This window comes from Sphingomonas immobilis, from assembly GCF_030580995.1.
GTDB lineage: Bacteria > Pseudomonadota > Alphaproteobacteria > Sphingomonadales > Sphingomonadaceae > Sphingomonas > Sphingomonas immobilis.
On the sequence record NZ_JAUQSZ010000006.1, the window covers coordinates 169,535 to 225,256 of the forward strand.

57 protein-coding genes (2 of these 57 only partly in view) are annotated in these 55,722 nt (G+C 66.5%); 22 read left to right on the forward strand and 35 right to left on the reverse strand.

From position 1 onward, the window contains the following. The 10 genes from addA to Q5H94_RS10600 all read right to left on the reverse strand — a co-directional run. Positions 1-1,836 carry the 5' portion of a double-strand break repair helicase AddA gene (gene addA, locus Q5H94_RS10555; protein ID WP_304561225.1) on the reverse strand. It extends 1,608 nt beyond the left edge of the window, so 1,836 of the gene's 3,444 nt are visible here — the first part of the coding sequence; the start codon lies at positions 1,834-1,836; its stop codon lies beyond the left edge, outside the window. Beyond that, positions 1,823-4,777: a double-strand break repair protein AddB gene (addB, locus tag Q5H94_RS10560; RefSeq protein ID WP_304561226.1), complete on the reverse strand. Its 2,955-nt coding sequence runs from the start codon at positions 4,775-4,777 to the stop codon at positions 1,823-1,825. Before addB ends, addA begins: the two co-directional genes overlap by 14 nt. Further along, positions 4,770-5,531 carry a nucleotidyltransferase family protein gene (locus Q5H94_RS10565; RefSeq protein ID WP_304561227.1) on the reverse strand — a complete coding sequence of 254 codons (762 nt, stop codon included), beginning with the start codon at positions 5,529-5,531 and terminating at the stop codon, positions 4,770-4,772. The genes addB and Q5H94_RS10565 overlap by 8 nt, the downstream gene beginning before the upstream one ends. Beyond that, on the reverse strand, positions 5,528-6,514 hold the full coding sequence (locus Q5H94_RS10570) for an aminoglycoside phosphotransferase family protein (protein ID WP_304561323.1): 987 nt from the start codon (positions 6,512-6,514) through the stop codon (positions 5,528-5,530). Before Q5H94_RS10570 ends, Q5H94_RS10565 begins: the two co-directional genes overlap by 4 nt. After that, positions 6,514-6,951, reverse strand: a complete 438-nt coding sequence (gene tsaE, locus Q5H94_RS10575) for a tRNA (adenosine(37)-N6)-threonylcarbamoyltransferase complex ATPase subunit type 1 TsaE (RefSeq protein WP_304561228.1) — start codon at positions 6,949-6,951, stop codon at positions 6,514-6,516. Before tsaE ends, Q5H94_RS10570 begins: the two co-directional genes overlap by 1 nt. Then, complete coding sequence (locus tag Q5H94_RS10580; protein WP_304561229.1) at positions 6,948-9,308, reverse strand: sensor histidine kinase; 2,361 nt, start codon at positions 9,306-9,308, stop codon at positions 6,948-6,950. The genes tsaE and Q5H94_RS10580 overlap by 4 nt, the downstream gene beginning before the upstream one ends. Positions 9,309-9,407: 99 nt before the next feature. Further along, positions 9,408-11,225 carry a tetratricopeptide repeat-containing sulfotransferase family protein gene (locus Q5H94_RS10585; protein WP_304561230.1) on the reverse strand — a complete coding sequence of 606 codons (1,818 nt, stop codon included), beginning with the start codon at positions 11,223-11,225 and terminating at the stop codon, positions 9,408-9,410. Between the two features lie 123 nt (positions 11,226-11,348). Continuing rightward, positions 11,349-14,402 (reverse strand): TonB-dependent receptor domain-containing protein, encoded by a 3,054-nt coding sequence (locus Q5H94_RS10590; RefSeq protein ID WP_304561231.1) that lies wholly within the window; start codon positions 14,400-14,402, stop codon positions 11,349-11,351. Between the two features lie 300 nt (positions 14,403-14,702). Then, positions 14,703-16,121: an adenosylhomocysteinase gene (ahcY, locus tag Q5H94_RS10595; RefSeq protein ID WP_304561232.1), complete on the reverse strand. Its 1,419-nt coding sequence runs from the start codon at positions 16,119-16,121 to the stop codon at positions 14,703-14,705. An 80-nt stretch (positions 16,122-16,201) separates the two neighbouring features. Continuing rightward, positions 16,202-16,864: a rhomboid family intramembrane serine protease gene (locus Q5H94_RS10600; RefSeq protein WP_304561233.1), complete on the reverse strand. Its 663-nt coding sequence runs from the start codon at positions 16,862-16,864 to the stop codon at positions 16,202-16,204. A 97-nt stretch (positions 16,865-16,961) separates the two neighbouring features. Here Q5H94_RS10600 and Q5H94_RS10605 point away from each other — a divergent pair, with 97 nt between their 5' ends. Further along, positions 16,962-17,420, forward strand: a complete 459-nt coding sequence (locus tag Q5H94_RS10605) for a carboxymuconolactone decarboxylase family protein (RefSeq protein WP_304561234.1) — start codon at positions 16,962-16,964, stop codon at positions 17,418-17,420. Further along, positions 17,417-18,286, forward strand: coding sequence for a sigma-70 family RNA polymerase sigma factor (locus Q5H94_RS10610; RefSeq protein ID WP_304561235.1), 870 nt, complete (start codon positions 17,417-17,419; stop codon positions 18,284-18,286). The genes Q5H94_RS10605 and Q5H94_RS10610 overlap by 4 nt, the downstream gene beginning before the upstream one ends. A 2-nt stretch (positions 18,287-18,288) precedes the next feature. Here Q5H94_RS10610 and Q5H94_RS10615 read toward each other — a convergent pair whose 3' ends face one another. The 3 genes from Q5H94_RS10615 to Q5H94_RS10625 form a co-directional block, all read right to left on the reverse strand. After that, positions 18,289-18,780: a hypothetical protein gene (locus Q5H94_RS10615; RefSeq protein WP_304561236.1), complete on the reverse strand. Its 492-nt coding sequence runs from the start codon at positions 18,778-18,780 to the stop codon at positions 18,289-18,291. Then, positions 18,777-19,241, reverse strand: a complete 465-nt coding sequence (locus Q5H94_RS10620; protein WP_304561237.1) for a lysozyme family protein — start codon at positions 19,239-19,241, stop codon at positions 18,777-18,779. Before Q5H94_RS10620 ends, Q5H94_RS10615 begins: the two co-directional genes overlap by 4 nt. 245 nt (positions 19,242-19,486) lie before the next feature. Then, positions 19,487-20,047 carry a YqgE/AlgH family protein gene (locus Q5H94_RS10625; RefSeq protein ID WP_304561324.1) on the reverse strand — a complete coding sequence of 187 codons (561 nt, stop codon included), beginning with the start codon at positions 20,045-20,047 and terminating at the stop codon, positions 19,487-19,489. 100 nt (positions 20,048-20,147) lie between these two features. Between Q5H94_RS10625 and Q5H94_RS10630 the strand changes: the two genes are divergently transcribed. The 4 genes from Q5H94_RS10630 to Q5H94_RS10645 all read left to right on the forward strand — a co-directional run bounded on the left by Q5H94_RS10630 (position 20,148) and on the right by Q5H94_RS10645 (position 23,065). After that, entirely contained in the window at positions 20,148-20,630 is a 483-nt protein-coding gene (locus tag Q5H94_RS10630; RefSeq protein ID WP_304561238.1) for a peroxiredoxin, read from the forward strand. 104 nt (positions 20,631-20,734) lie between these two features. Further along, on the forward strand, positions 20,735-21,064 hold the full coding sequence (locus Q5H94_RS10635; protein ID WP_304561239.1) for a hypothetical protein: 330 nt from the start codon (positions 20,735-20,737) through the stop codon (positions 21,062-21,064). A 70-nt stretch (positions 21,065-21,134) separates the two neighbouring features. Next, complete coding sequence (locus tag Q5H94_RS10640; protein WP_304561240.1) at positions 21,135-22,577, forward strand: AMP nucleosidase; 1,443 nt, start codon at positions 21,135-21,137, stop codon at positions 22,575-22,577. Between the two features lie 71 nt (positions 22,578-22,648). Beyond that, positions 22,649-23,065, forward strand: coding sequence for a hypothetical protein (locus Q5H94_RS10645; protein ID WP_304561241.1), 417 nt, complete (start codon positions 22,649-22,651; stop codon positions 23,063-23,065). Between the two features lie 122 nt (positions 23,066-23,187). Here the strand turns inward: Q5H94_RS10645 and Q5H94_RS10650 are convergent, their stop codons facing one another. The 15 genes from Q5H94_RS10650 to ffh form a co-directional block, all read right to left on the reverse strand. Then, a complete protein-coding gene (locus tag Q5H94_RS10650; RefSeq protein ID WP_304561242.1) occupies positions 23,188-25,026 on the reverse strand; it encodes a M2 family metallopeptidase in 1,839 nt (612 codons plus the stop codon). Positions 25,027-25,085: 59 nt separating this feature from the next. Continuing rightward, a complete protein-coding gene (locus Q5H94_RS10655) occupies positions 25,086-25,847 on the reverse strand; it encodes an alpha/beta fold hydrolase (protein ID WP_304561243.1) in 762 nt (253 codons plus the stop codon). Next, positions 25,828-26,280 carry a GFA family protein gene (locus Q5H94_RS10660; protein WP_304561244.1) on the reverse strand — a complete coding sequence of 151 codons (453 nt, stop codon included), beginning with the start codon at positions 26,278-26,280 and terminating at the stop codon, positions 25,828-25,830. The genes Q5H94_RS10655 and Q5H94_RS10660 overlap by 20 nt, the downstream gene beginning before the upstream one ends. Continuing rightward, positions 26,277-26,708: a GFA family protein gene (locus tag Q5H94_RS10665; RefSeq protein ID WP_459112955.1), complete on the reverse strand. Its 432-nt coding sequence runs from the start codon at positions 26,706-26,708 to the stop codon at positions 26,277-26,279. Before Q5H94_RS10665 ends, Q5H94_RS10660 begins: the two co-directional genes overlap by 4 nt. Further along, positions 26,708-27,736: an aspartate-semialdehyde dehydrogenase gene (locus Q5H94_RS10670; RefSeq protein WP_304561246.1), complete on the reverse strand. Its 1,029-nt coding sequence runs from the start codon at positions 27,734-27,736 to the stop codon at positions 26,708-26,710. Before Q5H94_RS10670 ends, Q5H94_RS10665 begins: the two co-directional genes overlap by 1 nt. Before the next feature lie 118 nt (positions 27,737-27,854). Beyond that, positions 27,855-28,382, reverse strand: coding sequence for an aspartyl/asparaginyl beta-hydroxylase domain-containing protein (locus Q5H94_RS10675; RefSeq protein ID WP_304561247.1), 528 nt, complete (start codon positions 28,380-28,382; stop codon positions 27,855-27,857). 25 nt (positions 28,383-28,407) lie between these two features. After that, positions 28,408-30,636: a S9 family peptidase gene (locus Q5H94_RS10680; RefSeq protein ID WP_304561248.1), complete on the reverse strand. Its 2,229-nt coding sequence runs from the start codon at positions 30,634-30,636 to the stop codon at positions 28,408-28,410. A 15-nt stretch (positions 30,637-30,651) separates the two neighbouring features. Next, complete coding sequence (locus Q5H94_RS10685; RefSeq protein ID WP_304561249.1) at positions 30,652-32,001, reverse strand: DUF418 domain-containing protein; 1,350 nt, start codon at positions 31,999-32,001, stop codon at positions 30,652-30,654. 23 nt (positions 32,002-32,024) lie between these two features. Next, entirely contained in the window at positions 32,025-32,588 is a 564-nt protein-coding gene (locus Q5H94_RS10690; RefSeq protein WP_304561250.1) for a manganese efflux pump MntP, read from the reverse strand. 223 nt (positions 32,589-32,811) lie between these two features. Continuing rightward, the gene (locus Q5H94_RS10695) at positions 32,812-32,961 is read right to left on the reverse strand and encodes a hypothetical protein (protein WP_304561251.1); all 150 of its coding nucleotides are present in this window, start codon (positions 32,959-32,961) and stop codon (positions 32,812-32,814) included. A 126-nt stretch (positions 32,962-33,087) separates the two neighbouring features. Next, on the reverse strand, positions 33,088-33,480 hold the full coding sequence (gene rplS, locus Q5H94_RS10700; protein WP_304561252.1) for a 50S ribosomal protein L19: 393 nt from the start codon (positions 33,478-33,480) through the stop codon (positions 33,088-33,090). A 1-nt stretch (position 33,481) separates the two neighbouring features. Then, positions 33,482-34,213, reverse strand: a complete 732-nt coding sequence (gene trmD, locus Q5H94_RS10705; protein ID WP_304561253.1) for a tRNA (guanosine(37)-N1)-methyltransferase TrmD — start codon at positions 34,211-34,213, stop codon at positions 33,482-33,484. Next, the gene (rimM, locus tag Q5H94_RS10710; RefSeq protein ID WP_304561254.1) at positions 34,210-34,686 is read right to left on the reverse strand and encodes a ribosome maturation factor RimM; all 477 of its coding nucleotides are present in this window, start codon (positions 34,684-34,686) and stop codon (positions 34,210-34,212) included. Before rimM ends, trmD begins: the two co-directional genes overlap by 4 nt. Beyond that, a complete protein-coding gene (gene rpsP / locus Q5H94_RS10715; RefSeq protein ID WP_304561255.1) occupies positions 34,686-35,189 on the reverse strand; it encodes a 30S ribosomal protein S16 in 504 nt (167 codons plus the stop codon). Before rpsP ends, rimM begins: the two co-directional genes overlap by 1 nt. A gap of 114 nt (positions 35,190-35,303) precedes the next feature. Then, positions 35,304-36,833, reverse strand: coding sequence for a signal recognition particle protein (gene ffh, locus Q5H94_RS10720; protein WP_304561256.1), 1,530 nt, complete (start codon positions 36,831-36,833; stop codon positions 35,304-35,306). A gap of 234 nt (positions 36,834-37,067) precedes the next feature. Between ffh and Q5H94_RS10725 the strand changes: the two genes are divergently transcribed. Genes Q5H94_RS10725 through Q5H94_RS10740 form a run of 4 tightly spaced genes read left to right on the forward strand, consistent with a single transcriptional unit; the run spans position 37,068 to position 41,526 of the window. Then, positions 37,068-38,615 carry a putative bifunctional diguanylate cyclase/phosphodiesterase gene (locus Q5H94_RS10725; RefSeq protein ID WP_304561257.1) on the forward strand — a complete coding sequence of 516 codons (1,548 nt, stop codon included), beginning with the start codon at positions 37,068-37,070 and terminating at the stop codon, positions 38,613-38,615. Positions 38,616-38,652: 37 nt separating this feature from the next. Then, positions 38,653-39,957: a tRNA (N(6)-L-threonylcarbamoyladenosine(37)-C(2))-methylthiotransferase MtaB gene (mtaB, locus tag Q5H94_RS10730; RefSeq protein ID WP_304561258.1), complete on the forward strand. Its 1,305-nt coding sequence runs from the start codon at positions 38,653-38,655 to the stop codon at positions 39,955-39,957. Then, complete coding sequence (ftsY, locus tag Q5H94_RS10735; protein ID WP_304561259.1) at positions 39,954-40,892, forward strand: signal recognition particle-docking protein FtsY; 939 nt, start codon at positions 39,954-39,956, stop codon at positions 40,890-40,892. The genes mtaB and ftsY overlap by 4 nt, the downstream gene beginning before the upstream one ends. Further along, positions 40,885-41,526, forward strand: coding sequence for an inner membrane-spanning protein YciB (locus tag Q5H94_RS10740; protein ID WP_304561260.1), 642 nt, complete (start codon positions 40,885-40,887; stop codon positions 41,524-41,526). The genes ftsY and Q5H94_RS10740 overlap by 8 nt, the downstream gene beginning before the upstream one ends. A 160-nt stretch (positions 41,527-41,686) precedes the next feature. On the opposite strand, the gene Q5H94_RS10745 is transcribed toward Q5H94_RS10740, so the two are convergent. Together Q5H94_RS10745 and pspF are read right to left on the reverse strand one after the other, a co-directional pair. Then, positions 41,687-42,307, reverse strand: a complete 621-nt coding sequence (locus Q5H94_RS10745; protein WP_304561261.1) for a superoxide dismutase — start codon at positions 42,305-42,307, stop codon at positions 41,687-41,689. A gap of 233 nt (positions 42,308-42,540) precedes the next feature. Then, positions 42,541-43,557 (reverse strand): phage shock protein operon transcriptional activator, encoded by a 1,017-nt coding sequence (pspF, locus tag Q5H94_RS10750; RefSeq protein ID WP_304561325.1) that lies wholly within the window; start codon positions 43,555-43,557, stop codon positions 42,541-42,543. A gap of 177 nt (positions 43,558-43,734) precedes the next feature. Here pspF and pspA point away from each other — a divergent pair, with 177 nt between their 5' ends. The 8 genes from pspA (at position 43,735) to Q5H94_RS10790 (ending at position 46,918) form a co-directional block, all read left to right on the forward strand. Further along, entirely contained in the window at positions 43,735-44,403 is a 669-nt protein-coding gene (gene pspA / locus Q5H94_RS10755; protein ID WP_304561262.1) for a phage shock protein PspA, read from the forward strand. Position 44,404: 1 nt separating this feature from the next. Next, positions 44,405-44,677, forward strand: a complete 273-nt coding sequence (gene pspB, locus Q5H94_RS10760; RefSeq protein WP_304561263.1) for an envelope stress response membrane protein PspB — start codon at positions 44,405-44,407, stop codon at positions 44,675-44,677. Positions 44,678-44,680: 3 nt separating this feature from the next. Beyond that, complete coding sequence (gene pspC / locus Q5H94_RS10765; protein WP_304561264.1) at positions 44,681-45,061, forward strand: envelope stress response membrane protein PspC; 381 nt, start codon at positions 44,681-44,683, stop codon at positions 45,059-45,061. A gap of 21 nt (positions 45,062-45,082) precedes the next feature. Next, complete coding sequence (locus Q5H94_RS10770) at positions 45,083-45,373, forward strand: hypothetical protein (RefSeq protein ID WP_304561265.1); 291 nt, start codon at positions 45,083-45,085, stop codon at positions 45,371-45,373. Between the two features lie 24 nt (positions 45,374-45,397). Further along, positions 45,398-45,688, forward strand: coding sequence for a hypothetical protein (locus Q5H94_RS10775; protein ID WP_304561266.1), 291 nt, complete (start codon positions 45,398-45,400; stop codon positions 45,686-45,688). Positions 45,689-45,706: 18 nt separating this feature from the next. Then, positions 45,707-45,979 (forward strand): hypothetical protein, encoded by a 273-nt coding sequence (locus Q5H94_RS10780; protein WP_304561267.1) that lies wholly within the window; start codon positions 45,707-45,709, stop codon positions 45,977-45,979. Between the two features lie 250 nt (positions 45,980-46,229). Next, entirely contained in the window at positions 46,230-46,472 is a 243-nt protein-coding gene (locus Q5H94_RS10785; protein ID WP_304561268.1) for a hypothetical protein, read from the forward strand. 26 nt (positions 46,473-46,498) lie between these two features. Next, positions 46,499-46,918: a SufE family protein gene (locus Q5H94_RS10790; RefSeq protein WP_304561269.1), complete on the forward strand. Its 420-nt coding sequence runs from the start codon at positions 46,499-46,501 to the stop codon at positions 46,916-46,918. Positions 46,919-46,931: 13 nt separating this feature from the next. On the opposite strand, the gene Q5H94_RS10795 is transcribed toward Q5H94_RS10790, so the two are convergent. After that, positions 46,932-47,900 (reverse strand): magnesium and cobalt transport protein CorA, encoded by a 969-nt coding sequence (locus Q5H94_RS10795; RefSeq protein WP_304561270.1) that lies wholly within the window; start codon positions 47,898-47,900, stop codon positions 46,932-46,934. 91 nt (positions 47,901-47,991) lie between these two features. Here Q5H94_RS10795 and Q5H94_RS10800 point away from each other — a divergent pair, with 91 nt between their 5' ends. The 3 genes from Q5H94_RS10800 to Q5H94_RS10810 all read left to right on the forward strand — a co-directional run bounded on the left by Q5H94_RS10800 (position 47,992) and on the right by Q5H94_RS10810 (position 49,942). Next, positions 47,992-48,792, forward strand: coding sequence for a TrmH family RNA methyltransferase (locus Q5H94_RS10800; protein ID WP_304561326.1), 801 nt, complete (start codon positions 47,992-47,994; stop codon positions 48,790-48,792). Between the two features lie 274 nt (positions 48,793-49,066). Further along, on the forward strand, positions 49,067-49,561 hold the full coding sequence (locus Q5H94_RS10805) for a hypothetical protein (protein ID WP_304561271.1): 495 nt from the start codon (positions 49,067-49,069) through the stop codon (positions 49,559-49,561). A gap of 105 nt (positions 49,562-49,666) precedes the next feature. Then, positions 49,667-49,942 (forward strand): hypothetical protein, encoded by a 276-nt coding sequence (locus tag Q5H94_RS10810; protein WP_304561272.1) that lies wholly within the window; start codon positions 49,667-49,669, stop codon positions 49,940-49,942. Positions 49,943-49,980: 38 nt separating this feature from the next. On the opposite strand, the gene Q5H94_RS10815 is transcribed toward Q5H94_RS10810, so the two are convergent. The 4 genes from Q5H94_RS10815 to Q5H94_RS10830 form a co-directional block, all read right to left on the reverse strand. After that, the gene (locus Q5H94_RS10815; protein ID WP_304561273.1) at positions 49,981-51,384 is read right to left on the reverse strand and encodes an NAD(P)H-dependent flavin oxidoreductase; all 1,404 of its coding nucleotides are present in this window, start codon (positions 51,382-51,384) and stop codon (positions 49,981-49,983) included. A gap of 72 nt (positions 51,385-51,456) precedes the next feature. Then, positions 51,457-52,593, reverse strand: coding sequence for a glycosyltransferase family 4 protein (locus tag Q5H94_RS10820; RefSeq protein WP_304561274.1), 1,137 nt, complete (start codon positions 52,591-52,593; stop codon positions 51,457-51,459). 51 nt (positions 52,594-52,644) lie between these two features. Further along, the gene (locus Q5H94_RS10825) at positions 52,645-53,760 is read right to left on the reverse strand and encodes a glycoside hydrolase family 130 protein (RefSeq protein WP_304561327.1); all 1,116 of its coding nucleotides are present in this window, start codon (positions 53,758-53,760) and stop codon (positions 52,645-52,647) included. Positions 53,761-53,774: 14 nt separating this feature from the next. Next, on the reverse strand, positions 53,775-54,650 hold the full coding sequence (locus Q5H94_RS10830; RefSeq protein WP_304561275.1) for an alpha/beta fold hydrolase: 876 nt from the start codon (positions 54,648-54,650) through the stop codon (positions 53,775-53,777). 37 nt (positions 54,651-54,687) lie between these two features. Here Q5H94_RS10830 and Q5H94_RS10835 point away from each other — a divergent pair, with 37 nt between their 5' ends. Continuing rightward, a protein-coding gene (locus tag Q5H94_RS10835; RefSeq protein WP_304561276.1) for a protein adenylyltransferase SelO family protein crosses the window boundary here: on the forward strand, positions 54,688-55,722 show its 5' portion. Its footprint extends 324 nt past the window's final position; 1,035 of the gene's 1,359 nt are visible here — the first part of the coding sequence; the start codon lies at positions 54,688-54,690; its stop codon lies beyond the right edge, outside the window.

Consider the following 55,722-nt stretch of genomic DNA (forward strand, 5'->3'; position numbering starts at 1 on the left):
GATCAGCGAGGCGAGCTCGCCGCGCCGCTTGACGAGGATCATCACGTCCTGCGGCTGGAGCGTGCGGCCCTTGCTCTCGAGCATCAGCGTGCCGATCCAGCCCTTGATCGTTCGCGCGATCCGCCGCGCCAGCTCGCGCACGGAATCGTCGATCCAGCCTTCCTCGTCCTCCTCGGTGCCGCCCGCGATGACGAGCGGCCAGAGCGTCACCGTGCCGGGGCCGGGCACTTCGCTGGCGTGCGTCTCGCGCGCGGCGACGTTGCCGAGGCCGGGTTCGGGCAAGGCGGCCATCGCCGCATCGACGAACTCGAGCACCGGCCGCGTCGAGCGAAAGCTCTGCGTGAGCGAGAGGCGGTTCCACGGCGCGGCGAAGGTCGGTTCGCCCCGCTTGCGCGCGTCGGACTCGGCATCCCAGGCACCGCTCGCGAGGGTGCCGAAATGCTTTTCCGCAGCCGCGAAGAAGATCGGGTGCGTGCCCTGGAAGCCGAAGATCGCCTGCTTGAAGTCGCCGACCGTGAACAACGTCCGCGTCTCGCCGCCATGCGACCCCTCGCCCGCGAAGAACTCGTCGGCGAGCGCGCGGACGATGCGCCACTGGTCGGGATTAGTATCCTGCGCCTCGTCGATCAGGATGTGCGAGGTCTCGCGGTCGAGCTTGTAGCGCACCCACGCGCCGATGCCGGGCTGGCCGAGCAGGTCGATCGTCGCCGCGATGAGATCGTCGAAATCGACCGCGCCGATCCGCCGCTTCGCCCGCGCATAGGCGGCGGCATACTCACGCCCGACGTCGAGCGCCGCCGCGAGCAGATCGGCGTAGGCCGCGCGCGTGCGCATCCCCAGCAGCTCGGCGCAGCGCGTGCCGACAGCCAGCGCCATCTCGGCATAGTCGGGCTCGGCGTCGAGCAGCTTGGGCGAATATTTGCGCGGCTCCCACTTGGCGGTGAAGGGCACGCCGACGAGATCGCCGAGCATCCGCGCGCGCATCTCCGGCGCGGCCTCGACCCAGCATTCCGCGATATCGGCATGGTTGCCGCCGGTCGCGGTGCCCCACGCGCGGTTCGCCGCCGCCAGCGCCGCGACGGCGTCGGTATCGAATTCGTCGTCGCCGCAGGCCGCGACGATCGCCGCCTCGACGTCGCCCGTGGGCAGATCGAGCGCGCGGCGGATCATCGCGTGCAGCCCATCGCCGCCCGGCAGCAGCGCCATCGCCTTGGGTTTCCGCGCGCAGGCGAGCAGGAACCCCTCCGCCGCGCCCTCGCCCAGCCGCACGCTCAGCGCGCCGACCGCCTCGATCACGCGGCCACGCCCCTCGCGATCGGCATCGACCAGCATCTCGGCCAGCGCCTCGCGCGCCAGCACCGCCTCCTCGCGCGCCTCCAACGGGCGGAAGCCCGGCGACAGCCCGGCCTCGACCGGAAACGCCGCCAGCAGGCCCTGGCAGAAGCCGTGGATCGTCAGGATGCGGATGCCGCCCCCCGGCGCGTCGAGCACGCGCGCGAACAGCGTCCGCGCGCGCTTGCGCAGGTCCGGCGACGGGTCCTCGCCCAGCGCCATCAGATCGGCGACCAGCTCCGGCTCGGGCATCCGCACCCACGCCGCCAGCCTGCGCCCGATCCGGTCCGCCATCTCGGCCGCGCCCGCCTTGGTGAAGGTCAGGCACAGGATCGCGCTCGGATCGACCCCGCGCAGCAGCAGGCGATAGACGCGCGCGGTCAGCACCTGCGTCTTGCCCGTCCCCGCCGAGGCCGACAGCCAGACGTGCCCGCCCGGCGCACTCGCGCGCGCCTGATCGTCCTTCAGCGGGGGGAGTGGCGTCGTGACGTCACTCACGGCCATACCATTCGTCGCGGCGCATCAGCTGATCGTATTCGGCATAGGGCGCGAATTCGGGGTGGAGCTTGGCGGTGAAGGGCTCGGTCCCGGTCAGCCACGCCTTCACGGCTTCCGTGAAATGATATGCGGCGTGCGCCGGGAAATCCTCGGGCGTGGGCTTGCCGTTCTTGCCCGCCGCATCGACCGGCGACGCGACATAGCCGAACTGGTCGAGCTTCTTCGCCAGCGACCAATATTCGAACCCGCGCGCGAGGCCGGTGATCCCGTCATACCCCCCCTGCTCGGCAATCAGCCCGAGCAGGCCGAGCTGCAAACTGAACCCCGCCTGCACCGCCGCATTGGAGGGCGGCGCACCGGTCTTGTAGTCGATCACCGCCAGCGTGCCGTCGGCGAAGCGATCGATCCTGTCGAACTTGCCGGTCAGCCTGACGCCGGCAATGTCGATCGCGCCGTCCTTCTCGACCGCGACGATCTTGCGCCCGATATCCTCCTGCGCGGCGATCTTCCCCGCGATCCAGTCGATCGCCTGCATCAGCCGCGGTTGCCACAGCGCGCGCATCATCGGGTGGGTGCGTTCGTCATCGAGCATGGCCAGCGCGGCGGCGTGGAGCGTCTCCGGCACCTGATCGCCGCGCGCCCATTGCTCGAGGATGTCGTGGACCGCCGTGCCGCGCCACGCCGCGCTCGGATCGGCATCGACCGGATCGAGCGCGGCCAGCCGCAGGATGCGCTTGGCGTAAAAAGCGTAGGGGTCGGCCTTGAGGCGATCGACATCGGTGACGGCGATGCGCTTCGGCCGCAGGATCGCGGGCGGCATTGGCTCTGGGCGCTCGGCGGGGTCGTGGACGCCGGGATCGTCAAGCGCGCGCGTCCAGTGTTCGAGCGAGGTCGCGCGGCCCCGTGCCCAGCCCTCCCCGGCCAAAGCCTCCAGCCGCAGCCAGAAGCGCGAGGCGATGGCGGGCTGCGTCGCGTCACGGCGCGCGCGCGTCAGCAGCGCCTGCGGTGCGCCGAGTGCGCTCGCCAGATCGTGCGCCGCCATGCCGATGCCGCGCTCCAGCCCCGGCAGGCCAAGCGCGGCGCGAATACGCGGGGCGAGCCACGGATCGGGCGCAGGGTTCCCCGGCCAGGTGCCTTCGTTGAGCCCGCCGAGGATCATCAGGTCCGACGTCTGCAGCCGCGCCTCGATCAGGCCGTAGATCGCGAGGCGCGGATGCCCGCCCTGCGGCGGCCGCACCGCGATCTCGTCCATCAGGGTCTTGAGCAGCACCGCGAGCTCGGCCGGATCGAACAGCGCCGGGCCGTCGCCGGCGCGCGCCTCGACCTCGCTCAGGAAGTCCGCCGCCGCGCGCCCGGCCGGGCCGCTCCACAGGAAATCGCCGCACAGCGCCTGCGCGGTGTCGCGCAGCATCGCCACCAGCGCGCCGAGCGGCGCGGGCCCGCCCATGAACACCGCTTCGGCGGGCGCGAGCAGCGCGCGCGCCTCCGGCCACCACGCCGCAGCTTCCGCGCGCCGCCTGCGCTCACGCTCGGGCGGATCGGCGAGGTGCGCGTCGATCCCGTCCAACCCCGCCGCCGGGCGCGGGCCGCGCAGCACGCGGTCGAGCTTGCGGACGCCCTCCAGCCAGGCGCCTCGCGTCTCGCCCGATCGCACTAGCGGATGTTTGAGCAGGGTCAGCAGCGGTAGCGGTGCGAAGCGTTGCGCCGCCGCCTCCGCCAGCGCGGTCAGCAGCGTGCCCGACGGCAGGATCGACAGCGGCCGCCCCGCCGAATCGTCGATAGCAATGTTCCAGCGCCCGCAATGCGCCGCCACGCGCCGCGCGAGCGCCCGGTCGGGCGTGACGAGCGCCGCCGTCCGCCCCGGCGTCTCCAGCGCCTCGCGCAGGGCGAGCGCGATCGCCTGCGCTTCTTCGGCGGGCGTCGCCAGTTCCGCCGCCGCGATCCCGCTCAGGCGGCGCTCGGCGGCTGGCAGATCGGTCCAGCGCCCGGTGAAATCGGCGGGCGCGAGCGCGTTGGCGATGGCCTTGCCGCGCGCCGCCGTCGCGTCGAGTTCGGAGGCATCGGTCCAGCGCGAGACCTCGGCCCGGTTGAAGCCCATCCGGTCGAGCAGCAGCTTGAGATGGAATTGCGGATGCGTCTCGATCGATCGTTTTGCGAAACCCGTCGCCGGATCGGGATCGTGCGGCCCCAGCGCCTGCCACTCCGCCTCGTCCATCGCGGTGGCGAGATCGGCGAACACCACCATCCCGCGCGGCATCTCCGCCACGCGCCGCAGCAGCAACGCGACCGCAGGCGCGGAATCCGACACACCCGCCGCGCACACGAAGCCTGCGGGCGGCGCTTCCTTCCACCGCTCCGCCAGCCGCCGCAGCAGCCGCGCGCGCCGGTCGGCAGCGTCGATGCAGCCGAGCCGGGCAAGCTCCGCCGGCCAGCGCGTCTGCACGATCTTGAACAGGTCGAGCGCCTTGTCCCAATGTTCGGACAGATCGTCGCCCAGTTCCAGCTCCACCAGCGCGGAGGGCGGCACCTCCTCGACCAGCAGCTGATCGAGCGTCCGCGCGAGATCGCCCGCCAGCCGCACCGCCTCCGCCGCCTCGACAGGCTTCACCGCCGCGACCAGTCGCGCGAGGATCATGCGGCGCTGCATCGGCGGCACGGCGGGCGGGACCGAATCCGCATCGTCGGCGGGATCGAACGCCGCGCCGATATCCGCGACCTCCGGGTCGCCGATCGCGACGAGGCGCGGCAGCAGCAGCCCGCCGCCGCTCGCGCGCACGAACGCATCGGTCACAGCGCGCTTGGCGCGATTGTTGGGCAGCAGCACGACGCCGCGCGCCAACCCGAGCGGATCGTCGCCGAAGCGCCGGATCAGCCCGGCGGCAAGCGCGTCGGCGAACGCCCGGTGCGCGGGGATCGTGTAGAGCCGGGGTTTTCCCCGATCAGCCATCCGCGAGAATCGCCTCGGTCGCGGCGATGGCGGGCGGCGTGCCGACGTCGAACCACAGGCCCTGGTGGACCATGCCGTAGGCCCGCCAGCCCTCGATCGTGCGTTCCCAGAACAGCCGCGTCGAGAACGGCCCCTCGGGCCAGTCGCGGATCACGCGCGGGCTCAGGATCTGCACGCCGGTGTAGACGAACGGCGCCAGCCTGCCCGGCTGCCGCCAGCCCGTGATCCGCCCGTCCGCCGCCAGCCGGAAATCGCCGAGCCCGAGGTGGTTGTGCGCGCGTGCCAGCGGGATCATCAGCAGCAGAGCGTCCATCTTCGCGTCGTCCCACTGATCGGCCAGCATGCGGATCGCGTCGCTCGGCCCGTCGACCCACAGGTTGTCGCTGTTGACGACGACGAAGGGCTTGTCGCCGATCAGCTCGCGCGCCTGCACGATGCCGCCGCCTGTCTCCATCAGCAGCTTGCGCTCGTCGGAGACGACGACGTCGATCCCCTTCACCCGGTTGCGCAGATGCGCCTCCAGCGCGTCGGCCATGTAGTGGACGTTGACGATCGCGCGCTTCACGCCGGCGGAGCGGAGGCGGTCGAAGACATGATCGATCAGCGCCTTGCCCGCGACCTCGACCAGCGGCTTGGGCCGCGTCGCGGTGAGCGGGCGCATGCGCTTGCCGAGGCCGGCGGCCATCACCATCGCGGTTTCCGGCACCGCGCCCGCGGGCGTCGGCCGGATCGCCAGCGTTTTCTTCGCGGTCATTGCCCGGCGATCGCCATCGGGTCGCCGCGCTTGTCGGCCGGGATGGTCGCGTCGAACCACGCCTTCACCGGCGCGAGCGCGGGATGTTCGAGATCGCGGTTCAGGTAGCGCCACACGCGCGGGCAGAGCGTGGGGTAGCGCGGCTTGCCGTCGCGCTTCCACAAGCGGGTGAAGATGCCGACGATCTTGGCGTTTCGCTGCGCGCCCAGCACGTGATAGGCGACGTCGAACGCCTCGTCCGTGTGCGTTGCGGCGTGATAGCGCGCCAGCATCGCTGCTTCGGTCGCCTCCGGCACGTCGCGCCGCGCATCCTGCAGCAGCGAGACGAGATCATAGGCCGGATGCCCCGCCAGCGCGTCCTGGAAATCGAGCAGGCCGAGCGCGTCGCGCCCCTCCGAATCTTTGGCCCCGGTCAGCATCAGATTCTCGGCGTGATAATCGCGCAGCACCGTCACCTTCGGGCCAGCGAGCGCCGCGTCGAACACCGCGTTCCACGCCGCATACCAGGCACGGCGGTCGGGCTCGATGCCGATCGCGGGGCAATACCAGTCGACCAGCAGATCGACCTCGCGGTGCAGAACTTCACGATCGTACGGATCGAACGCGCCCGCCTCATGCTTGTGGAGATCGACCAGCAGATCGATCGCCGCGCCGTACAAAGCGGCCTCGCGCGCCGGATCGGCATCGACCGTCTCGCGCATCCGCACGTCGCCGAAATCCTGCAACAGGACGAGGCCGTGCGACAGATCCGTCCCGTGGATCACCGGCGCCGCGAAACCGCGCGCCGCAAGCCAGCCCGCCACATCGAGGAACGGCTTCGGATCCTCATGCGGCGGCGGCGCGTCCATCAGCACGGCGCTGCGCTCGCCATCGACGACGCGGAAATAGCGGCGGAAGCTCGCATCGCCGGCGAGCGGCAAAATCTCGGCATCGCCCCACCCGATCGAGGCGAGGAAATCGGGCGCTGCGGGCGGCGGAGTCATCAGAAGGGCCATCGCGCCTTCCATGCCGCCGGGACGTGCGCTGTCAAGCGGCGCCCGCCATCCGGTTCGGACGCCAGGGCAAGCGCCAGCGCATCGGGCCAGAAACCCGGCGCACGCTCAGGCCATTCGACGATCAGCACGCCGTCCGCCGCCTCCTCGTCGATGCCGAGTTCGTCGATCTCGCGCGGAGTCTCGATCCGGTAGAGATCGACGTGCAACACCGGGATGCGCACCTCGGGCGGCGCATAGGGCTGGACGATCGCGAAGCTCGGGCTCGGCGCCTCGCCCGCCAGCCCGAGTGCCGCGAGCAATCCGCGCGCGATGCTCGTCTTGCCCGCGCCGAGCGAGCCGGAAAGCGTGATGACGTCGCCGGGCCGCACCAACTCCGCCAGCCGCACACCGAGCGCCAGGGTCGCCTGCGGATCGGGCAGGATCACGACGCGCGCGGCAGCGTCACGGCGATGGCGGTGCCCTCGCCGGGTTCGGAGAACAGCTCGATCGTGCCGCCGTGCGCCTCGACGAATTGCTTGGCGAGCGGCAGGCCGAGGCCCAAAGCCCGCTCGCCGTCGCGCGTCACGCCCGGCTGCGCGAAGCGATCGAAGGCATGTTCGACGGCCTCCGCGCTCATCCCCGCGCCATCGTCCGACACGACGATCCGAGCCGAGGTATCGGTGCCGTCGAGGTGCAACAGCACGCGGCCCTTTTCCTGCGTGCCCGCAATGGCATGGCGCAGCAGATATTCGACCACCTGCCGCAATCGCTTGGCGTCGCCCGACACGCTGCCCGCGGTCGGCGCGATCTCGACCGCGAATTCCAGCGCGCGCTTGCGGATCAGCACCGCGATCGTCTCCGTCGCCGCCTTGGCCAGCGCGCCGAGATCAACCGGATGCCGCTCGATCTCGGGCGCGACACCGTCGTTCTGCGTCAGGTCGAGCACCTCGTCGACCAGCGTGCCGAGCCGGTCGACCGATTCGAGAATCGCATCGACATAGCTCGACGCCGATTCGGTGAGCTTCCCGGCATAGCCCGCGCTCATCATCTCGGCGAACCCGCTGATCGAGGTGAGCGGCGTGCGCAGTTCGTAGCTCATGTTGGCGACAAAACTGGTCTTGATCTGGTCGGCCGTCTCCAGCGCCTCGTTGCGGTCGCGCAGCGCCTGCTCGATCCGCCGGCTGTCGGAAATGTCGAGCATCGTGAACAGCCCGTTGCCGTCGGGCAAAGGCACCGCCGCAAATTCGAAATGCCGCCCGTCCGCAAAGCCGACGCGCCCGCCCCGCTGCTGCCGGTCGACCGTGGCAAAGCGCACAAGCTCGCCGATCAACTCCGACCGTTCAGGCCGGGCGAGGCGCGGCGCGGCCGCCTTCGCCAGCATGTCGACGCGCGGATGCGTCGCGAGGAACGCCTCGTCGAGGCCCCAGAGCGTACGGAACTTGTTGTTCCAGATCTGCAGCCGCCCATCGGCCGAGAACACGCCGAGCGCCTCGAACAGATTCTCGAACGTCGCCGCACGCACGCGCAGCAAGGTGTCGAGCCCGCTCGCGAGCTGTACCTGCTCGGTGCGGTCCTCGAAGATCAGCAGCAGGCCGCCATCGGGCAACGGCTGCGCCACGACACGCAGATGCGCGCCGCCGGGCAGATGCCACTGCTCCTCGATCGCGTCGCCCGTCGCCACGAACCACGCGCGCCGCTCCGCCTTCCAGCCGGGGAAGTCGCGCACTTCTGGCAGGCGATTGGTGTCGCGCATCCGCTCCAGCACGCGGTCGAACTCCGGCCTGTCGGCGATCCAGTCGTGCTTCAGCGCGAAGATGCGCTGAAACGGCTGGTTGCAGAAGGTCAGCGCGCGGTCGGCGTTGAACTGCGCGACGCCCGCCGAAAGCCGGTCGAGGATCGCGCGCTGCGTATCGCCGAAACGCTTGATCGAGGCGCGCGCTTGTTCGAGATCCTCGATATCGACCGCGAAGCCCGCAACCCCGCGGTCGGGCATCGGCACGTCGTAGACGCGCAGCATCCGCCGTTCGCCCTTGATCGTCGCCGGCACCGCCGCCACGCGCACGCGCCCGGTATCGCGCGCCTCCAGCGCCCCCGCGAGCGGCCCGCCGATGCTGGAACCCTCGATCAACTCGAGCCCGCGCTCGACCACATCCTCCGGGTCGGTCGCATCGACCGCATCGGCATAATGGCTGTTGACCATCGCCAGCGACAGGTCCGGCGCGCGATACCACATCGGCATCGGCGCGGCCTGGATCAGGCTGGTCAGCACTTCGAACGCGCGGTGTGCGCCGAGCAGTTCGTCGGCCAGCCGCTCGATCTCCGCCTGGCTATCGGTCGCGTCGAACAGCCAGAGTACGACCCCGCCGGGCGCCTGGAGGCCGTCACCGGCCTTCGCCCCCCGGATCATCAGCGCCCGCGCCGATCCGACTGCGTGGACCGACCTGCTGAACGGCCGCCCTGCACTCTTGGCGGCGGCGATATCCGCGGCGAGCGCCTCCGCATCGTGCGGCGCCAGCCCGCCGTTCAGCGCCCCGCTCAAATCGGCAAGATAACGCGGCGATGCCCCCAGCCCGAGCCAGCCGGCAAGCTGTTCCGGCGCGTCGATCCGTCCGTCGGCGCGCACGATAACCGAAATCGCGGGCGAAGAGCGGAGCAAGGCCGACAGACGCACATTCTCCGCCAGCGTATCCGCCGCCTCCCGCCGCGCGCGCAGGCCGACGAAGAGCAGCCAGACACCGACGCAAAGCAGCAACGCGAGAACGAGGCCGCAGACCGCCAACTGGATGACGCTCACCTCAGCCATGTCGATACACTGGACGAGACTCGATACCGGAAGATTCCATCACCGGCCTTTACGGTATTGCGGACGAATTCGGCAAAATTCGGCGTGGCGATCCTACGATCAGTCGGGCCAGTTTTCTGGCACGGCGGGATACAGGTCGAGGACCGGACCGAGCGCCGCCTTCAACGGGCCGAGCCAGGGCTCGTAATTGCGCCACTGATCCATGCCGTCCCGGTTGATCGGGCGCCGCACCTGCTCGGAACTCGGCGTATGCACGGCCCGCTTGTTCTCGAAGAAACGCAGGCACGCCGCGTCGAACGGCAAACCCAGATACGCGAGCAGCCGACGCACCTCGCCTTCAAGATCCGCAACCACATCCTCGTAGAAGATGCGATGAATGCGACCCGGCAACACCCTGTCGAAATGCGCCATCTGCCGCACATAGTCGCTATAGAAACGCCCGATATCGGTGAGGTCGTGCGAGAAATTCATTCCGAAGCTGTAGAGTTGCGCGAAGTTCGCGAAGCCGCATCCGAGCGGATGCCGCCGTATGTCGATGATTTTCGCGTTGGGCAGAATCAGATGCAAAAGGCCGGCAAACTTCCAGTTGCCCGGTGTCTTATCCGTAAAAAACGGCCGGTCGGTCGAACGATGCCGGCGCGTCCTTGCGAGATATTCTTCGCCTAACTCACGCAAGGCAGCGGGAGGAAGCCTCGCCACCTCATCGAGATAGGTCAGCGGATCGCTCTTGTTTGAAATGCTGCGGGCGATCCCCTCCATTTCGAACAGTTCTTCCGCGCCCTCTATCATCGGATGGCTGGCGAGCACCTGCTCGATCAACGTCGACCCGGATCGCGGCAGGCTGACGATGAAAATAGGATCGGTCGTGCCCGATCCCACCCCTTCCCGCGCCTTGATAAAGGCCGGGGAGAACACTTGCTCGCCCTTGCGCACCGCGCCCGACAATATGTCGGCATCGTAGGAAAACCGCGCGTTGCGCAGCCTGTTGCCTGTCGCATATTCCGCGAATGCCGCCTCGTAGTCCTGCTGATCGTTCAGCGCCCGGCCCAGTGCGAAATGGATTTGGATCCGCTGGTCATCCGCTTCGCTGGCATCCGGCAAGGCGGCACGCATCGTAGCGATATCGGCCTTGGTCAGCTTTTCCGTCTTCAGGTTCGCAAGCCCGAACCAGGCACGCCCATTGGCCTTGTCGGCGCTTATCGCCTGACGATAGGTCGCGATACTTTCGTCGGTGCGGCCGACCGTCTTCAACAAGTGACTGTAGTTGACGAGCGCCATGCCGTCCCGCGGATGTTTCGCGATGATCTTGCGGAACTGGCGTTCCGCCTCGACGAGCTGGCGATCATGGCTCAGCAGCGCCGCCTTCAGGTTGAGCGTCTCGAGATGTTCGGGATCGCGCGCCAGCCCTTCATCAAGTACGGCCAGCGCGTCTTCACCCCGCCCGATGCGACTGAGCAAGCTCGCCAGCGCCAGCCGCGCTTTGTAAAAACCCGGCGCGAGCGCCAGCGCACGCCGGTAAAATATTTCGGTTTCGCGAAACGCGCCGAAACGCACGGCGATGTCGGCCAGGAGCTTGGACGCCGCTGCATCCTCCGGATCGCGCTTCAGATGCTCGCGGATCACGGTTTCCGCTTGTTCCCACTGCCCGCTCTCCGCGGCCTTGCGCGCAGCAGCCGGCGCAGGCTGCTGTTCAGAAAGGGCGATTGCCTCCAGATCGACCGCATCGGCCTCCCGGTCGCGCTTCGCCTTGCGCAGGATGAAGGCGAGCAGCCTGTGGACGGCGGGCATTTCCGGCCAGTCCCGCGCCGCGGCACGAGCCTGCCGCAGCGCCTCGACCGGATCGTGTTCGCCCGCTTGCAGGATCGAAGAGATCGCGCGACGTACGTCGCCGGTCTGCCCTGTCTGCGCTGTCGCCAAGCCGCTTCTCCATCAACACGCCCGTCCGCTTTCTTACGAACGACGCACAAAAAAGAAAACGGACGGAGCCTGCGCTCCGTCCGCTCTCCCTATCGGTCGCCCCGCGCCCGCAGGCGCGCGCGATCAGAACTTCCGAACGATCTCGACGAACACCGAGCGGCCAAGGAAGTCGTAGCCGCTGTAGTTGAAGTAGTTGCCGATACGCGGCAGCCCGTCGGTCGAGCTGATCATCTCCGGTTTCCGGTCGAACACGTTGTTCATACCGAGCGTGAACTCACCGAGATCCTTGATCCTGAGCTGAACCGAGAGATCCTGCTTCACATAGGGCGCGGTGTGCAGATCGGAGACAGCCTGCACGCCGCCCACGAAGTCCGCCGTGTTCACCTGGTTCGTCATCGGGCCGACGTAGTTTGCCGCGTAACGGAAGGTAACCGGCCCGGTGCTGACGATGAGGTTGGCGGTGCCCACCCACTTCGGACCACCGGCGGTGCCCTGGTTGCCCAGCGTTCCGTTATAGTCGTCCGTCGGCAGTTCGGCGAACGGCTGATAGTTCTGATGGATGATTCGCGTCGCCTTCACCGACAGAATGTTATTCAGCTCACCCAGTTCGAACTGATAGCGGAAATCGAAATCGATGCCCGACACCTGCTGGCTGGCGATGTTGAGATACGCATTCTGAACAGTAGTCAGCGTGTTCTGGACCGATTCACGCGCGCCGATGAACGAGCAATAGACGTTGCCGGCGCGGAAATCGCTCGATTCGTAGCACCGCTGCAGGATCGTCTGCGCGCCGAGCTGCGAGACTTCGCCGTTCACCGTGGTGTTGAAATAATCCACCGCGAGCTGAACCTTGGCAAACTTCGGCTCGACTACGAAACCACCGCCCCATGAGGTCGAGGTTTCCGCTCTCAGCGCCTTGCCACCGCCCGAGGTGAAGATCTCCGGAGAACCAGTCGAAATGAAGTTCAGCGGCAGACCTTCTGACGCGCAATTCTTGTAAACATTGCTCGTCGGCGCAAGACGGCTACCATATTCCCGGCAGGGATCGGGGGTCGTCGAGAAGCCCGACTGGTCGGCAACGAACTGCTCGTAGAGGTTCGGCGCACGGAACGACGTACCGTATGTTCCGCGGAAACGCAGAAAATTGGTCGGCGCGTAGTTTCCACCGACATGGTAGGTCGTGCTCGATCCGTACGAATTGTTGTTCGTGTAGCGCACCGACCCGTTGAAATCGAGCGCATAGGCGAACGGCTTGTCCTTGATCAGCGGAACCTTAACCTCGCCGAACACTTCCCAGAGATCACTGGTGCCACGGGTACGGCCGCTCGACGAATAGTTGTACAGATTGCGGGTCTGCGACGCTTCCGAAGGATTGTCGTCGATCGAATCCGAGCGATATTCGCCGCCGAGCGCAAAGCCGACCGGTCCGGCCGGCAGGCGGAACAGCGTACCGTCGATGACCAGCTGGGCGATCTTCTGCTCGTACATCGTGGTGCCGACATTGTCGCCATAGATGTAGTTGAACAGCCGTGGATCGAGATTGCCCTGCAGCGACTGCGGATTGAAGAAGTCGCCCGCGATGCAGGTGCCGCCGTTATAGGCCCCGGCGGTCACGTTGCTGGCGCAAGTGTAAGCGTTGCCGGCACCGAGCTCGCCAGCCAGCGCCGTCGTGACGACGCCTGCGGGGGTGCCCGCCGGCGCGAGCACCGGCTGGAGCGACGCCCTCAGGCGACGGGTGTCGATATTCTGCAGCGAATACGTCGCCTGGCTGCGGCTGTATTGGAAGTTCGCATCATAGCGGATGTCGCCGATACCGGTGCTGCCGCGCAGACCACCGTTGACCCGGTAGAAATCGACCTTCTGCTTCGATTTCAGGATCGGCGGCACGATGAAGACGCGCAGGATGTCATTGCTCCCACCCGCTGCACTTGCCAGCGAAGTCGGGAAGAACGGCGACGACACCGGATAATAGCCTGGATAAGCGGCCGACAGCGCCGGGCTGGCGACCTCGAACCCGATTTGTGTCGGATCGAAGCTGATCTGGCCCATGAACTCCTGTTGCGACTCACGGTGCGTGAACAGGCCCTCGGCGTAGATTTCGGCATCGCCCAGAATGCCCAGCTCATACGATCCGTTGAGATAGCCGGTGTAGGTTCGCACCGGCGAATAGACGTCTTCCTGCAGCTGCCTCTGGTTGGCAAGCGGACGGATGTTGGTATTGTTGACGTTGATCGGCGTGTTGATGTTGCCGTTCGCGTAAGTGTAGCGATTGACCTGACCGGTTGTCAGCGCACTGATACCCAACACGTAGTTCTGCGCCGTGCCGACGCCGCCATTGGCGAACGGGAAGCAGCGCAGCGTGGTGCCGCCGGGAACGGTCTGGCCGATCGGCAGACCCGTCGTCGGGCTAGTGAGCAGGTCGGTCGGGCAGCTGAAGTCCTCGCGGTCGCCGACCTTCACGGCGCCGACATCGCGATATTCGAACGATGCGAGGATGTGGCCGCGCTCGAACGTCTTTCCAGCCGTCACCGACAAACGATACTGCGTACCTGCGCCGCCGCTATTGAACGGAACACTGCTGTAGCCGTCGAGGGTAACACCATTCAACTTGGTGTCGGTGATCAGGTTGATCACGCCGCCGACCGCGTCCGAACCATAGACCGACGATGCGCCTTCCTTCAGGATTTCGACGCGGCTCAGCACCGCGTTGGGCAACACGTTGAGGTCGGCCGAAATCAGCTGCGGGCCGACACCGGCCGGGGGCAAGCGGCGGCCGTTCAGCAGCACCAGCGTACGCTGCGAGCCGAGCCCGCGCAGGCCGACAGTGTTCGCGCCGGGACCGCCTTCGGAAACATAACCGAGGAAGTTGTTGTTGATCTGCGCCGTACCGGACGTGACGTTCGAATCCTGCAGGATCTCCGCGACGGTGCGATTGCCGGCGAGCGCGGTGTCGGCCTTGGTGATGACGGTGACGGGCGAGCTCGTCTCGAAATTGCTCGGCGTGCGGATGCGCGAGCCGGTAACGACGACTTCTTCGTCGCCTGCATCAGCGGGTGCGCTGGACGGGAGCGACGCGGTCTGCGCGTGCGCAGCGACCGGCATCATTGCGAGCGCGATGGCGCTGGCGGACGTGGAGAACGCGAATGCGGTCGGCAAAAGCCGATGCTGATTTTTCATGTATTTACCCCTGTAATCGGACACGATTCCGACTGCGATGCATGAACCTCACTCACACGCGCGCAGACTGCAATGCCTTCGTCACAATGCGTTTTGTTTTTGATGCAGTATGTTGCCGGATTGTCACAACGGTCCCAAATCGGGCAAAAAAATGACGAAATCGCCAGTCCGCAATGTGCGGTTCAGCTTCCCTGCGTCGTCGTTACGGACCCATCACTGAAAGAGTCGTTACGGTGCAGACACAAAAAGACCGGCGCCCCGCGTGGGACGCCGGCCTTTTCAGCCGCCGGGTGTAAAGCCTCAGTAGCGGTAGTGGTTCGGCTTGAACGGCCCTTCCACCGGCACGCCGATATAACCGGCCTGCTTCGGCGTCAGCTTCGACAGATGCACGCCGAGCTTCTCAAGGTGCAGCGCCGCGACCTTCTCGTCGAGGTGCTTCGGCAGGACGTAGACGTCGTTGCCGTAATTCTCGCTCTTGGTCCAAAGCTCGATCTGCGCGAGCGTCTGGTTGGTGAAGCTCGCCGACATGACGAACGACGGGTGGCCCGTCGCGCAGCCGAGATTCACCAGGCGGCCCTTGGCGAGGATGATGATCTGCTTGCCGTCGGGGAACTTCACCAGGTCGGTGCCCGGCTTCACTTCCGTCCACTCGTAGTTCGACAAAGCAGCGATCTGGATTTCGCTGTCGAAGTGGCCGATGTTGCAGACGATCGACATCGGCTTCATCGCCTTCATGTGATCGGCGGTGATGACGTCGGCATTGCCGGTCGCGGTCACGAAGATGTCGGCGCGCTCGACCGCCTCTTCCATCGTCACGACCTCGAAGCCCTCCATCGCCGCCTGCAGCGCGCAGATCGGGTCGATCTCGGTGACCATCACGCGCGCGCCGCCGTTGCGGAGCGACTGGGCCGAACCCTTGCCGACGTCACCGAAACCGGCGACCGCGGCGACCTTGCCGGCGAGCATCACGTCGGTGGCGCGGCGGATCGCGTCGACCAGCGATTCCTTGCAGCCATAGAGGTTGTCGAACTTCGACTTGGTGACGCTGTCGTTGACGTTGATCGCCGGGAACGGCAGCTCGCCCTTCTTGGCGATCTCGTACAGGCGGTGGACGCCGGTGGTGGTCTCTTCCGAAACGCCCTTCAGGTTCTTGACCGTCTCGGTCAGATAGCCCGGATACTTCGCCACGAACGCCTTCAGCGCGCGCTGGAACTCGACCTCTTCGTCGTTCTCCGGCTCGCCCAGCGTCGCGCCGGCTTCGAGCTTGGCGCCCCACAGCGCGAACATGGTGGCGTCGCCGCCGTCGTCGAGGATGATGTTGGCGGTCGTGCCGTCGCCATCAGCGCCCCAGTTGAAGATGTCGCCGACGTAATCCCAGTAATCGGCCAGGCTCTCGCCCTTGATCGCGAACACGGGAACGCCCGTCGCGGCGATGGCGGCGGCGGCATGGTCCTGCGTCGAGAAGATGTTGCACGTCGCCCAGCGGACGTCGGCACCGAGCGCGGTCAGCGTCTCGATCAGCACGGCGGTCTGGATCGTCATGTGGAGCGATCCGGTGATGCGCGCGCCCTTGAGCGGCTGCGCCGCGCCGAACTCGCTGCGCAGCGCCATCAGGCCCGGCATCTCCGTCTCGGCGATGTTGATTTCGGCGCGGCCGAAATCGGCGAGGCTGATGTCGGCGACGACATAATCTTTCGGCTTATCGAGAACGGTGGCCACGTGCTGAGTCTCCGGTTTACGCGGTTGGATGCGCAGCCCCGTAGCGCGAGTCCGCCCCGCAATCAAACATAAAGATATCTTTATATGTTCATTGCCCGCGATCGCGGGAAGAACAGCGGCCCGGCGATGAGCCCGAACGCGAAGCCGCCGACATGCGCCTCCCACGCGAGGCCACCGCCGCTCCCCGAGAGGAAGGCGGGCACGGTGAAGATCACGATCAGCAGCAGATTGTCGGTCACGAAGCGCCGCACCGCCAGCGCCATCTCCCGCGACCACAGCGGCATCAGCCCCGGCCCATCGGGCGACACGCGCAGCAACGCGCCGACCAGCCCGTAGATCGCGCCCGACGCGCCCAGCATCGGCACCGCGCCGTGCGGATTGATCGCCAGATAGACCGCCGCGCCCGCCAGCCCGCTCACGAAAAACAGCCCGAAATAGCGTACCCAACTCGTCGGCGCCCGCCCGAGCCGCAACACGAGGATCGGGCTGAGGCCGATCAGCACCGCCATGTTCATCGCGATGTGCAGGATCCCGCCATGCGCGAACATATGGATGAGGAGCGTCCACCAGCGTCCCTCGGCGAGCGCCTGCCCCGACACGCCCCAATCGTACATGCCGTATTCGGGATAGCGGACGAAATAATATAGGAACGCCGCGATCATCGGCGCGGCCAGCAGCCATCCCGGTGCCTTGGCGGATCGCGGCATGCGCCATTGTCGGTCGGGTGCGGTGATCTCGGTCATGGGCGCCATGTAGGGCAGGAGAAGTTTTTTCGCGAGGGCATGTCACATCGCGCGGGTCTGTCTCGTCATGCCGGTATACTCCACGAAAGGACCGACCATGACTGCCCGCCTCAACCCCTATACCGCAGCACCCGAGACGATGAACGCCTTCATGGCGCTCAGCAACGCCGTCGCGGAAAGCGGCCTCGAGAAGCCGCTGCTCGAACTGGTCAAGATCCGCGCATCGCAGATCAACGGCTGCGCGAACTGCCTCAACATGCATACCTACGAAGCGCGGCAGGCGGGCGAGACGGAGCAGCGCATCGCCCTCCTCTCCGCCTGGGAGGATGCGCCCGCCGCGATCTTCACCCCGCGCGAGCGCGCCGCGCTCGACTGGACCGATCACCTGACACAGATTGCCACGCAGCGCGCACCGGCGCACGTCTACGAAGCGCTCGGCGCGCAGTTCAGCAAGGAAGAGCAGGTCAAGCTGACGATGGCGATCACCGTGATCAACGGCTGGAACCGCATCGCGATCGGCTTCGATATGTTCGTCGCCAGCTACGGCTGGAAATGACCGCCGATGCGACCATCTTCGACGCGCAGCGGCCCATGCTGCTGCGCGTCGCCTACCGCATGCTCGGCTCGGTCGCCGATGCCGAGGATGTGGTGCAGGACGCATGGCTGCGCTGGATGGGCACCGACAAGGCGGCGGTGCGCATCCCCGCCGCCTTCCTGCGCCGCATCGTCACGCGGCTCTGCCTCGACCAGATCAAGTCGGCGCGGGTGCGGCGCGAGGACTATGTCGGCCCCTGGCTGCCCGAGCCGATGATCGAGAGCGCTTTGGAATATGGCGAACAGGACGACGTCACCCTCCCCCTCATGCTCGCGCTCGAACGGCTCTCGCCGCTGGAGCGTGCCGCCTTCCTCCTGCACGACGTGTTCGGCGAGAGTTTCGAGGAGGTCGGCGAAGCGCTCGACCGCGATCCCGCCGCTTGCCGCCAGCTCGCCGCCCGCGCCCGCGCGCATGTCCGCGAGGATCGCCCGCGCTTCCCGGTGGAACGGGACCGCGGGCTGGAAATCGCCGCCGCCTTCTTCGCCGCAGCGCGCGGCGGGGAGATCGCCGGGCTCGGCGCGCTGCTGTCGAGCGATGTCGCGATGTATTCGGACGGCGGCGGCAAGCGTCCCGCCGTCGCGCGCGTGCTGCGTGGGGTGGGCGAGGTGACGCGCGCCCATGCCGCGCTCGGTCGCCTCAACCGCACCGGCTCCCCGCCGGTGCGCTTCACGCTCATCAACGGTCTGCCTGGCTTCGTCACGCGCGAGGGCGACGGCATCCTGCAAACCACCGCGCTGCTGATCGAGGACGGCCGGATCACGGCGATCTACGTGATGCGCAACCCCGACAAGCTCGGCCATCTCGAAGGCGACGGGGCGCCGGCCTGAGCCTAGTCCAGCACCCCGGCCATCTTCACGCCCGCCGCCGTCTGGTCGGCGATCCCCAGCCGCGCATAGAGCCGGTCGCGCCGGTCGCCGTCATGCGGCACGCCGGCATCGACAAAGCGCCCGCGCGTATCGAGCAGCCGGAACCACTCCTTCTCGCCGCCGCAATCGTGCGGATCGCCCGGATCGACCGCGCAATTGTAGCCGAGCATCACGTACCGCACCCGCTGCGCGCCCGTCAGGCACGCCCAGGAGACGACGTAGCGGCCCCGCACGCGGTGCCCGTCGACCAGCGCGCTGCCGGCCGGCTCCAGCGCGACCGCCACGCGCTTCTTGCCCACGCGCCGCGTCAGCGACTGGGCGACCGGCGCGGTCGTGCCCGCCAGCGCGTGGCTCGTCACGCGCAGGTCGGCCGCGCCGCAGCGCAGGTCCGCGACATGCTTCGTCAAACCGGCATCGCCCGCCGCCGCGAGCGAGAGCGCCATCAGCAGCATCATTGCGCCTTCTCCGCCACCTTGCCGCCGGCATCGGCGAAGTATTTCTCGGCGACGGACGCGGCCAGCCGCGACTGTTTCGCGCCGGGCAACGAGGTCCATTCGTTCTTCAGAAGCGCATAGGCCGTGGTGAGGTCACCGTTGCAAACCGAGCCGAGCGCTCCGCGCGACTTGAGCTTGGCAAACGCCAGCTTGTCCTGCGACGCGGGCTTGAAATCGGTGACGATCTTCTTGTCGAACGCCTCTTTCCAGGTGCCGTACAGGATCTGGTACGCGCCCGCCGCCGTGGAGGTATGCCCCCATTTGCTTACCGCCGTATTGGGGTGCGCCGCATCGCCCTTGAAAGTCCCGCCGCCGTAGAGCGTGTAATAGAAATTGTCGCTCGCGTCGGGATAATGTTCGGCATAACGGATCAGCTTGAGAAACGCCTTCACGTTCGGCGTGTTGATGTCGCATTCGGCCATCGACCATCCTCGTCCCGGTTGTGGGAGCGGACTATCGGCCGAGCGTGACGGGATCAAGACGATGCTTCGGGCGGCCATTTTCGTCTGCCGCTGTCCTACACGATGGCTTTCTGACATGTCCGTCGGGTGACGTTGCCGCCAACCCCTCGAACCGCACCGACCGCCCATGCTCGACCACTCGGTTCGTCGCATTTTCACGGCCCAGTTGCGTTACCTTCGTTACCTTCGTTACCTTCGCGCCTCCCTCACGCCGTCCCGGTTTCGATTCCCAGCATCCGCGAATCGATTCCCGCCGAACGGAATCCGGCATCCCAGCGATCCTCGGCCTCGGTATCGAACAGCAGCCCGGTATCGCCCGGCACGTTGAACCAGCCGTGGCGCGACATCTCGCCGTCGAGCTGCCCCGCACCCCAGCCGGCGTAGCCCAGCGCCACGAGCCAGCGGCCCGGCCCCGTTCCGGCGGAGATCGCACGCAGCACGTCTATCGTGCCCGACAGCGCCCATTTGCCGTCGACCTCGATCGTGTCCTGTCCGCTCCAGTCGAGCGAATGGACGACGAATCCGCGCTGCGGATCGACCGGACCGCCCAGATGCACCGGTGCATCGGGCGCGGCACCGGGCGAGATATCGAGCTGCACCAGCAGTTCGTGCAGGCCGAGGCCATCGATCTCCTGCCCGATGCCGATGCCGATCGCGCCCTCCACGTCGTGCGCGCACATCGCGATCACCGCGCGTTCGAAGCGCGGATCGCCGATCCCCGGCAGGGCGAGCAGGAACTGTCCGGTCAGGCGGCTGGTCGATTCCATACGCGCGATCATAAAGCGCATCGGCCCCGCGTCACCCTTGAATTGCTGTGCCCGAGCGAGGACATAGGGCACGCGAACCACATTCTTAGGAGAATCCCCTATGACGATCAGCGTCGGCGACCGCGTTCCCAGCGTCACCCTCACCAAGGTTACGGCCGATGGCCCCGATCAGGTCAGCTCGGACGAGTATTTCGCGGGCCGCAAGGTCGCGCTGTTCTCGGTGCCCGGCGCCTTCACGCCGACCTGCTCGGCCAAGCACCTGCCCGGCTATGTAGAGAATGCCGAGGCGCTCAAGGCCAAGGGCATCGACGAGATCGCCTGCACCGCCGTGAACGACGCCTTCGTGATGAAGGCCTGGGGCAAGGACGCGGGCTCGGACTCGTCTGTCACGATGCTCGCCGACGGCAATGGCGACTTCGCAAAGGCAGTCGGGCTGGAAATGGACGGCTCCAAGTTCGGCCTCGGTCAGCGCGGCCAGCGTTTCTCGATGCTCGTCAACGACGGCGTGATCGAGCAGCTCAACGTCGAGGCGCCCGGCGAGTTCAAGGTCTCGAGCGCGGAGCATCTGCTCTCGGAAATCTGATGCCGGCCCGGTCCTCCACCGGGACAAAAGACGTTTCGGCATGGGAACGCTTCCCCTCTCCCCTTCGTTTAGGACGGGATTTTAGAGAGAAAGGGAGCGTTCCCATGACCGAGACCATCACGCCGACCACCGACAGCACCGCGGACACCGCCACCACGCTGGCAGACACCGCCGCCAAGACGCTCGACAGCGCGACGCAGGCGGTATCCGACGCCGCGCAATCCGCGGCTGAGACGGGCTCGAGCTTCCTCGCCCAGGCGCGCGAGACGATCGGCCAGGCGGTCGATGCGACCACCGCTTATGTGAAGGAACATCCCGGCACCGCTGCCGCGATCGGCGCGGGTGCGGCCGCCGCCGTGGCGGGTGCGGCCTACGGCGTCTCGACGCTGCTCAAGGATGAGCCGAAGCCGAAGAGCCCCGCGAAGAAGCATTGATCGGCTACGGGGCGGTCTCGAGCCGCCCCAATGTCTTGTCAGCGTAACGAGGCTGCGATAGCCCCGGTGGATGACGACAGCATCCACCATCGTCGCTGAGCTCGACCGGCTCTACAGCGCATCGGTCGCCCGCCTGCAGGCGGCCCTCACCGATTATCTTACGTCCGGCACCACACCCGATCCCGACAGCCGCCGTGACGGCAGCTTCGCCTACCCCGAGATCATCGTCCGCTACGCCGGCGCAGCCCCCGATGCCCGCGCCCGCGCCCGCTCGTTCGGGCGGCTCGTGTCGCCCGGCGAATACCGTATCAGCGTCACCAAACCCGCGATGTTCGCCGCCTATCTGACCGAGCAGCTTACGCTCCTGATCGAGGATTACGACGTCTCGGTCGAAGCGGTGGCGGGTCGGCAGGAAATCCCCTTTCCCTACGTTCTCGACGCCGGACACGCCTCCAGCCTCGACGGCATCTCCGCCACCGAACTCGCGCGCTATTTCCCCGCGACCGAGCTCGCCTATATCGGCGACGAGATCGCCGACGGGCTATACACGATCCCCGACGACATCCGCCCGCTCGCGCTGTTCGACGGTCTGCGCACCGATTTCTCGCTCGCGCGCCTGCGCCACTACACCGGCACCCCGCCCGAGCATGTCCAGCGCTTCGTGCTGTTCACGAACTACCACCGCTACGTCGACGAATTCATCCGCTGGGCCTTTGCGCAGCTCGGCGAGGGAAGTCGCTTTACCGCGCTCTCCGGCGCGGGCGGCGTCACGCTGCACGCGGGCGACGATGTCGAGGCGTTCATGGCCGATACGTCGGCATGGCGACGGCACCAGATGCCCGCCTATCACCTGATGGCCGACGACGGGACCGGCATCACGCTCGTCAACATCGGCGTCGGCCCGGCCAACGCCAAGACGATCTGCGATCACCTCGCCGTGCTGCGGCCGGAAGCGTGGCTGATGATCGGCCATTGCGGCGGCCTGCGCCCCAGCCAGCGGATCGGCGACTACGTCCTCGCTCACGCCTATCTGCGCGACGACCATGTCCTCGACGACGTGCTGCCGCCCGAGATCCCCGTCCCCGCCATCGCCGAGGTCCAGCTCGCGATGGCGCGCGCGGCCGAGACGATCTCCGGCCAGACCGGCGAGGAGCTCAAGCGCCGCCTGCGCACCGGCACGATCGTCACCACCGACGACCGCAACTGGGAACTCCGCTATTCCAAATCGGCGCTGCGCTTCTCGCTCAGCCGTGCGGTCGGCATCGATATGGAAAGCGCCACCATCGCCGCGCAGGGCTATCGCTTCCGCGTGCCCTACGGCACGCTGCTGTGCGTGTCGGACAAGCCGCTCCACGGCGAACTCAAGCTGCCCGGTCAGGCCAACCGCTTCTACGAACGCGCCATCGCCGAGCATCTCAAGATCGGCATCGAGGCGTGCGAGGAACTCCGCCGCGAGGGCGACAAGCTCCACTCGCGCAAGCTCCGCGCCTTCAACGAGCCGCCTTTCCGGTAGGCGCCCCGGCCTTGCAGGGAAACCGATCGTCGGTCATGCGTTACGGTGGCTCAACGAAACAGGATGCAATGATGGCCGACGAACCCGCCAAGCCCGCCGCCCCGAAGGCACCAGCGAAACCCGCAGCCGCAAAACCGGCCGCGACCAAGGCTCCCGCCGCGAAGGCCGCAGCCAAGCCCGCCGCGCCGAAAAAGACGACGCGCACGATCGCCAAGAAGCCCGCCGCCGCCGCTGCCGCCAAGAAGCCGGCCGCGAGCAAGGCCCCCGCAAAGAAGCCCGCGTCGAAAGCGACCTCGAAAATCACCCAGGTCACGAGCGGCCTCGGCTGGCCCGCCGCTGCCATCGCGGGCGGTGCCGCAGTCGTCGCGGCCGCCGCCGGTGCGACCGTCTACGCGCTCCGCAAGCCGAAGAAGGCCCAGGATGCCCCCACGACGCTCGCCGACACGGTCGAGACCGACGCCAAGGGGCCGGTTAAGTCCGCGGACTAACCTCCCAAGCGCCAAAAACCGTTCGTGCTGAGCCTGTCGAAGCACTGCCCTTCTTCGACTGTGGAAAGAAGGGCAGCCCTTCGACAAGCTCAGGGCGAACGGCGTAGTTTCGGCCTAAACGATCACCACCCGCTCGGCTTCCCCTTGTTCTGCGCGTCTAGCCACTTCTTCAGCGGCGCGAAATAGTCGACCAGCGCCTGCCCGCTCATTTCGCGCGTGCCGGTGAAAGCCTGCAGCGCCTCGGGCCAGGGCTTCGACTGGCCCATCGTCAGCATCGCGTCGAGCTTCGCGCCGACAGCTTTGTTGCCGTAGAACGAGCAGCGGTGCAGCGGCCCCTTCCATCCGGCCTGCTTGCACGCAGCCTGATAGAACTGGAACTGCAGCAGCCGCGCGAGGAAATAGCGCGTGTACGGCACGCTCGCTGGCACGTGATATTTCGCGCCGGGATCGAACTTGGTCTCGTCGCGCGCGACCGGGGGCACGATGCCCTGGTATTTCAGGCGCAGGTCGTTCCAGCCTTTTTCGTAGCCGTTCGCCGGGATCGCGCCCGAGAATACGCCCCAGCGCCATTTGTCGATCAGCAGGCCGAAGGGCAGGAACGCCACCTTGTCCATCGCCTGGCGCAGCAGCAGGCCGATATCCTTGTCAGCGCTCGGCACCTTCGCCTGGTCGAGCAGGCCGATCTTCACGAGATAATCCGGCGTGATCGACAGCGCGACGAAATCGCCGATCGCCTCGTGGAAGCCGTCGTTCGCGCCGTTCTCGTACAGGAACGGCTGCTTGTTATAGGCGCGCTGGTAGTAATTGTGGCCCATCTCGTGATGGATCGTCACGAAATCGTCGGCATTGACCTTGGTACACATCTTGATGCGCAGATCGTCCTTGTTGTCGACGTCCCAGGCCGAGGCGTGGCAGATCACCTCGCGGTCGGCGGGCTTCACGATCTGCGAGCGCACCCAGAAACTGTCCGGCAGCGGCTTGAAGCCGAGCGAGGAGTAGAAACCTTCGCCGGTCTTGAACATCTTGATCGGGTCGTAACCCTTGGCCTTGAGCAGCTCGCCAGTATCGTAGCCGAGATCGCCCGCTCCCTTCGGCGCGACGACGTCGTAGATATTGCCCCATTCCTGCGCCCACATATTGCCGAGCAGATCGGCGCGGATCGGGCCGGTCTTGGCCTGCACCGCGTCGCCGTATTTCTCGTTGAGCTTGGCGCGGACATAGGTGTGCAGCGCGAGATACAGCGGCTCGACCTGCTTCCAGAGTTTGTCGGTCAGCGCGGCGAACTCGTCGGGCTTCATGTCGTAGCCCGAGCGCCACAGCGCGCCGACATCGGCATAGCCGAGTTCCTTGGCGCCCTCATTGGCGATGACGACGTGGCGCTCGTAATCCTTGCGCATCGGCGCGCCGACATTGTCGTGCCAGCTGACCCACATTTCCTTGAGCTTGGCGGGATCACGGCTCTCGCCCATCGCCGCCTCGATATCGCTGCCGTTGATGGTTTTCCCGTCGAGCGTGCCCTTGCCCTTGCCGTAGGAGGAGCCCATCCGCGTCACCAGCGTCGACAGCTCGGTCGCAGCACCCGGCTTGGTCGGCGCAGGGAGCGTGACGGCGGAGCGCAGCAGATCGAGCTTGCGCTTGGTATCGAAAGACAGGCCCGGAACGTTCGCGAACTTCGCCGCGCCGAGCGCGTATTTCACCTGCAGCTCGGTCGCGTCGGCACCGTATTTGGCGGCGATCGCATCGGTATCATCGGTGATGTAGGTCGCGTTGATCCACGCGACCTGCTGCGCCGGCGTCGAGAAATCCGCGCCGACCTTCTCGGCCTCGGCGACGAAGGCGTCGGCCTCGGCGGCGGTCGGCGTCGCGACGGCGGTGGCGACAGGCGCGGCGGTGTCAGCGAACGCAGGCGCGGCGAGGAATGCGACCGCGATTGCGATCGAGGAGATTCCGGTGCGGATCATGGGGAGGCCCTTTTTCGTATCGTTGGATACGGCCAACCTGTCCCGCCGGGCGCTGCGGGTCAAGCCGCGAGGAAGTCCGCGATCTCCTGCCCGAGCTCGGGCTTGATGACGGCGCTCATGTGATTGCCCGGTATCTCGCGGAATGTCCCGTTCGGCATCGCAGCCGCCAGCTCCGCGCCCGATCCGTTGTCGTCGTCATCCACGCCGGTTAGCACGAGAGCGGGCTGAGTGATCGCCGCGATGGCCTCCGGCGGCGTGTCGACGAACGTGTCGAGGATGCGCAGCAATGCCTCCGGGTCGCCCTTGGTGGTCTTGAGGAAGGCCTCGATCATCCACTCGTTCGTGCCGCGCTCGAAGCTGCCGAGATTGGTGAGGACATGGTGGAAATAGCGCCCGCGCCCGGCAGTGTGGACGATCCCCTGATAGCCCATGCCCGAAAGCACGACGCGACGCGGGCCAGCGCCGTTGGCGAGCATCCGCATCGTCGTCCGCCCGCCGAGCGAATAGCCGGCGAGATCATAGTCGGTGAGCCCGAGATGCTCGACCAGCGCGAAGCCGTCGCGCATCAGCACGTCGGGCGGATAGCTCGCGGCGTCATGCGGCTTGGCGCTGCTGCCGTGCGCGCGCAGATCCGGCATGATGACGCGGAAGCCGCGCTCGGCGATCCGCGCCGCATGCCCGTAGCGAATCCAGTTGGTGAAGGCGTCGGAGAAATAGCCGTGGATCAGGATGACCGGGCGTCCCTTCCCCGTTTCCCGCCACGCGAGCCGCGCGCCGTCGAAACCATCAAAGAACTCGGGATCAATCGGGGAGTTTGCCAACGGCTTCCATCCAGCGGTCTGCGGTCGAGGGATTGTCCTCGCTCCTTATGCCCGGCAGGCCGCGCGTGTCGATCCACGCTTCGTGCATGCTCTCGATCGCGAAGTGATGCTTGGGAACGAACCGTCCCGGTGCATCGAAGCTGCCGACGGTCAGGTCCATCGTCTCGCCGGGCTTGAGGAACTCGAAGGTCAGCGGCGTCCCGCACTCCCGACAATGGCCGCGATGCGCGATCGGCGAAGACTGGTAGCGCTCGGGCTCCCGCGTGGTCCATTCCACATCGGCGATCTTCACGTTCTTGAACGCGATCGAGACGCCGCCGGTGGCGCGCTGGCACATCCGGCAGTGGCAGAGATAGGCGTCGTCATCCGCGATCGCGACCGCGTACCGGATGCGCTCGCATTGGCAGCCGCCGGTGACGATCTCGCTCGTCATCGGCTGAGCGCGGCCTTCATCTCATCCGGCGGTGGCGCAGCGGCGTAAGCGGGTACGCCTTCCGGCAAAAGTACCCAGCGCTGCTTCGTCGCGGTAAAGATATGCGCCACGCACTCGAGCGCTTCCGAATCGTCGAGCGTGCCGGCGCGGATCACCGCGACGCCGGGTCGGCGGGTATTGGTATTGTAGATGCGCGAATGACATTCGCCGCAGACACGCTGGGTCGAGACACGGTCCTCGGTCGTCTTTTCGTAGACTGCGACCGGGCCGGAAACGCTCAGCGCCGCCTCCGGCACTAAAGCCTGCAGGCTGAAGGCGGAACCGCTCCAGCGCTGGCACTGGTGACAATGACAGGCATAGGCGGACGGCAACGCATCCAGCGCGAGCGTGTACCGCACCGCCCCGCAGCGACAACCGCCCTCCAACACTACGCCGCCTTTTGCAGGTGCCGCCGTCCGAGCAGTTCGGCGATCTGCACCGCGTTGAGCGCGGCGCCCTTGCGGAGGTTGTCGCTGACGCACCACAGGCTCAGCCCGTTGTCGACGGTCGAATCCTCGCGCACGCGGCTGATGAAGGTCGCGTATTCGCCGACGCACTCGATCGGGGTCACGTATCCGCCGTCCTCGCGCTTGTCGACGAGCATCACGCCCGGTGCCTCGCGCAGGATCTTCTGCGCCTGCGCGGCGGTGATCTCGTTCTCGAACTCGATGTTGATCGCTTCCGAATGGCCGACGAACACCGGCACGCGCACGCACGTTGCCGTCACCTTGATCTTCGGATCGAGGATTTTCTTGGTCTCGACCACCATCTTCCACTCTTCCTTGGTGGAGCCATCCTCCAGGAAGCTGTCGATGTGCGGGATCACGTTGAAGGCGATCTGCTTGGTGAACTTCTTCGCCTCGGCACTGTCGCCGACGAAAATGTTGCGGCTCTGCTCGAACAGCTCGTCCATGCCCGCCTTGCCCGCGCCCGACACCGACTGATAGGTCGCGACAACGACGCGCTTGATCTTCGCAAAATCATGCAGCGGCTTGAGCGCGACGACCATCTGCGCGGTCGAGCAGTTCGGGTTGGCGATGATGTTCTTGCGGCGATAGCCTTCGATCGCCTCGGGGTTAACCTCCGGCACGATCAGCGGCACGTCGGGGTCCATGCGGTAGAGCGACGAATTGTCGATCACCGTGCAGCCGGCAGCGGCGAAGCGCGGCGCGTGGATCTTGGTCGCGTCCGAGCCGATCGCGAACAGCGCCATGTCCCAGCCCTTGGGATCGAAATTATCGATGTTCTGGACCTTGAGCTTCTTGCCCGTCTCCCCGAAATCGATCTCGTCGCCCTGGCTGCGCGAGGACGCGACGACCGCGATCTCGTCGAGCGGAAACTCGCGTTCCGCAAGGATGTTGAGCATCTCGCGCCCGACATTGCCCGTCGCACCCGCGACGACGACCCTGTACCCCATAACCAACTCCGGCCTTCAAAAAGTAACATGGCAAAATACGAAACGCGCGCATACGCTTCCCGGTCATTTTGTCCAGTCTGCGCAGACGTAGCGTTTCTTTGGCCGGCTGTCGCTCGGGCTAGGGCAGAACGTCGCAGATCAGGTGAACGCGCCGGGTCTCGCCGCGATTGAACACGGCGTGCGGGCGGGTATTGTCGAATTCATAGACGCTGCCCGCTTCCAGGTGATGATCGACGCCGCCGATCATGAAGGAGACCGCATCGTTGGTCAGCACCGGCAGATGGCAGCGGTGCGACGCCACCAGCGCCGGCGCGCCATCGACGTGACGCTGCACTGTCGCTCCAGCGGGCAATTCCGTGAGCATCAACTGCAGCAGCCTCCCGCCCAGCGTCGCCCGGATCGTCTCGCCGCAGGCCGCGACCGCCTTCCGCAACGCGACCGGTGCATAATCGAAAGTGAATACGGGGCCGTCCTCACCATCGCCGCGCCAGTGCAGTACGATCGACCGCGTTGCCTTGTGGACCGGATAGGCCGTCTGCCGCAGCGCGAATTGCGCCCAGACGGGATCGCCCTCCTCCGGCATCGCCGCCAGTATGTCCGCGATCGGATAGGCGAACATCTCCCGCAGCGCCACCTCGAGCTTCACCCCGCGCGCTCCCCGCCCTCGGCCGTCATTTCGCTTTCACTTCGCGATCGAGGAAACTGAGGATCGTCCCCCACAGATGCTCGCTGATCCCCGGCCCGCCGACGCGGTGGGTGTAGCCGGGGTAGAACATCATCTCGAACGGGCGGTTCTTCCGCTGCATCTCGGAGGCGAAGGCGGTCGAGTTTTCGAACACGACGTTATCGTCGGCCATGCCGTGGATCAGCAGCAGCGGATCGCGGATCTTCGCCGCATCGTCGATCGCGTCCGAGGTTTTGTATGCCGCCGCATCCTTCTTCGGATCGCCCATGTAGCGTTCGGTATAATGCGTGTCGTAGAGTTCCCACATCGTCACCGGCGCACCCGACACGCCCGCCGCATAGACGCCGGGGTTCGCCTCCAGCATCTTCAGCGTCATGTATCCGCCGTAGGACCAGCCGTAGGTCGCGATCTTGTCGCCCGCCACGAACGGCTGCGTCTTCAGCCACAGCGCGCCCGCGAGCTGGTCCGCCACCTCGACGCTGCCCATCGCGCGGTAGATCTGGTCCTCGAAGGCCTTGCCGCGATTGTACGATCCGCGATTGTCGATCTGGAAGAAGATCCAGCCCTGCTGGACGAGATATTGCGGGAGCGCCCCCTGCCATCCGCGCGTCACCTGCTGGCCCGTGCCGGGGCCACCATAATGCTGGAAGAATACCGGGTATCTCTTCCCCGGCTCCAGCGGCGGCGTGATCATCTCGTAATGCAGGTCCGATCCATCGGCCGCCTTGATCGTGCCGAACGTCGTCTCGCGGTGCGCGAGCAGGAAAGGATAGTAAGGATGCCCTGCCGTCACCGCATTTTCGTTGATCCACGCCAGCCGCGCACCGGTCGTGTCCGCCAGATAGGTCTGCGGCGGCTGTGACGGGTTGGATCGCGTCACGATCAGCCGGCTCGCCGCGCCGTCCATCGTCGCCGTGTTCCACCAACCGGCCTCGGTCAGCCGCGTGACGGTCTCGGGATGCTTGAGGTCGAGCGTGTAGACATGCTGTTCGAGCGCGCCGTCCTTGTTGCCGACAAACCAGATGCGGCCCTCCCGCTCGTTCACGCCGATGAGCGATTGCACCACCCAATCGCCCGTCGTCAGCGGTGTCCACTTCCGCTTCGCGTAGCGGTAGAGCTGGCGGAAGCCGCTGCGCTCCGACGCCCAGATCAGGCTGCCGTCCCGGAGCGGACGATAGGCATCGCTGAGATTCAGCCAGCTCCGCGCGCCCGATTTCTCGGTGAACAATACCTTCGCCTTGCCCGTCGCCGGATCGACCGCGAGCATATCGAGCGTCTTCTGGTCGCGGCTCTGGCGCTGCACCAGCAAGGTCTTGCCGTCGGGCGTCCAATCGACCCGCGCGAGATAGATGTCGGGATTGCTCCCCAGATCGACCTTCACCCGCGCGCCGTCGAGCGCGACGACATAGAGCTCGACTAGGACGTTCGGCGTGCCCGCCGCCGGATAGCGCTGGTCGTAGACCTTTGTGCCCTTCGCGCCGATCGCCGCGCGCGTGACCACACCGACCGGCGCTTCGTCGAACCGCTCGACCGCGATGCGGCTCTCGTCGGGCGACCACCAGTATCCGGCGGTGCGGTGCATTTCCTCCTGCGCGACGAACTCGGCCTCGCCCCAATGCACCGTCCCCGCGCCGTCCTGCGTCAGCGCGCGCAGCCCGGAATCCATGGGGCCGTCCGCCAGCGGCTGGACGAACAGATTCTGGTCCCGCACGAAACTCACATAGCTTCCGCGCGGGCTTACGTCGGGGTTGAGCTGCCCGCCGGGCGTCGCCGTCAGCCGCCGCGTCTCGCCGTCACGCGTGGCGAGGTAGAGATCGCCGTCGAGCGGGACGAGGATCGCCTTGCCGTCGGGCGCCCACTCGTATTTCACGATGCCCTTGCTGCCGGCGATGCGCGCGCGCTCGCGCTGCATCTTCTCGGTCTCGGTCAGCTCCGCGCCGCTGCCGATCTTGCGCGAATCGACCAGCATCCTCTCCTCGCCAGTGCGCGTGTCGCGCACCCAGAGGTCGAGCCGGTCCTTGTCGTCGGCGCGCGGGCGCAGCGAGGTCAACAACGTGCCGTCGGGCGACAGCTTCAGCGCGCGCGGCTGCGGGCCCGCGAGATCGGGGCTGCCGAAGACGCGTTCTAGCGTCAGCTTTTCGGTAGGCGCCTCAGCCGGCATCGCCGCCCCCGGTATCGCCGCAAGCGCCGCCGCCAGCCACCAGCCATTCCACATCCACGGTCTCCAAACTCATGCCGCTCGCGATGCCCCGACTTCGCGGCGAACGCCAGCCCGCTTGCGCCACGGCAGCGCCCGCCCCTCGACCAGCGAGCGCCACGTCCATTCCACCGGCGCTATATCGAAATAGCGGAGATAGAGGTTCGCCGCGAGCAGGAGCAGCACATCGATGACGAGCGCCATGCCCATCAGCGGCGCCCAGCTCAGCGTGCCGTACAGGCCGAGCGCAAAGGGCGGGAAGATCAGCCACAGCCCGATCAGCGATTGCAGGATATAGAGCGTCAGCGCCGTTCGCCCCGCCGCCGCGAGCGGCTTCAGCAGGCGCGCGCCGAACGCTGTCGTCAGCAGCAGGTTGACCGCGCCGACATGGCCCAGCGTCATCGCCAGCCGCGCGACCTCGCCGATCGCGAAACCGATCTTCGGAGCATCGTCGAAGTGCATCGTCTCGATCGCGCCCGTCGTGCGCAAGGTCACGCCGATCGCATAGGCGAGGAGGGTAAGCCGCCAGTAGAAACGTCGCGAGCGCAGCCCCTGCACGATGCCGAGCCGGAACAGCCCTGCGCCGATCAGCATCGTCGCCGCAGCTTCCCAGATCGCGCCGATCGCGGCGGGATCGGTCTCGCGGGCCAGCGCGACGCGCCATTGCGCCATGATCCAGCTTGCGGAATCGCCGCGCCGTGAGCGGTCCTCGTCGGCGATGCGCGCCTTCGCGGCGGCATCTGCGGCGATGACGCGCTTGCGGTAGTCGGCATCGGCGGCAAGCAGGGTGCGGTCCTCCTTGCCCAGCGCCGCGCCGGATTGCTGCTTCGCCTGCACCACGGTGAGATCGGCGCGGTACTGCGCCTCGCCAAGATAGTTCGATGTGCCCGTCACCAGCGTAAAGGCGGCCAGGCTGAGCCCGAACATGAAGAGATCCTGCGCGCGCAGCCGGCTGAACAGGAACGCGATCATCGCCGCCAGCGCATAGGTGTGCAGGATATCGCCGGGCCATAGCAGCACGAACAGATGCACCAGTCCGAACAGCAGCAGGATCAGGTTGCGCCAGTAATAGCGCGCCATCACCTTCTGGAAGCTGGCCGTCGTCATCGCCTTGTCGGTCAGGATTACCATGCCCGCGCCGAATAGCATCTCCAGCATCCCGCGCGCCGTGCCGTTGGCAAGCACCTCGCGCAGGAACCAAATGGTCCGGTCCGCAGCATCCCACCCAAGACTGCGGATGTCATCGCTCGACGCCCAGAGCGATCTTCCCATGTCATTGAAGTTCATAAACAGGATGCCAAGAATCGCCACCCCGCGCAGTATGTCGAGCACCGCGATGCGCGGCGCGCCATCGGGCTCAGTCGTCGTCGCAGGGTCGCTCATCGCCTTCGCCTAACGCAGGCGGATCAGCCGAGATAGCCGAGTTGCTCCAGCGCGGTGTGGACGCCGAAACCGATCAGCACGAGCCCGCCGATCACCTCCGCGCCCGATCCGAGCCGGTCGCCCGCCGCGCGGCCGATACGCAGGCCGATGCCGGTGATGATCAGCGTCGAAACGCCGATGCACAAAGCGATGATGAGGATCGGCGTGCCGATCAACGCCAGCGACACGCCGACCGCCGCCGCGTCGATGCTCGTGCCGATCGCCATCGCGATCAGCAGGAAAGGGTTTTGCGAGGGCGGCGCGTCGTCCTCCTGGTCGCGGTGGAACGCCTCCCAGATCATCCGCCCGCCGACGACGATCAGCAGGGCGAAAGCGATCCACGGCGCGACCGCGCCGACGAATCCACTCGCCAGCTTGCCAAACAGCCAGCCGATTACCGGCGTGATGCCCTCGACCACGCCGAACACGAGCGCGGACTTGATCGTCTGGTTCCAGTTCGGGCGATGCGACGCACCGCGACCGATCGACGCGGCAAAGGCGTCGGCGGACATGCTGAGCGACAGGGCGAGAATGGCGAGAGGGGTCAAGGGAACAACTCCACCGGGCGCGCGCGACAGCATATCGCCATGCCGGCCGGTGCGGCATGGGACATGCTGGTCTCGCAAGGCGGTGAACCCGCTGGCCGCACCATAGACCCGAAAGGTCCAAGTGTGTTGATGCGACCCCGGCTATGAGTGAGCGAAACGCCCGCGCCGGATGCTACTCCCCAACGCCCGCCCTCTAACAAGAAGCACGGTCAGCATCAAGAAGTCAGGCGTCGGCCTTCTGCTCATGCGAGGCGATGAGGTTCTGCAGCAACACGATCCGCTCGCGCTCCGCGGTCAGATCCGCGGACGGATGGTTCTGCACCTTGTCGAGAAGGACGCGCAGTTCCTTCGTCCATTCTGCCTTGTGGTCCATGTCGGCCTCTCCTTGCTGCTATCGATTGAACATAGGAAACGCGGCAGCCGCCTGACAGGTCCGAAAACGCGAAAAGGGCGCCGGAGCCACGCCCCGACGCCCTTTTCACAATCACTGACCGCGCGCTTATTCGGCGGCGACGGTGCCCTTGGCGGGGCGGTTGTCGCGGCGCTCGGCGATACGCGCCGACTTGCCGGTGCGGCCGCGCAGGTAATAGAGCTTGGCGCGACGCACGGCGCCCTTGCGGACGACTTCGATGCTGTCGATGTTCGGCGAATACAGCGGGAAGACGCGCTCGACGCCCTCGCCGAAGCTGATCTTGCGAACCGTGAAGTTCGAACCCATGCCCTTGTTCGAACGCGCGATGCACACGCCTTCGTAGTTCTGCACGCGGGTGCGCTCGCCTTCGACGACCTTCACGCCGACCTTCAGCGTGTCGCCAGGGCGGAATTCGGGGATCTTCTTCGCTTCGAGAAACTTGGCGATGTTCTCGGCTTCGATGGTCTGGATGAGATTCATCTCATGCGTCCTTTTTCTCTCGCCGCGCGCCAGAGGGAGACTGGACCCGAGCGCCCTCATGGCGCTCCCAAAGGTCCGGCCTCCGTAGCCGTGTCTCGGTCTCGGCCATGAGCTTTCGCCATGCCGCGATCCTCGCATGATCCCCCGATCGCAGCACTTCGGGGATCGTGCGCCCTTCCCATTCATAAGGTCGGGTGTAATGCGGATATTCGAGAAGGCCGCTTTCGAAGCTCTCGTCATCCCCGCTGGAAGGCGCGCCCATTACGCCGGGAAGCAGCCGAATGCAAGCGTCTAACAGCACCAGCGCGCCCATTTCCCCGCCGGAGAGGATATAGTCGCCGATCGACACTTCCTCGATGCCACGCGCTTCGAAAATCCGCTCGTCGAACCCTTCGAACCGCCCGCAGAGGATGGTGACGCCCGGCCCGCTCGCGAGCGCGCGGATGCGGGCCTGGGTCAGCGGCGCGCCGCGCGGCGTCATGGCGAGCAACGGTGCGCCCGTGGCGACGCTGTCGATCGCCGCCGCCAGCACGTCCGCGCGGAGCACCATCCCCGCCCCGCCGCCTGCCGGCGTATCGTCCACGGTGCGGTGCTTGTCGGTCGCAAAGTCGCGGATGTTCCTCGCATCGAGGCTCCACTTCCCCTCCGCCAGCGCCCGCCCCGCCAGCGACGCGCCAAGGGGGCCGGGAAACATTTCAGGATAAAGGGTGAGGATCGTGGCGGCGAAGGTCATGCCACGAAATCAGCGCTCAGCACGAGCCGGGCCGCATCCCATTCGGGCACGGCGTCGGCGTTCATCGGGGCCATGAAGCGCTTTCCATCGGGCCGCTCGATCTCGATCACGTCGCCCGCGCCGAAATCGTCGATCGCGACGACAGTGCCGATCGCTTCGCCGTCCGTCGAGACGACGGCGAGGCCCATCAGGTCGGCATGGTAATATTCGCCCTCGGCGAGCGGGGGCAAAGCCGATCGCGGCACGGTCAGTTCGGTGCCGCGCATCGCCTCGGCTGCGTTGCGATCGGTCACTTCGGCGAAGCGCGCGATCGTGCCGTTGCTGCCGGGGCGCGCCGACTTGAGCGTCAGCGCGCCGCCGTTGAGCACTTTGTAGGCGGCAAGGTCTCCTGTGAAGACCTTTAGCCGGACCTCGCCCGTCACACCGTGCGCGCCGATGACGACGGCGAGCGTGACGGGCCGATCAGCGGACATCAGCCCTCGGCCGGTGCCTCGGCGCTCTCGCCTTCGACCGCGCCCGTGTCGCCAGCGTCGCTGTCAGGCGTCGCCTCGTTGACGGGAGCCTCTTCCTCGGCGGGAGCGGGCGCGGCAGCAGCCTCCGCAGCGGCCGCAGCAGCTGCGGTCTTCGCCTCTTCGGCCTCGGCGAGCTTCGTCGCACGCTCTTCGGCGCGCTCGGTCGCCTTTTCGCCCGGCTTCGCCTTGTTCGGGTTGTTGCGCGCCGGACGCTCCTTGACGCCGGCGACGTCGAGGAAGCGGGCGACACGGTCGGTCGGCTGCGCGCCGACGCTGACCCAGTGCTTCGCGCGCTCGGTATCGAGGATCACGCGCTTCTCGTCATCCTTGGCGAGCAGCGGGTTGTACGTGCCGATCTTCTCGATGAACTTGCCGTCGCGCGGGCTGCGCGCGTCGGCCACGACGATGCGGTAATACGGGCGCTTCTTGGAGCCGCCGCGCGACAGACGAATGCTGATTGCCATTGTAGTTCCTTCTTCTCTTATCTCGTCACCCAGCGAAAGCTGGGGTCTTGTGGTTGTCGGTTGCGCCCTTGCCGCCTGAGATCCCGGCCTTTGCCGGGATGACGGCTCAGGCCGTCACTTCTTCTTGATCAAATTCTCGAAACCGGGGGGCAGCTTGGCGCCGCCACCGCCGAGGCCGGGAAGCCCGCCCCCACCGTTGCCGCCGAGCAACCCGGCGATATCGGGGCCGCCCGCGCCGCCGAGGCCACCCATGCCGCCACCGCCCATGCCGCCGCCGCCCTTGCCGAACATCGCCGCCATGCCCTTCAGCCCGCCCATCTTGCGCAGCTTCTTCATGGCGCCGGCCATTTCGAGGTGCATCTTGAGCAGCTTGTTGACGTCCTGCACGGTCGTGCCGCTGCCCTTGGCGATGCGGATCTTGCGCTTGGCGTTGAGCAGCTCCGGCTTGGCGCGTTCCTTCGCCGTCATCGATCCGATCATCGCATCCATGCGCAGCAGCACCTTGTCGCCGCCGACCTGATCGACCGCGGCCTGCGCCTTCTTCATGCCCGGGATCATCCCCGCGAGCATGCCGAGGCCGCCCATCTTGGTCATCTGCTGGAGCTGCGCGCGCAGATCGTTGAGATCGAACTGGCCCTTCGCCATCCGCGCGGCGAGCCGCTCGGCATCTTCCTGCTGAATCGATTCCGCCGCGCGCTCGACGAGGCTGACGACGTCGCCCATGCCGAGGATGCGGCCGGCGACGCGGCTGGGGTGGAACGGCTCGAGCGCGTCCATCTTTTCGCCGGTGCCGGCGAACTTGATCGGCTTGCCGGTGACGGCGCGCATCGACAGCGCCGCACCGCCGCGCGCGTCGCCATCCATGCGGGTGAGCACGACGCCAGTAAGCGGCACCTGATCCGAGAAGGACTTGGCGACGTTGACCGCGTCCTGCCCGGTCAGCGCGTCGACCACCAAAAGGATTTCGGCCGGCTTCGCCACCTCGGCGACGGCGCGCATCTCCTCCATCAGCGCGGCGTCGACGTGCAGACGCCCCGCCGTGTCGAGCATCAGCACGTCGTAACCCTGCAGCTTCGCCGCCTGCAGCGCCCGCCTTGCGATATCGACCGGCTGCTGCCCCGCCACGATCGGCAGCGTCGCCACCTCGATCTGCGTGCCCAAGGTCGCGAGCTGCTCCTGCGCGTTCGGGCGATTGACGTCGAGCGACGCCATCAGCACCTTCTTCGAGGAGCGCCCGCCGGTGCCAAGATCCTTCTGTCCGCTAGCCAGCCGCTTCGCGATCTTGGCGGTCGTCGTCGTCTTGCCCGAGCCCTGCAGGCCGACCATCATGATGACGGCGGGCGGCGTGACGCCGATTTCGAGATCGGCGACATGATCGCTGCCGCCGAGCATCTCGACCAGCGCGTCGTTGACGATCTTGACGACCTGCTGCCCCGGCGTGACCGAGCGCAGCACGTTCTGGCCGACCGCGAGTTCGGTCGCCTTGTCGACGAATTCGCGCGCAACCGGCAGCGCGACGTCCGCCTCGAGCAGCGCGACGCGCACCTCGCGCATCGCCGCGCGCACGTCCGCCTCGGTCAGCGCACCACGGCCGCGCAACCGATCGAACACACCGCCAAGACGGTCGCTCAGGCTCTCGAACATCAAAAAACCTTCCGTTTCACGCCGCCGCCTGCAAAAACGCAAAAGACGCCGGCGGACGAAACCTCGTCGGCCGGCGTAGCCCCGTGGGGCGAGCCTTTACGAATCCACTGGGGAAACGATCGGTGGGGCCAATAGCGCCGATCGCCCCGACACGCAACCTCTCGCGGGCTTAACCCCAAATACACGGCTCGCATGAGATTGCCGCGCCAGGGAATTTGCGGGGCGCACGCGTAGATGAAGTTTCTGAAGCACGATCGTCAGATGCTGTGGATCGCCGCGATCACGTTCAGCGCGATCCTGCTGTTCGTGGCAACGGGCAGCGTGCTGCTGTCGCGCGCCCTCAGCGGGCAGCCGGTCGGCGCGTTTCTGGTGGTCGCGCTGCTGCTCAACGTCGCGCTCATCCTGTTCAGCTGGTTCCGCCACCGCGAACTCACCGTCGAAGAGGAGCTTCCCGCCCCGGACGAGCGCGCGTACCAGCTTGCGCTGCGCGACCCGCTCACCGGCCTGCTCAATCGCCGCAGCCTCGGAGAAGAGGGCGCGACCTTGCTCGCCGCCGCCGCCAGGCGACACAAGGCGGTCGCGCTGATGATGATCGACGTCGATCGCTTCAAGGCGATCACCGACCTGCACGGCGCGGCGGGCGGCGACGCGCTGCTGCGACAGGTCGCGGCCGAGATTACCGCCGCGCTGCCCGGCGGATCGCTGGCCGCACGCATTGGCACCGACGAATTCGCCTGCGCCTTACTGTTCGACGCAGGCCATCCCGAGCCCGTCACGCTCGCCGCCGAGCGGATCGTCAGCCGCCTTGCCCAGCCGTTGACGTGCGAGGGCCTGATCCTCAACGTCAGCGCCTCGATCGGCATCGCGCGCTCGGACGCCGACTGCGCCGGCGTCGACGCGCTGATCCGCCCCGCCGATATCGCCACGCAGGCGGCGATGGACGCGGGCGGCAACCGTCTCGTCTGGTTCGATCCGGCGATGGAACACGCGCTGCTGGAGACGAAGGTGCTGGAGGCGGAACTGCGCGCCGCCATCCCGCACGGCGAGATCGTCCCCTATTTCGCGCAACAGGTCGATCTCGCGACCGGCGACCTGACCGGCTTCGAAGTGCTGGCACGCTGGCAGCATCCGCAACGCGGGCTGCTCGAACCCGCCGCCTTCATCCCGCTCGCCGAAAAGACCGGGCTCATCGCCGATCTCTCGCTCGCCGTCACACGGCTCGCGCTGCTGGCGGCGCGCGACTGGGATCCGGCGCTCGTCATTTCGATCAATATCGCGCCGCGCCAGCTCAAGGATGCGTGGTTCGCGCAGAAGATCATCAAGCTGCTTGCCGAAACCGGTTTCCCCGCCGGGCGGCTGGAGATCGAGATCACCGAGCGCGCGCTGTTCGACAATCTCGCGATGGCGCAATCGATTCTCGGCAGCCTGAAGAACCAGGGCGTACGGCTGGCGCTCGACGATTTCGGCAAGGGCTATTCGGGCATCGCCCACCTCCGCGCGCTGGAATTCGACCGCATCAAGATCGACCGCAGCCATGTGCTCGCGATGCGCGACGATCCGGAGAGCGCGGCGATCGTCAACGCCGTCGCGCGGCTGGGCGAATGTTTCAACGTGCCGGTCACCGCCGAGGGCGTGGCTGATGCCGCAACCGAGGAGCGCGTGCGTGCGCTCGGCTGCACCGGCGGCCAGGGCTATCTCTACGGCCGCCCCGCGGACGTCGCCGTCACACGCCGCCTGCTGTTCGACCGCCGCCAGCTCCGGGAGCAGCGGCTCGCGGGTTAAGTGGACATGAAGGCCGCCCGCCCCTAGATCGCAGCCCATGTCCGTACCCCAGATCGTCAGCCTCGGCTGCCGGCTCAACATCGCCGAAAGCGAGACGATCCGCGCGTTGCTCGGCCAACGCGACACCGTCGTCGTCAACTCCTGCGCCGTCACCAACGCGGCGGTAAGCGAGACGCGCGCCGCGATCCGCCGCGCGCGCCGTGAGCGGCCGGGCGCGGAGATCGTCGTGACGGGATGCGCCGCGCAGATCGACCCCGCCGGCTTCGCGGCGATGCCCGAGGTCGACCGCGTGATCGGCAATGCCGAGAAGCTGTCGTCACACGCCTGGGAAGCGTTCGAACCCGTCCTCGTCGGCGACATCATGCAGGTGCGCGAGACCGCGCCGCATCTCGCATCCGCCTTCGCCGAACACGCGCGCGCCTTCGTCGAGGTGCAGAACGGTTGCGACCATCGCTGCACCTTCTGCGCGATCCCTTACGGGCGCGGCAACGGCCGATCAGTGCCCGCCGGCGCGGTGATCGAACGCATCGGTGCCCTCGCCGACGCAGGCTACCGCGAGGTCGTGCTGACCGGCGTCGACCTGACCAGCTACGGCCCCGACCTCCCAGGCAGACCGAGCCTCGGCCAGCTCGTCGAACGTATCCTGACTCATACGAAGGTCGAGCGCCTGCGCCTTTCCTCGCTGGACTCCGTCGAAATCGACGACCGCCTGTTCGATCTGATCGCGGGCGAGCGCCGCGTCATGCCGCACGTCCATCTCTCCTTCCAGGCCGGCGACGACATGATCCTCAAGCGCATGAAGCGCCGTCATTCGCGCGCGCAGGCCGTCGCGGTGGTCGCGCGCCTCAAGACCGCCCGCCCTGACATCGCGGTCGGTGCCGACCTGATCGCCGGCTTCCCGACCGAGGACGACGCGATGTTCGCCAACACACGCGCGCTGATCGACGATTGCGACGTGGTCCACGCGCACATCTTCCCCTATTCCCCGCGCGAGGGCACGCCCGCCGCACGCATGCCGCAGGTCCGTCCCGAAGTGCGCAAGGCACGCGCGGCGGAACTTCGCGCGGCGGCGGCGGAACGCAAGGCGGCGTGGCTGGCGAGCCTCGTCGGCACGACGCAGGAGATACTGGTCGAGCGGCCGGGGGACCGGGGGCATACACCCGCCTTTGCCGAGATTTCCTTCCCCCTCCCCGTTCGGGCTGAGCCTGTCGAGGCCCTGCCCTTTCTTCCGGGAAAGAAAGGCAGCCCTTCGACAAGCTCAGGGCGAACGGACGTGGGGTGCGTTTCGCAAATTCTAGTCACCGCCTCCGACGGCGCGCGCCTCTCAGGAATACCGGCATGAGCACCAATCCAAGCTGGCACGACCGCCTCCTCGGCGGGTTCAGGCGCACGTCGGACCGGCTGCTCGGCAATCTCGTCGGGCTCGGCACCGGGCCGCTCGACGATGCGACGCTCGATGATATCGAGGAGGCGCTGATCGCTTCCGATCTCGGCCCCGAGACCTCCGCGCGCATTCGCGCCCGGCTCGCTGCCGGGTCGTTCGAGCGCAACATGGAAGATCTCGGCATCCGGCTGACGGTCGCCGAGGAGATCGAGAAGGTCCTCGAAACCGTCGCCAAGCCGCTCGAGATCGAGGCCTTCCCGCGCCCGCAGGTGATCCTCGTCATCGGCGTCAACGGATCGGGCAAGACCACCACCATCGCCAAGCTCGCGCACTGGCTGAAGGAGCAGGATTACGCGGTGATGCTCGCCGCCGGCGACACGTTCCGCGCCGCCGCGATCGGCCAGCTCCAGACCTGGGCCGACCGCGCGGGCGTGCCTCTCGTGCGCGGCAAGGAGGGCGGCGACGCGGCCGGCATCGTCTACGAGGCGGTGAAGCAGGCGACCGAGATCGGCACCGACGTACTGATCGTCGACACCGCCGGTCGGCTGCAGAACAAGCGCGAGCTGATGGACGAGCTGTCGAAAATCCGCCGCGTGCTGGGGCGTCTGAACCCGGCCGCCCCGCACGACGTGCTGCTCGTGCTCGATGCGACGACGGGGCAGAACGCGCTGTCGCAGATCGAGGTGTTCAAGGAGACGGCGGGCGTGACGGGCCTCGTGATGACCAAACTCGACGGCTCGGCGCGCGGCGGCATCCTCGTCGCGGCGGCGGAGAAATACGGCCTGCCGATCCACGCGATCGGCGTCGGCGAGGGCATGGGCGACCTCCGCCCGTTCGACGCCAACGAAGTCTCGCGCATCATTGCCGGGGTGGAGGGCGTGCGCCGTGGCTGATCCCGCCCAGAAAAGCGCGCCGCTCACGCGCGTCATCGTCGATTACGCGCCGCTGCTGGTGTTCTTCGCGGTGAATTTCCTCACGCCCGGCCCGACGCTGGTGAAGGTCATCACCGCGACCATCGCCTTCATGATCGCCGAGATCGCCGCCCTCCTCTTCTCACTCATCAGGCTCGGTTCGATCTCGCCGATGCTGTGGATCACCGGGGTGCTGGTGCTCGTGTTCGGCGGGCTGACGATCTATTTCCACGACCAGCAGTTCATCCAGATGAAGCCGACCTTCGTCTACGCGCTGCTCGGCGGTATCCTGCTGTTCGGGCTCATCACCCGCCGGCCGCTGCTCCAGATGCTGCTCAGCGCCGCCTATCCCGGCCTCGATGCCGAGGGCTGGCGCAAGGTGACGCGCAACTGGGCGGTGTTCTTCCTGTTGATGGCGGTCGCCAATGAGGCGGTGTGGCGCGGCACGCTGGCGCTGTGGGGCAAGGATGCAGGCTGGAACGCCTGGCTGTGGTACAAATTCCCCGGCTGCGCGATCCTTTCGGTGATCTTCGCGCTGGCAAATATTCCGATGCTGATGAAGCACGGCCTCAACCTCGGTGATGAGCAGGCGCCCGAGGTTCCGCCGGAGGGGTGAGCGTCTCTAACGTCGCCCCGGCAGGCCGGGGCCGCTATGTTATCTGAAGCGCGGTTTGCCCCAAACGCAGCGGCCCCGGCCTCCGCCGGGGCGACGGCACAAAAAAGGGCCGGAAAACCATGCGGTCCCCGGCCCCTTTTCAACCATTGAAGGTCAGCAATCAGCCAGCCTGGTCGGCCCGGCTCACGCCCTCGCCGTCGAGGTTCTGTTCGGCGAATTTCCAGTTGAGGATCTTCCCCGTCAGCGCCCCGAGATAGCCCGGGCGCGCGTTGCGGTAATCGATGTAATAGGCGTGTTCCCACACGTCGATCGTCAGCAGCGGCTTGTAATCGTAGACCACGGGCGTGTCGGCGTCGTGCAGCGACGTCACCTTGAGCTTGTCGCCCTCCAGCACCAGCCAGCCCCAGCCGCTTGCGAAGTGATTGGTCGATTCCGCGACCAGCTTCTTCACCAGCTCCTCGGTCGACCCGAACTCGGCGGTGATCAGCTCGGCGAGCTTGCCCGACGGTGCGGCATAGTCCGGCGTCAGCGAATTCCAGAAGAAGGTGTGGTTCCAGATCTGCGCGGAGTTGTTGAACAGGCCCTTGTCGCCGGTTTCCTTGGCGTGCTTGATCACCTCGACGAGGCTCTTGCCCTCAAGGCCCTTCTCGGTGACGAAGCCGTTGGTCTTGTCGACATAGGCCTTGTGATGCTTGCCGTGGTGGTAGTCGAACGTCTCGGCGGACATGGTCGGCGCGAGCGCGTCCTTCGGGTACGGCAGCGCGGGAAGTTCGAAAGCCATAAGGTCCTCCTTGGCAGATCGGGAATGCGGGGGCGAAACGCCTCGGCGGTCGAAATGGGTCCGTGACGATCATTACGCAACCGATTCGGAATTGAGAATGAATCGCAGTACGTTAGATGCGAATCGTTCGCATCAACCGGCATCGTCACCCCAGCGAAAGCTGGGTCTCCCTGCTGGAGCGCGCATCGCCAAAGCCAAGAGATCCCAGCTTTCGCTGGGATGACGTATGGGGCTCAAGCTCCCGCCGTGATCAGCCCATGCCGCTTCAGCGCATGCCGCAACTGGTCGTAGCTCAGGCCGAGTGCGTCCGCCGTCGCACGCTGGTTGAAACGGTGTTCGGCCATCGCCTTTTGCAGCAGGTCGCGTTCGAAATTGGCGATGCGCGTCTTGAAATCGGCCGCTTCCTCGACCGGCGCGGCCGCGGCGGCAGGCTCGGGCGCGGTCTCGGCGATCACCGTCGCCCCTGCGACCCCACGCGGGCGGTGCGGCGAGGCGAAGGGATCGAATTCGATCACCTCGATCGGCCCCTCGATCTCCCAGCGATAGACCGCGCGCTCCACCACGTTGCGCAACTCGCGGACGTTACCGGGCCAGTCGTAGGCGACAAGCTGTGCCATCGCCGCCTTCGAGAAGCCGTCCCAGTCGCGCGCCATTTCCGAGGCCATGCGCCGCCCGAAATGATCGGCCAGCACCGGCACGTCGCCGGGCCGCGCGCGCAAGGGCGGCAAGGTCACGACCTCGAACGACAGCCGGTCGAGCAGATCGGCGCGGAACTGATGGCGCGAGACCTTGTCGGGCAGATGCTCGTTGGTAGCGGCAACAATGCGTACATCGACACGCAGCGGCCGCGAGGAACCGATCCGCGTCACCTCGCCATATTCGACCGCGCGCAGCAGCCGGTCCTGCGCCGCCATCGACAAGGTGCCGAGCTCGTCGAGAAACAGCGTGCCGCCGTGCGCTTCCTCGAAGCGCCCCTGCCGCGCCTTGGTCGCGCCGGTGAAGGCGCCCGCCTCGTGCCCGAACAATTCCGCCTCGATCAGCGTCTCGGGCAGGGCCGCGCAGTTCATGATGACGAGCGGCTGGTCCCACCTTGGCGAGAGGCGATGCAGGCGCTCCGCCACCAGTTCCTTGCCCGTCCCGCGCTCGCCGATCACCAGCACCGGACGATCGAGCGCGGCGGCGCGGCTCGCGCGCTCCAGCGCATCGAGAAACGGCCCCGACTGGCCGATCACTTGAGTCACGCGCTCCATTGCCATTCCCAAGCCTTGGCGTAATTTCCCAAGCCTTGGCAAGCGCGATTTGCCAAGCTGAACAACAGATAAACGGAAACCCGCGCAAAACTGTCATTTTTGAAATTGGCACGCCTCCTGCATTGCTGAAACCGTACGCCGACAGGCGGATGCGTTAGATCAAGGAGCCACTTCGTTATGGGTATCTTTTCCCGGACCCGCGACATCATCGCCGCCAACTTCACCGACCTGCTCGACAAGGCGGAAGACCCGGCGAAGATGATCCGCATGATCATCCTCGAGATGGAAGAGACGCTGGTCGAGGTTCGCGCCTCCGCCGCGCGCACCATCGCCGACCAGAAGGAAATGCGCCGCCACATCGACAAGCTCGGCAAGCTGCAGGACAGCTGGACCGAGAAGGCCGAGCTGGCGCTGTCGAAGGGCCGCGAGGATCTCGCCAAGGCCGCCCTGGTCGAGAAGCAGAAGGCCGCCGACATGAGCGAGCATCTGTCGAACGAGATCGGCGTGCTCGACGAGGCGCTGAAGTCCTCGGAGGAGGATATCAACAAGCTGCAGACCAAGCTGCGCGAGGCCCGCACCCGGCAGAACTCGATCGTCACCCGGCTGGAAAGCGCGCAGAACCGCTACAAGCTGCGTGAGCTCTACACCGGCCCGCGGATGCAGGACGCCTTTTCGCGCTTCGAGACGATGGAACGCCGCGTCGATCTCGCCGAGGGCCGCGCCGATGCCGCCGGGCTGGGTGCCGAGCCCAAGAGCCTGGAGGAAGAGATCGCCGAGCTGAAGGCGGCCGACAAGGTCGAGGCTGAGCTCGCCGCGCTGAAGGCCCGCATGGGCGGGCAGGGCTGAGATGGAGGACATCATCGTCCCGGTCTTCGTCTGCGGCCTGCTCTTCGTCGGTATGCCCTGGGTGATCCTGCACTACGTGACCAAGTGGAAGCAGGCACCCAAGATCACCAACGAAGACGAGAAGCTGCTCGACGAGCTCCACTTCCTCGCGCGCCGTCTCGAAGACCGCGTCGCGACGGTGGAGCGGATCATCGCCGCCGATCATCCGGGCTGGCGCCCGGGCCAGTCGATCGCCGAACCCAACCCCGAATTCGACCCTTCACGGAGGAACTGAGCCATGAGTGCGAGCCGCACCAAATTCTACCTCGACAAGCACAACGGCAAATGGTCGGGCGTGTGCGCGGGGATCGCCGACTACACCGGCGTCGATGTCACCTGGGTCCGCGTCGGTGCGATCCTGCTGACGATCGCCGGGGGCTTCCCCTGGACCTTCATCGCCTATTTCCTCGTCGCCTGGATGGCCGATGCCAAGCCCAGCGGCCTCTATGAAGGCCCCGAGGACCAGAAATTCTGGCAGGGCGTCCGCAGCAACCCCACGCGGTCGACGGCGGAAGTCCGCTCGAAGTTCCGCGATCTCGACCGCCGCCTCGCCGACATCGAGATGATGTACACCAGCCGCCACAACCGCCTGGCCGACGAAATCGACAGCCTGCGCTGAGCCTGAAGGAAGGATCGACCGATGAGTTTCAACGGACCCGAATTCGTCCTCGCGATCATCGCGATCTCGACCTTCGGCTGGGTGATCTCGAGCTGGATCCGTGCCCGTCACGGCTACCCGGTGGAGAATGAATGGGGCGGCACGGTCAGCGCGAGCGGACCCGATGCCGACCGCCGGATCGCGCTCCTCATCAGCGAGAACGAGCGCCAGGCGGGGCAGATCAGCCGGCTGGAGGAGCGGATTGCGGTGCTCGAACGCATCGCCACCGACCCCGCCGAGCGGACCGCCCGCGAAATCGACGCGCTGCGCTGAACCACTTCAACAGGGAATATCGACATGACCGACGGCAAACTCTTCGTCCTTGCGATCGTCGCGATGGTGATGTGCGCCGGCATCGTGAAGGCATTGATCCGCGCCAAGCACGGTCAGCCGATCGACAAGCCCAGCCGCCTGCGTGGCCACGGTGCCTCCGACATCGAGGCCGAGCGCAAGATCCACCTGCTATCCACCGAGAACGAGCGGCTCGTCGGCCAGGTTTCGAGACTGGAAGAGCGGATCGCGGTGCTCGAGCGGATCGCCACCGATCCCGCCGAGCGGGTCGCCCGCGAAATCGACGCGCTGCGTTAAGCGAAAAGGAAAGCAATCATGGGCCCGAACATCGTCTTCCTGATCCCGATCCTCGCCATCAGCGTCGGTCTGGTCGCGGTCATCGGCGGCACCATCGTCCGCCCCTGGCTGGCCCACAAGGAACGCCGCATGGAAATGGAAGCGAAGATGGTCGCGGAGAAAGCGGCGCAATATGCCGCCCAGACCGAGCGGCTCGAACAACGGGTCCGCGTGCTGGAAAGGATTATCACCGATCGCGGTGTGGATCTCTCCGACCAGATCGAGAGCCTGCGCGACGACTCGCTGAACTAACCCTTCATCACCCGTAAATCGCGGCTGCCTAACGCGCCGCACCACTTCAACCGCCCGCGTCCCCTTCCCCCGGGACGCTAACAGGAAAGTCTTGTCCGATGTTTCTCGCCGTTTTCCTCGCCGTCCTCGCCCTTGGCACCGGCGCCGCCGTCTATGCGATCGAATCTGTCGATCGTCCCCGCCGCCGCGCCGCAGCCCAGACCCCGGACGCAGGCTGATCTTTCGATCTTCCAAATAGGGAGGATTCTTTATGACCGACCCGATCCTTTACGTGACGATGGCCGCAGCGGCGCTCGCCGGCCTTGCTATGGTGACTTACGCCGTCCTCACCGGCTGGCGGGGCTGGCTGGCGTTGAAGCACCAGGAACTGCACGCCCATGCCGAACCAGGCGCGATGCAGAACCTGCCCAACGCCTCGGCCCGCATCGAGATGGCCGACCTCAAGGAACGCATCCGCAAGCTGGAAGCGATCGCCGCCGGGGTGGACCTGTAAGGCCCACCCGGCTAGCGGCTGGCGGCATGACGATGCCAGCCTCCCCGACGCTTTCCGACCTGCGGGACGAATATGAATTCCTCGACGCCGACGATCGCTACCGCCTGCTGATCGATCTCGGCAAAGGCCTGGAGGACATGCCCGATGCGCTCAAGACCGACGCGACGTTGGTGCGGGGCTGTTCGGCATCGGTGTGGGTCTATCCCACCCGGCGCGACGACGGGCGGCTGCACTTCCTCGCGGATTCGAACGCCGCGATCACAAAGGGCATCATCGCGCTTGTGCTGCTGACGGTGCAGGATCAGATGCCTGAGGCGATCCGCGCCGCCGATATCGAAGGCGCGCTCGCCCCGTTCGACCTGAAGAACCAGCTCAGCTCCAACCGGACGCAGGGCATCCCCAACATGATCGCCCTGATCCGCGACACCGCCGCGCGCTACGCCTGACCGGCAGCGCCGGTCAAAGCCATCCGAATTTCTTGAAGCGCATGTAGAGCAAGGTGCAGATCACCAGGATCACGGAGATCGTGACCGGATAGCCCCAGAGCCACTTCAGCTCGGGCATGTGCTCGAAATTCATGCCGTAGACGCCCGCGATCGCGGTCGGCACCGCAAGGATCGCCGCCCAGGCCGCGAGTTGGCGCGTAACGACGCCGACGCGCTGCCCTTCCAGCAGGCTGGAAAACTCGAACACCGAGGTGAGGACTTCGCGCAGATCCTCGACCATCGACTGCACGCGGCGGACGTGATCGAGCACGTCGCTGAAATAGGGTTTCGCTTCCGGGTCGATGCACGGCAGATCGATCCGGGTGAATTTGCCCGCCACCTCCGCCATCGGTCCCAAGATGCGCTGGAACCGCATCAGTTCGCGGCGCAGCGTAAAGATCCGGCCGATCTCCTCGCGATTTAGGAAGCTGTCGATCGCGCGCCGCTCCATCGCCAGCACCTCGTCCTCGAGCTGCTCGACCATCGGCAGATAGCCCTCGGTGATGAAGTCGAGGATGGCATGCAGCACGTAATCGACACCGTGCTTCAGCAGCGTCGGCGCGCGTTCCAGATTGCCGCGCAGTTCCGCATGGGCGCGGGGGCTGCCGTGTCGAACGCTGATAATGTGGCTGTGCCCGACGAAGATCGCCGTCTCGCCATATTCGATCTTCTCGCCTTCAAGGTGCGCGGTGCGCGCGACGACGAAGAGCTGATCGCCGTAAATGTCCACCTTGGGCAGTTGGTCCGCCTTCAGCGCATCCTCCACCGCGAGCGGATGGAGATCGTAGGTCTCCTGCAGCGTGCGCATCTCCTCCTCGTCGGGATTGGCGATGCCGATCCACACGAATTCGGATTTGTCGGAGGCGCAATCGACCTTCTTGTCGATCGGGATTTCGCGTTCGCGCTTGCCGTTGCGGTAAAGATACGCGGCGATGACCGTCATGGCTTTGGGCTCTGCCTGTCGTTGATCTGCTCCCGGACGAATATCCGTGTACGGATATTGGTTGCCGCGCAAGTCGGGCTATAGCGGCACGATGCCGCGCGAGATCACCGCCTATTCGAACCCGCTGATCAAGCGTGTCCGCAACCTGCGCGAGAAGCGCCACCGCCGCGAGGAGGGCCTGTTCCTCGCCGAGGGTCTGCGCATCCTTACCGAAGCGCGCGAGAGCGGACGGTTGCCGGTCTATCTGTTCTTCGCGCGGGAGAGCGCGAACCATCCGCTCGTCCGCGCACTGGTCGCCGATGTCGAGGCGGCGGGTGGCGAAGCGATCGAGACGGTGCCCGACATCCTCTCCAAACTCTCCGGCAAGGATAACCCGCAGGCAGTGGTCGGCGTGTTCGAGGAATTCGCGACGACGCTCGCGTCGCTCGACCGCGCGTCGGCCGATATCTGGCTGGTCGCGGAGCGGCTGCGCGACCCCGGCAACCTCGGCACGATCCTGCGCACCGGCGACGCGGTCGGCGCGGGCGGACTGATCCTGATCGGCGAGTGCGTCGATCCCTTCTCGGTCGAGGCGGTGCGCGCGAGCATGGGGGCGCTGTTCACCGTGCCGATCGTGCAGAGCGGGTGGGAAGATTTCCTGAGCTGGCTGCGCAGTGGGCCGGGGCAGTTGGTGGGTCTCAGCCTCAATACCGAACAGCATTATCGCAGCGCGACCTACGCCGCGCCGACCTTCCTGCTGACCGGCAACGAGGCGCAGGGGATGCCTGCGGACTATGCCGAGGCCTGCGATCTGCTCGTGAAAATTCCGATGCTGGGCAAGGCCGACAGCCTCAACGCCGCCGTGGCGACCGCTGTAATGGCCTATGAAGTGCTCGCGCGTTCGAGAGCGTAGGCTACGCATAGTTACGGAACTCTAAATCGGTTCCCTCATTTCATCGACAAAAAACAACACTTCGTCGCACGCTTCCATTTGCGGTCATGCGGGAGTCGGTCACGCGCGCGGTCTCATCAGCACGGGGAGAGAGGGGACTCGAACCGAGTTTGAGTTGGGGAGTGTTGTGATGGACGGGCTGGCAACTGCATGCGCGATCTTGTGCAATCTTGCCGCGTCGGCGCCCGTCACGCACAGCACTCCCCTTGCTCCGATGACCGTTAAGCTCGCCGGGATGGAACGCGGCATCACGATTGCCGGATACCATCTCGTCCCTGAATTGCGGCTGCGTACCACGCGCGTCTACACGGATTTTCCCGTGGTCGATGGGCCGGACGGCGCGATGCAACGCCGTATCGGCAGTTCGATGATCGATCTGCACCCCAATCCGAACAGCGGCTTTCGCATTTCCGCCGGACTGCGGTTTCTGGAGGTCAGCTATATCGGCCGCGCCTATACCGAGAACAACAACGGCCTCCTGGCCGGCCCGCGCCTCGCGTCTTCGGGCGGTGCCGCCACGGGCTTTCGTCGCTTCACGCCCGCCGCGACGGTCGGATATTCGCTGAACGTGCAGGATCGCATGTTCATCGGCGTGGAGGGCGGCACCGTCCTTGGTCGCGTCAATTCTGGTCCGCCGCGCGGTTTCGATCGCGAGCAGGGTCGCGACCCCGGTGCGATGAGCGGCGGCATGAACCCCGTCGCCAACATGACCTTCGCGCTGAAGCTCTAACGCAGCCGTAAACCTGTACCGCACACTACAGGCACATTCAGGATCGATACGCGCAGGCCTGCGTAAACCAACTCTCGTCCGATCCCCGGACAAGAGGATGGTCCGATGAAAACCACGACGAAACTTGCCGCCGCGCTTGGCCTGATGGTCGCCGGGCTCGGTATCTCCACGTCTGCTTCGGCACAATATTATGGTGGCCGCGGCTACAATTACGATCACCGCGACGACCGCCGGTACGACCGCTACGATCGCCGCGACTGGCGCGACGGACGGCGCGGCTATTACGGCTACGATCGCGGCCGCCGCTACGGCTGGGGCAACAACCGCCGCTGCCACACCGAATGGCGCCATCACCGCCGCGTGACGGTCTGCTATCGCTGATATGAAGAGGGCGGCGGAGCGATCCGCCGCCCTTTTTCTCAATCGCCGGTCAGGATGCGATCGACGAGTTGCTTCACCGTCGGCACGAAGCCGTTCGAATAGAACGGGTCGCGCTTGAACTGGTAGGCGCCATGGCCCGCGAACATCAGGTTCTGCTCGACATCGCCGCCGTGCGCGATGTTCTGCAACGTGGACTGGATACAGAACGAGCGGGGATCGGCCAGCCGGCCGGTCGAATTGGTCTCGCTGTCCGCCCAGGACGAGAAAGCGCACTGGCTGAGGCAGCCCATGCAATCCGCCTGATCCTTGCGGATCACGCCCTTTTCCTCGGGCGTCACGAATACGAGCGTATTGTCGGGCGTCTTGAGCGCTTCGGTGAAGCCTGCCCCGAACCATTCGCGCGCGCGCAGCAGGTCGCCCCGCGTCACCCAGAAATTGCGGCCCTTCACGCCGACGTCGAGCTGGAAGGTGTGATCGCCCGCCTCCTGCTTCGAAAAGGCGATCTGGCGGTTCGAGCGTTCGTCGAGATTCTGCAGGAACGGGTTGCGCACCGCCGACGAGTAGAAGCCGGTCGGGGAGAAGCGGTGCAGCAGCACCTCGCCTTCCTCGATATGGGTGAGCCGCGCCTTCCACGCCTCCGGGATCGGGCTCTCGCGCGTCAGCAGCGGGCGCGTGCCGAACTGGAAGGCGATCGTGCCGAGCTCGGGATTGTCGATCCAGTCGCTCCAGTCGCGTAAGTACCAGACGCCGCCTGCCATCACGATCGGCACGTCGTCGGAAATGCCGCCCTCGCGCATCGTGTCGCGCAGCTCCTTCACGCGCGGATAGGGATCCTGCGGCTTCAGCGGATCCTCGGCGTTGGACAGGCCGTTGTGACCGCCCGCCAGCCAGGGATCCTCGTAGACCACAGCCGACAGCCATTCCGAGGCCTTCGAATAGGCCCGCTTCCACAGCGCGCGGAAGGCGCGGCCGGAGCTGACGATCGGCAGATAGCTGACCTCGTAGGACGAGGCGATCTCGGACAGTTTGTACGGCATGCCCGCGCCACAGGTCACGCCCGAGACGAGGCCCCGCGTACGTTCGAGCACGCCGTGCAGGATACGCTGCGCGCCGCCCATTTCCCACAGCACGTTGATGTTGATCGCGCCGTGCCCGCCGGCAATATCGAACGCGCGCTTCACCTGCTGGACGGCGCCTTCGATCGCATATTCGATCAACTCCTCATGACGCTCGCGCCGAGTCAACGACTTGTAGATCTGCGGGATGATCTTGCCGTCGGGATCGTAGCTGTCGGCATTCACGGCCGATACGGTACCGATGCCGCCCGCGGCGGCCCAGGCCCCCGCGCTCGCATGATTGGTCGCGGCGACACCTTTCCCGCCCTCCACCAACGGCCAGACCTCCTGGCCGCGATAGACGATGGGCTTCAAACCTTTGAACACCGGTACCTCCGAAGAAACATACGTTAGATATAGCCGATGGACGCGGCTTGACGAGAAAATTGCGACTCGCTGTCAGGTGAACGCACCGGGCCGCCCAATGGCCTCAGCATAAAGCGCGGCGTAGCGCGCGATCATCGCCGCTTCGTCATATTCGGCCACCGCCTTCGTGCGGTTCTGCTCGCCCAGCCATTTGCGCGCAGCGGGTTCGCCGGCGGCGACCGACTGGAGCGCGTCGCGCAGCCGCACCTCGTCGATCGCGTTCTGGATGTAGGGCAGGTTTTCGGGCGCGACCATCGCGGCGATGTCGCCGACCGGCGGTGCAACGATCGGCAGGCCCGCCGCCATGCCCTCGACGATCGAGATCGGGAATTGCTCGCTTTGCGAGGACAGCGCCATGATGTCGAACAGGCCGATATATCTGTGCGGATCGGGCAGGAAGCCGGGCAACACGAGCTGATCCGCCAGCCCCATCGCCTCGGCCGCATCGAGGATCGCCTGCCGCTCCGGCCCCTCGCCGACGATCACCAGCCGCACCCGCCCCGGCATCCCGCCGACCGCGCGCACCAGCCGCGGCAGATCCTTGACCGGACGCAGACCGGCGAGCGTGCCGATGACGATCTCGCCGGGCTTGCGCTTGAGGCCGGGGATGGCGTCCGCTGCGGGCTTCTTCGCGTAGAGCGCGGTCGGGATGCCGTTGGCGATGCGGTGGACGCGGGTCCGTGGCTGCTTCCAGGTCTTCAGCGCGATCGTCTCGAGCGTCTGCGACGGCACGACCAGCGCATGCGCGGCACCCAGCGCCATGCGGCGGTAGATGTTGCGCTCCAGCTTGAGCCCATCGATCTCGTCGCTGTTGAAACCGTCCTCGTGATGCACGACCGGCGGACGCGGCCCGCGCGTCGCACGCCTGGCCATCACCCCGTCGATCGCACCCCAATTGTACGTCAGCACCAGATCGAAACGCCGCATGTAGCGCGCGATCGCCTCGTAACGCTTTACCGAAGGCCGCCCGGTCAGCGGCGGCGGATCCTGCGCGATCTCGTAGGAAATGTCTGGCGCGATGGCGTCCCGCGCACCGTATTGGTCGGGCATGCCGGAGACGATGGTATGCCGCGCGCGGTTTCCGAAGGCGTTCATCAGCCGGACGGCGCGCGCCTCCTTCCCGCCCAGATTGAACGTCGAATGGAAGTGGAGGATATTGACGGGAACCACGGCTAAGCCCCCTGCCCGCGATCCGGGTCCGGCTCAAGCGCGATCGTTACGTCAGGCGAACACCTGCTTCCCAACATGTGTGATCCGGCACGCCAAATCGGCCTCGCCGCTCGCCACGACATAATGATCGCCCGCGTCGGCGATGCCGGTCGTGAAGACGACGTTGTCGAGGTACATGAGCTCCTTGAGCGGTTCGGTCAGCTCGGGCGCGGGTTCCAGCACGGGCGTGTCGCTGGTCACCACCACCTGCGCGGGATCGTCGCGGTCGAGGATCGACCAATAGGTGCGATAGACGCCGACCACGCCCTTCGGTTCGACGCCGTGCCAGAGCGTCAGCCAGCCGCGATCGGTCAGCACTGGCGGGGCGCCTCCGCCCATGCGCGCGGTGGCGATGGTCTTGGAATGCGGGCGGATGCCGGGCTTGTCGTAAGGCTTCCAGTGCAGCGCGTCGGGCGAGCTGGCGAGGTTGATCGACGGCCCCGCGCGCCATTCGCTGCCGGGCGGATAGGCGAAATAGAGGTCGCCGAGCGGGCGCGTCTGGGCAAAGTATTTGCCGGCGACCTGCCCCTCGAAGATCAGCATGTCCTTGTTCTGGTGATCGAGCACGAGGCCTTCTAGATGCCAGTCGAGTGCGTTGTCGGAAGAATAGAGCGAAGTCGCCTGTCGCTCCGGGCTCACCGAACAGGCGGTCATGAAATAGCGATCACCGACGCGGCTGACGCGCGCATCCTCGATCCCGTAACATTGGTACGGCGCGCGCGGCGCGATCGCCTTGTCGTAATGCACCGCCACGACTTCGCGTCCGTCCGCCGTCAGTTCTACCGGCAGCAGCCACGACAGCGACGTCAGCGCCATCACCTTCCATCCGGCGCTGCGCATCGCGAAGGCGCGCGGGTCGGTCGTATCGACGAAATCGAGCGGCCAAGGATCGAGCGCATAGCTATCGTCGTCCCACCGGATCGAATGGACGTGCTGGTCGACAATCGGATGCCGCAACGCCTCGGCCACGCGCACCATCAGCAGCAAATTGCCGTTCGCCAGCCGCGTGAGACCGGGGTTGAACGCCCCCAGCACATAGGTTTCCGCGTCGAGCTTCCCCGCCAGCGGCGAGCGCGAAAGATCGACATCGGCGGGGCCGAACACGATGGCGTCGAAGATATGCGTCATGCCGGCTAGACGGTTCACGCCGCCGCCGGTTCCGCCAGCACCCGCGCGAGCAGCCGGTCGATCCCCGCCGCCGCCTCGGGCTCGCTCAGGTTCGGGGCGTGGCCGACGCGCGGCACCGTTACCAGTTCGGCCTTGTCGAGCGACGTCGCCATGCGCTGCGCCGTGGCGTCGGAAAGGAGATCGGAGAGCGCGCCGCGCACCACCAGAGTCGGCACGCCGTGCAGACGTTCCAGCGCCTTCCACATGTCGGGCCCCGCCTCGTTGCCGGGCACGCGGAACGGCTCGGCAATCTTCATGTCGTAATCGAGCACGATCCGCCCCGCGCTGTTCACGCGGTAGGCGCGCTTGGCCATCGTCAGCCATTGGTCGATGCCGTAGTCGGGAAATACCTCGGCATTGTTCTCGGCGACGGCGCGCGCGGCGTGCATCCAGGTCGGCCAGGTGTTCGACTTGCCGACATAGCCGCGAATCCGGTTTATCCCCGCCGCCTCGATCTCTGGCCCGACATCGTTGAGCAGCGCCCCCGCCAGTTTCTCGCGCACGGTGCCCGCCATCAGCATCGTGATGATACCGCCAAGCGACGTGCCGAACGCGACGAAGCTCGGCACGGCAAGTTCTCCGAGCAGAGCCTCGATGTCCTGCAGATAGGTAAGCGGGACGTAGCTCATCGGCTCCTTGGCGTAGGCGCTCTCGCCGCGACCGCGCAGATCGAGCACGATCACGCGCCATTCGCCCGCCAGCCGCGCCGCGACGTCCTCGAAATCGCGCGCGTTGCGCGTCAGGCCGGGGATACAGACGATCGGCGGGCGATCGGAGGGCCCGGCATAGTCGCGATAATGGAGCCGCAGCCCGTCGTTCGACCACCAATAGCGGTTTTCGTATGCGGGCATGGTTGCTTCCTGTGGCTTGGAGCACCCATATCGCCGCATGACCGCCTTCCCGCAAGCATATCGCCCCGATCCGCTGATTCTCGGCCTCGGCGACGCCTTTTACGATCCGGTGACGGCGGCGGACTTCCCCGAGATGCGCCTGCGCTTCCGCAACGACCGAGCGGTGGCGGAGGTCGGCCTCGACGGCCTGAGCGACGCAGAATGGTTGCGGCATTTCGGCCGGTTCGCGCCGCTGCCGGGCAACCTCCAGACACCGCTCGCGCTGCGCTACCACGGGCATCAGTTCCGTGTGTACAATCCCGATATCGGCGACGGGCGCGGCTTCACCTTCGCGCAGATGCGCGACGATCGCGACCGGCTGATGGACCTCGGCACCAAGGGCAGCGGCCAGACGCCGTGGAGCCGCTTCGGCGACGGCCGCCTGACGCTGAAGGGCGGCGTGCGCGAGGTGCTGGCGACCGAGATGTTGCAGGCGCTTGGCGTCGATACCTCGCGCAGCTTCTCGCTGATCGAGACGGGGGAGGCGCTCGACCGCAATGACGAGCCCTCGCCGACGCGCTCGGCGGTGCTGGTGCGGCTTAGCCACGGCCATATCCGCATCGGCGCGTTCCAGCGGCTCGCCTACCACCGCGATGCGGAGAACATGGCGCGGCTGATCGACTACACGCTACGCAACCTGTTCGACGAGGAACCGGGCGACGAGCCCGCCACGCGCCTGCTCGATCTCGTCGTGGATCGCACCGCGACGCTCGCCGCGAGCTACATGGCGGCAGGATTCGTCCACGGTGTGCTCAATTCGGACAATATCAACGTGACGGGCGAGAGTTTCGACTATGGCCCCTGGCGCTTCCTGCCGACCTGGGATCCGGCCTTCACCGCCGCCTATTTCGACCACGCGGGCCTTTACGCTTTCGGCCGCCAGCCCGAGGCGATCCATTGGGACGTGATGCAGCTCGCCGTCAGCCTGCGCACGGTCAGCGAAGCGCCCCCGCTGATCGCCGCGTTGGAGAGCTTCGGGGATCGCTATCAGGTCGCCGTATCGCGCGCGATCCTGTGGCGGCTGGGGCTAAGT

Excerpts from the sequence above, each read along its gene's own strand:
- Q5H94_RS10630 (WP_304561238.1), top strand. The coding sequence starts at position 20,148 with ATGACGATCAGCGTCGGCGACCGCGTTCCCAGCGTCACCCTCACCAAG.
- trmD (WP_304561253.1), bottom strand. The coding sequence starts at position 34,213 with ATGACCTTCGCCGCCACGATCCTCACCCTTTATCCTGAAATGTTTCCC.
- Q5H94_RS10565 (WP_304561227.1), bottom strand. The coding sequence starts at position 5,531 with ATGACCGCGAAGAAAACGCTGGCGATCCGGCCGACGCCCGCGGGCGCG.
- Q5H94_RS10695 (WP_304561251.1), bottom strand. The coding sequence starts at position 32,961 with ATGGACCACAAGGCAGAATGGACGAAGGAACTGCGCGTCCTTCTCGAC.
- Q5H94_RS10615 (WP_304561236.1), bottom strand. The coding sequence starts at position 18,780 with ATGATGCTGCTGATGGCGCTCTCGCTCGCGGCGGCGGGCGATGCCGGT.
- mtaB (WP_304561258.1), top strand. The coding sequence starts at position 38,653 with ATGTCCGTACCCCAGATCGTCAGCCTCGGCTGCCGGCTCAACATCGCC.
- Q5H94_RS10800 (WP_304561326.1), top strand. The coding sequence starts at position 47,992 with ATGCCGCGCGAGATCACCGCCTATTCGAACCCGCTGATCAAGCGTGTC.
- addB (WP_304561226.1), bottom strand. The coding sequence starts at position 4,777 with ATGGCTGATCGGGGAAAACCCCGGCTCTACACGATCCCCGCGCACCGG.
- Q5H94_RS10580 (WP_304561229.1), bottom strand. The coding sequence starts at position 9,308 with ATGGCTGAGGTGAGCGTCATCCAGTTGGCGGTCTGCGGCCTCGTTCTC.
- rpsP (WP_304561255.1), bottom strand. The coding sequence starts at position 35,189 with ATGGCAATCAGCATTCGTCTGTCGCGCGGCGGCTCCAAGAAGCGCCCG.
- Q5H94_RS10685 (WP_304561249.1), bottom strand. The coding sequence starts at position 32,001 with ATGAGCGACCCTGCGACGACGACTGAGCCCGATGGCGCGCCGCGCATC.
- Q5H94_RS10825 (WP_304561327.1), bottom strand. The coding sequence starts at position 53,760 with ATGACGCATATCTTCGACGCCATCGTGTTCGGCCCCGCCGATGTCGAT.
- Q5H94_RS10810 (WP_304561272.1), top strand. The coding sequence starts at position 49,667 with ATGAAAACCACGACGAAACTTGCCGCCGCGCTTGGCCTGATGGTCGCC.
- pspA (WP_304561262.1), top strand. The coding sequence starts at position 43,735 with ATGGGTATCTTTTCCCGGACCCGCGACATCATCGCCGCCAACTTCACC.
- Q5H94_RS10725 (WP_304561257.1), top strand. The coding sequence starts at position 37,068 with ATGAAGTTTCTGAAGCACGATCGTCAGATGCTGTGGATCGCCGCGATC.
- Q5H94_RS10795 (WP_304561270.1), bottom strand. The coding sequence starts at position 47,900 with ATGACGGTCATCGCCGCGTATCTTTACCGCAACGGCAAGCGCGAACGC.
- Q5H94_RS10620 (WP_304561237.1), bottom strand. The coding sequence starts at position 19,241 with ATGGCCGAATGCGACATCAACACGCCGAACGTGAAGGCGTTTCTCAAG.
- Q5H94_RS10605 (WP_304561234.1), top strand. The coding sequence starts at position 16,962 with ATGACTGCCCGCCTCAACCCCTATACCGCAGCACCCGAGACGATGAAC.
- Q5H94_RS10600 (WP_304561233.1), bottom strand. The coding sequence starts at position 16,864 with ATGACCGAGATCACCGCACCCGACCGACAATGGCGCATGCCGCGATCC.
- Q5H94_RS10680 (WP_304561248.1), bottom strand. The coding sequence starts at position 30,636 with ATGTGGAATGGCTGGTGGCTGGCGGCGGCGCTTGCGGCGATACCGGGG.
- Q5H94_RS10660 (WP_304561244.1), bottom strand. The coding sequence starts at position 26,280 with ATGACGAGCGAGATCGTCACCGGCGGCTGCCAATGCGAGCGCATCCGG.
- ffh (WP_304561256.1), bottom strand. The coding sequence starts at position 36,833 with ATGTTCGAGAGCCTGAGCGACCGTCTTGGCGGTGTGTTCGATCGGTTG.
- Q5H94_RS10790 (WP_304561269.1), top strand. The coding sequence starts at position 46,499 with ATGACGATGCCAGCCTCCCCGACGCTTTCCGACCTGCGGGACGAATAT.
- Q5H94_RS10745 (WP_304561261.1), bottom strand. The coding sequence starts at position 42,307 with ATGGCTTTCGAACTTCCCGCGCTGCCGTACCCGAAGGACGCGCTCGCG.
- Q5H94_RS10570 (WP_304561323.1), bottom strand. The coding sequence starts at position 6,514 with ATGACTCCGCCGCCCGCAGCGCCCGATTTCCTCGCCTCGATCGGGTGG.
- Q5H94_RS10610 (WP_304561235.1), top strand. The coding sequence starts at position 17,417 with ATGACCGCCGATGCGACCATCTTCGACGCGCAGCGGCCCATGCTGCTG.
- Q5H94_RS10805 (WP_304561271.1), top strand. The coding sequence starts at position 49,067 with ATGGAACGCGGCATCACGATTGCCGGATACCATCTCGTCCCTGAATTG.
- pspF (WP_304561325.1), bottom strand. The coding sequence starts at position 43,557 with ATGGAGCGCGTGACTCAAGTGATCGGCCAGTCGGGGCCGTTTCTCGAT.
- Q5H94_RS10830 (WP_304561275.1), bottom strand. The coding sequence starts at position 54,650 with ATGCCCGCATACGAAAACCGCTATTGGTGGTCGAACGACGGGCTGCGG.
- pspB (WP_304561263.1), top strand. The coding sequence starts at position 44,405 with ATGGAGGACATCATCGTCCCGGTCTTCGTCTGCGGCCTGCTCTTCGTC.
- Q5H94_RS10650 (WP_304561242.1), bottom strand. The coding sequence starts at position 25,026 with ATGATCCGCACCGGAATCTCCTCGATCGCAATCGCGGTCGCATTCCTC.
- Q5H94_RS10635 (WP_304561239.1), top strand. The coding sequence starts at position 20,735 with ATGACCGAGACCATCACGCCGACCACCGACAGCACCGCGGACACCGCC.
- Q5H94_RS10645 (WP_304561241.1), top strand. The coding sequence starts at position 22,649 with ATGGCCGACGAACCCGCCAAGCCCGCCGCCCCGAAGGCACCAGCGAAA.
- Q5H94_RS10770 (WP_304561265.1), top strand. The coding sequence starts at position 45,083 with ATGAGTTTCAACGGACCCGAATTCGTCCTCGCGATCATCGCGATCTCG.
- Q5H94_RS10775 (WP_304561266.1), top strand. The coding sequence starts at position 45,398 with ATGACCGACGGCAAACTCTTCGTCCTTGCGATCGTCGCGATGGTGATG.
- pspC (WP_304561264.1), top strand. The coding sequence starts at position 44,681 with ATGAGTGCGAGCCGCACCAAATTCTACCTCGACAAGCACAACGGCAAA.
- rimM (WP_304561254.1), bottom strand. The coding sequence starts at position 34,686 with ATGTCCGCTGATCGGCCCGTCACGCTCGCCGTCGTCATCGGCGCGCAC.
- rplS (WP_304561252.1), bottom strand. The coding sequence starts at position 33,480 with ATGAATCTCATCCAGACCATCGAAGCCGAGAACATCGCCAAGTTTCTC.
- ftsY (WP_304561259.1), top strand. The coding sequence starts at position 39,954 with ATGAGCACCAATCCAAGCTGGCACGACCGCCTCCTCGGCGGGTTCAGG.
- Q5H94_RS10590 (WP_304561231.1), bottom strand. The coding sequence starts at position 14,402 with ATGAAAAATCAGCATCGGCTTTTGCCGACCGCATTCGCGTTCTCCACG.
- Q5H94_RS10625 (WP_304561324.1), bottom strand. The coding sequence starts at position 20,047 with ATGGAATCGACCAGCCGCCTGACCGGACAGTTCCTGCTCGCCCTGCCG.
- Q5H94_RS10670 (WP_304561246.1), bottom strand. The coding sequence starts at position 27,736 with ATGGGGTACAGGGTCGTCGTCGCGGGTGCGACGGGCAATGTCGGGCGC.
- Q5H94_RS10640 (WP_304561240.1), top strand. The coding sequence starts at position 21,135 with ATGACGACAGCATCCACCATCGTCGCTGAGCTCGACCGGCTCTACAGC.
- Q5H94_RS10785 (WP_304561268.1), top strand. The coding sequence starts at position 46,230 with ATGACCGACCCGATCCTTTACGTGACGATGGCCGCAGCGGCGCTCGCC.
- Q5H94_RS10780 (WP_304561267.1), top strand. The coding sequence starts at position 45,707 with ATGGGCCCGAACATCGTCTTCCTGATCCCGATCCTCGCCATCAGCGTC.